The organism is Lapillicoccus sp., from assembly GCF_039935575.1.
Lineage (GTDB): Bacteria > Actinomycetota > Actinomycetes > Actinomycetales > Dermatophilaceae > Lapillicoccus.
The window spans coordinates 1-57671 of sequence record NZ_JBDTKA010000008.1 but is presented as its reverse complement, the minus strand read 5'-3'; the positions used below and the strand labels follow the sequence as shown (position 1 = coordinate 57671).

The 57671-nt window shown below is 70.3% G+C and carries 51 protein-coding genes and 1 pseudogene (1 of these 52 running past the window's edge); 17 read left to right on the top strand and 35 right to left on the bottom strand.

The genetic code is table 11. The features are described from left to right. Positions 1-1089, top strand: partial view of an isochorismate synthase gene (locus ABI385_RS01195; protein ID WP_348101901.1) — the 3' portion only. The gene continues 246 nt to the left of window position 1, outside the view; 1089 of the gene's 1335 nt are visible here — the last part of the coding sequence; its start codon lies off the left edge, out of view; it ends in the stop codon at positions 1087-1089. Positions 1090-1189: 100 nt separating this feature from the next. On the opposite strand, the gene ABI385_RS01190 is transcribed toward ABI385_RS01195, so the two are convergent. After that, positions 1190-2128 (bottom strand): LLM class F420-dependent oxidoreductase, encoded by a 939-nt coding sequence (locus ABI385_RS01190; RefSeq protein ID WP_348101900.1) that lies wholly within the window; start codon positions 2126-2128, stop codon positions 1190-1192. Further along, the gene (locus ABI385_RS01185; RefSeq protein WP_348101899.1) at positions 2125-3828 is read right to left on the bottom strand and encodes a glycoside hydrolase family 13 protein; all 1704 of its coding nucleotides are present in this window, start codon (positions 3826-3828) and stop codon (positions 2125-2127) included. The genes ABI385_RS01190 and ABI385_RS01185 overlap by 4 nt, the downstream gene beginning before the upstream one ends. A 77-nt stretch (positions 3829-3905) precedes the next feature. Here ABI385_RS01185 and menD point away from each other — a divergent pair, with 77 nt between their 5' ends. From menD to ABI385_RS01150, 7 genes are all read left to right on the top strand, one after another. Next, on the top strand, positions 3906-5591 hold the full coding sequence (gene menD, locus ABI385_RS01180; protein WP_348101898.1) for a 2-succinyl-5-enolpyruvyl-6-hydroxy-3-cyclohexene-1-carboxylic-acid synthase: 1686 nt from the start codon (positions 3906-3908) through the stop codon (positions 5589-5591). Then, positions 5588-7222 carry a lipid II flippase MurJ gene (gene murJ, locus ABI385_RS01175; protein WP_348101897.1) on the top strand — a complete coding sequence of 545 codons (1635 nt, stop codon included), beginning with the start codon at positions 5588-5590 and terminating at the stop codon, positions 7220-7222. The genes menD and murJ overlap by 4 nt, the downstream gene beginning before the upstream one ends. 34 nt (positions 7223-7256) lie before the next feature. Then, positions 7257-8009 carry an SDR family oxidoreductase gene (locus ABI385_RS01170; RefSeq protein WP_348101896.1) on the top strand — a complete coding sequence of 251 codons (753 nt, stop codon included), beginning with the start codon at positions 7257-7259 and terminating at the stop codon, positions 8007-8009. A gap of 145 nt (positions 8010-8154) precedes the next feature. Continuing rightward, entirely contained in the window at positions 8155-8931 is a 777-nt protein-coding gene (locus ABI385_RS01165; protein ID WP_348101895.1) for an SDR family oxidoreductase, read from the top strand. After that, positions 8928-9926 (top strand): NADPH:quinone oxidoreductase family protein, encoded by a 999-nt coding sequence (locus ABI385_RS01160; RefSeq protein ID WP_348101894.1) that lies wholly within the window; start codon positions 8928-8930, stop codon positions 9924-9926. Before ABI385_RS01165 ends, ABI385_RS01160 begins: the two co-directional genes overlap by 4 nt. After that, positions 9923-11035 carry a phosphotransferase family protein gene (locus ABI385_RS01155; protein WP_348101893.1) on the top strand — a complete coding sequence of 371 codons (1113 nt, stop codon included), beginning with the start codon at positions 9923-9925 and terminating at the stop codon, positions 11033-11035. The genes ABI385_RS01160 and ABI385_RS01155 overlap by 4 nt, the downstream gene beginning before the upstream one ends. Continuing rightward, complete coding sequence (locus tag ABI385_RS01150) at positions 11035-12267, top strand: acyl-CoA dehydrogenase family protein (protein WP_348101892.1); 1233 nt, start codon at positions 11035-11037, stop codon at positions 12265-12267. Before ABI385_RS01155 ends, ABI385_RS01150 begins: the two co-directional genes overlap by 1 nt. A gap of 83 nt (positions 12268-12350) precedes the next feature. Here the strand turns inward: ABI385_RS01150 and ABI385_RS01145 are convergent, their stop codons facing one another. The 5 genes from ABI385_RS01145 to ABI385_RS01125 form a co-directional block, all read right to left on the bottom strand. Further along, a complete protein-coding gene (locus ABI385_RS01145) occupies positions 12351-13622 on the bottom strand; it encodes a class I SAM-dependent methyltransferase (RefSeq protein ID WP_348101891.1) in 1272 nt (423 codons plus the stop codon). A 62-nt stretch (positions 13623-13684) separates the two neighbouring features. Further along, entirely contained in the window at positions 13685-15085 is a 1401-nt protein-coding gene (locus ABI385_RS01140; RefSeq protein ID WP_348101890.1) for an FAD-binding oxidoreductase, read from the bottom strand. A gap of 110 nt (positions 15086-15195) precedes the next feature. Then, positions 15196-15855 carry a 3-keto-5-aminohexanoate cleavage protein gene (locus tag ABI385_RS01135; protein ID WP_348101889.1) on the bottom strand — a complete coding sequence of 220 codons (660 nt, stop codon included), beginning with the start codon at positions 15853-15855 and terminating at the stop codon, positions 15196-15198. A 44-nt stretch (positions 15856-15899) separates the two neighbouring features. Further along, on the bottom strand, positions 15900-16877 hold the full coding sequence (locus tag ABI385_RS01130; protein WP_407068210.1) for an o-succinylbenzoate synthase: 978 nt from the start codon (positions 16875-16877) through the stop codon (positions 15900-15902). Positions 16878-16952: 75 nt separating this feature from the next. After that, positions 16953-17438, bottom strand: coding sequence for an NUDIX domain-containing protein (locus ABI385_RS01125; protein ID WP_348101887.1), 486 nt, complete (start codon positions 17436-17438; stop codon positions 16953-16955). Positions 17439-17456: 18 nt separating this feature from the next. Between ABI385_RS01125 and ABI385_RS01120 the strand changes: the two genes are divergently transcribed. Next, the gene (locus ABI385_RS01120; protein ID WP_407068208.1) at positions 17457-18380 is read left to right on the top strand and encodes a 1,4-dihydroxy-2-naphthoyl-CoA synthase; all 924 of its coding nucleotides are present in this window, start codon (positions 17457-17459) and stop codon (positions 18378-18380) included. Positions 18381-18417: 37 nt separating this feature from the next. Here the strand turns inward: ABI385_RS01120 and malQ are convergent, their stop codons facing one another. Then, complete coding sequence (malQ, locus tag ABI385_RS01115) at positions 18418-20649, bottom strand: 4-alpha-glucanotransferase (RefSeq protein ID WP_348101885.1); 2232 nt, start codon at positions 20647-20649, stop codon at positions 18418-18420. A gap of 82 nt (positions 20650-20731) precedes the next feature. On the opposite strand from malQ, the gene ABI385_RS01110 reads away from it, so the two are divergent. The 4 genes from ABI385_RS01110 to ABI385_RS01095 are packed head-to-tail and all read left to right on the top strand — an operon-like array spanning position 20732 to position 24610. Further along, positions 20732-22168, top strand: a complete 1437-nt coding sequence (locus ABI385_RS01110) for a class II fumarate hydratase (protein WP_348101907.1) — start codon at positions 20732-20734, stop codon at positions 22166-22168. A 15-nt stretch (positions 22169-22183) separates the two neighbouring features. Next, on the top strand, positions 22184-23380 hold the full coding sequence (gene menE, locus ABI385_RS01105; RefSeq protein ID WP_348101884.1) for an o-succinylbenzoate--CoA ligase: 1197 nt from the start codon (positions 22184-22186) through the stop codon (positions 23378-23380). A 39-nt stretch (positions 23381-23419) separates the two neighbouring features. Then, on the top strand, positions 23420-23674 hold the full coding sequence (locus ABI385_RS01100) for a PLD nuclease N-terminal domain-containing protein (protein WP_348101883.1): 255 nt from the start codon (positions 23420-23422) through the stop codon (positions 23672-23674). A 60-nt stretch (positions 23675-23734) separates the two neighbouring features. Then, positions 23735-24610, top strand: coding sequence for a 1,4-dihydroxy-2-naphthoate polyprenyltransferase (locus ABI385_RS01095; RefSeq protein ID WP_348101882.1), 876 nt, complete (start codon positions 23735-23737; stop codon positions 24608-24610). A 44-nt stretch (positions 24611-24654) separates the two neighbouring features. Here the strand turns inward: ABI385_RS01095 and ABI385_RS01090 are convergent, their stop codons facing one another. From ABI385_RS01090 to ABI385_RS01045, 11 genes and pseudogenes are all read right to left on the bottom strand, one after another. Beyond that, the gene (locus ABI385_RS01090) at positions 24655-25275 is read right to left on the bottom strand and encodes a hypothetical protein (RefSeq protein WP_348101881.1); all 621 of its coding nucleotides are present in this window, start codon (positions 25273-25275) and stop codon (positions 24655-24657) included. 273 nt (positions 25276-25548) lie between these two features. Further along, positions 25549-25677, bottom strand: a pseudogene (locus tag ABI385_RS18415) (type IV toxin-antitoxin system AbiEi family antitoxin domain-containing protein); the annotation flags it as partial. A gap of 212 nt (positions 25678-25889) precedes the next feature. Beyond that, complete coding sequence (locus tag ABI385_RS01085; RefSeq protein WP_348101880.1) at positions 25890-26210, bottom strand: DUF4229 domain-containing protein; 321 nt, start codon at positions 26208-26210, stop codon at positions 25890-25892. A 21-nt stretch (positions 26211-26231) separates the two neighbouring features. After that, positions 26232-27278, bottom strand: coding sequence for a c-type cytochrome biogenesis protein CcsB (gene ccsB / locus ABI385_RS01080; RefSeq protein WP_348101879.1), 1047 nt, complete (start codon positions 27276-27278; stop codon positions 26232-26234). 3 nt (positions 27279-27281) lie between these two features. Further along, positions 27282-28865, bottom strand: coding sequence for a cytochrome c biogenesis protein ResB (locus ABI385_RS01075; RefSeq protein WP_348101878.1), 1584 nt, complete (start codon positions 28863-28865; stop codon positions 27282-27284). A 10-nt stretch (positions 28866-28875) separates the two neighbouring features. Continuing rightward, positions 28876-29631: a cytochrome c biogenesis protein CcdA gene (locus ABI385_RS01070; RefSeq protein ID WP_348101877.1), complete on the bottom strand. Its 756-nt coding sequence runs from the start codon at positions 29629-29631 to the stop codon at positions 28876-28878. A gap of 6 nt (positions 29632-29637) precedes the next feature. After that, a complete protein-coding gene (locus ABI385_RS01065) occupies positions 29638-30243 on the bottom strand; it encodes a TlpA disulfide reductase family protein (protein ID WP_348101876.1) in 606 nt (201 codons plus the stop codon). An 8-nt stretch (positions 30244-30251) separates the two neighbouring features. Then, positions 30252-30896, bottom strand: coding sequence for a histidine phosphatase family protein (locus ABI385_RS01060; RefSeq protein WP_348101875.1), 645 nt, complete (start codon positions 30894-30896; stop codon positions 30252-30254). Next, on the bottom strand, positions 30893-32263 hold the full coding sequence (gene hemL, locus ABI385_RS01055) for a glutamate-1-semialdehyde 2,1-aminomutase (protein ID WP_348101874.1): 1371 nt from the start codon (positions 32261-32263) through the stop codon (positions 30893-30895). The genes ABI385_RS01060 and hemL overlap by 4 nt, the downstream gene beginning before the upstream one ends. A gap of 30 nt (positions 32264-32293) precedes the next feature. After that, the gene (locus ABI385_RS01050; RefSeq protein WP_348101873.1) at positions 32294-32845 is read right to left on the bottom strand and encodes a MarR family transcriptional regulator; all 552 of its coding nucleotides are present in this window, start codon (positions 32843-32845) and stop codon (positions 32294-32296) included. A 109-nt stretch (positions 32846-32954) separates the two neighbouring features. After that, a complete protein-coding gene (locus tag ABI385_RS01045; RefSeq protein ID WP_348101872.1) occupies positions 32955-33593 on the bottom strand; it encodes a class I SAM-dependent methyltransferase in 639 nt (212 codons plus the stop codon). 37 nt (positions 33594-33630) lie between these two features. Between ABI385_RS01045 and ABI385_RS01040 the strand changes: the two genes are divergently transcribed. After that, positions 33631-34179 (top strand): hypothetical protein, encoded by a 549-nt coding sequence (locus tag ABI385_RS01040; protein ID WP_348101871.1) that lies wholly within the window; start codon positions 33631-33633, stop codon positions 34177-34179. Here ABI385_RS01040 and hemB read toward each other — a convergent pair. The 6 genes from hemB to ABI385_RS01010 all read right to left on the bottom strand — a co-directional run bounded on the left by hemB (position 34160) and on the right by ABI385_RS01010 (position 40298). After that, positions 34160-35194: a porphobilinogen synthase gene (hemB, locus tag ABI385_RS01035; RefSeq protein WP_348101870.1), complete on the bottom strand. Its 1035-nt coding sequence runs from the start codon at positions 35192-35194 to the stop codon at positions 34160-34162. The two genes, ABI385_RS01040 and hemB, sit on opposite strands and share 20 nt — an antisense overlap. Further along, entirely contained in the window at positions 35194-36819 is a 1626-nt protein-coding gene (locus ABI385_RS01030) for a uroporphyrinogen-III synthase (RefSeq protein WP_348101869.1), read from the bottom strand. The genes hemB and ABI385_RS01030 overlap by 1 nt, the downstream gene beginning before the upstream one ends. Next, positions 36816-37844, bottom strand: coding sequence for a hydroxymethylbilane synthase (gene hemC, locus ABI385_RS01025; RefSeq protein ID WP_348101868.1), 1029 nt, complete (start codon positions 37842-37844; stop codon positions 36816-36818). Before hemC ends, ABI385_RS01030 begins: the two co-directional genes overlap by 4 nt. Beyond that, positions 37841-39172, bottom strand: a complete 1332-nt coding sequence (locus ABI385_RS01020; RefSeq protein WP_348101867.1) for a glutamyl-tRNA reductase — start codon at positions 39170-39172, stop codon at positions 37841-37843. Before ABI385_RS01020 ends, hemC begins: the two co-directional genes overlap by 4 nt. Beyond that, a complete protein-coding gene (locus tag ABI385_RS01015; RefSeq protein WP_348101866.1) occupies positions 39169-39852 on the bottom strand; it encodes a redox-sensing transcriptional repressor Rex in 684 nt (227 codons plus the stop codon). The genes ABI385_RS01020 and ABI385_RS01015 overlap by 4 nt, the downstream gene beginning before the upstream one ends. A gap of 182 nt (positions 39853-40034) precedes the next feature. Beyond that, positions 40035-40298 (bottom strand): glutaredoxin family protein, encoded by a 264-nt coding sequence (locus ABI385_RS01010; protein WP_348101865.1) that lies wholly within the window; start codon positions 40296-40298, stop codon positions 40035-40037. A 67-nt stretch (positions 40299-40365) separates the two neighbouring features. Between ABI385_RS01010 and ABI385_RS01005 the strand changes: the two genes are divergently transcribed. Both ABI385_RS01005 and ABI385_RS01000 read left to right on the top strand, forming a co-directional pair. Next, positions 40366-41178 carry a sigma-70 family RNA polymerase sigma factor gene (locus ABI385_RS01005; RefSeq protein ID WP_348101864.1) on the top strand — a complete coding sequence of 271 codons (813 nt, stop codon included), beginning with the start codon at positions 40366-40368 and terminating at the stop codon, positions 41176-41178. Positions 41179-41310: 132 nt separating this feature from the next. After that, positions 41311-42891, top strand: coding sequence for a DUF5667 domain-containing protein (locus tag ABI385_RS01000; RefSeq protein WP_348101863.1), 1581 nt, complete (start codon positions 41311-41313; stop codon positions 42889-42891). A 115-nt stretch (positions 42892-43006) separates the two neighbouring features. Here ABI385_RS01000 and ABI385_RS00995 read toward each other — a convergent pair whose 3' ends face one another. The 10 genes from ABI385_RS00995 to ABI385_RS00950 all read right to left on the bottom strand — a co-directional run bounded on the left by ABI385_RS00995 (position 43007) and on the right by ABI385_RS00950 (position 50942). Then, on the bottom strand, positions 43007-43828 hold the full coding sequence (locus ABI385_RS00995) for a lysophospholipid acyltransferase family protein (protein WP_348101862.1): 822 nt from the start codon (positions 43826-43828) through the stop codon (positions 43007-43009). A gap of 656 nt (positions 43829-44484) precedes the next feature. Then, complete coding sequence (locus tag ABI385_RS00990; protein WP_348101861.1) at positions 44485-45537, bottom strand: NAD-dependent epimerase/dehydratase family protein; 1053 nt, start codon at positions 45535-45537, stop codon at positions 44485-44487. A 162-nt stretch (positions 45538-45699) separates the two neighbouring features. After that, positions 45700-45798 carry a 30S ribosomal protein bS22 gene (locus ABI385_RS00985; protein ID WP_003792170.1) on the bottom strand — a complete coding sequence of 33 codons (99 nt, stop codon included), beginning with the start codon at positions 45796-45798 and terminating at the stop codon, positions 45700-45702. Between the two features lie 290 nt (positions 45799-46088). Then, complete coding sequence (locus tag ABI385_RS00980) at positions 46089-46289, bottom strand: helix-turn-helix domain-containing protein (RefSeq protein ID WP_348101860.1); 201 nt, start codon at positions 46287-46289, stop codon at positions 46089-46091. 149 nt (positions 46290-46438) lie between these two features. Continuing rightward, positions 46439-47635 carry an acetoin utilization protein AcuC gene (locus ABI385_RS00975; RefSeq protein WP_348101859.1) on the bottom strand — a complete coding sequence of 399 codons (1197 nt, stop codon included), beginning with the start codon at positions 47633-47635 and terminating at the stop codon, positions 46439-46441. A gap of 72 nt (positions 47636-47707) precedes the next feature. Further along, positions 47708-48247: a GNAT family N-acetyltransferase gene (locus ABI385_RS00970; protein WP_348101858.1), complete on the bottom strand. Its 540-nt coding sequence runs from the start codon at positions 48245-48247 to the stop codon at positions 47708-47710. Between the two features lie 4 nt (positions 48248-48251). Continuing rightward, positions 48252-48785, bottom strand: coding sequence for a GNAT family N-acetyltransferase (locus ABI385_RS00965; protein ID WP_348101857.1), 534 nt, complete (start codon positions 48783-48785; stop codon positions 48252-48254). An 18-nt stretch (positions 48786-48803) separates the two neighbouring features. Then, complete coding sequence (gene proC / locus ABI385_RS00960) at positions 48804-49613, bottom strand: pyrroline-5-carboxylate reductase (protein WP_348101856.1); 810 nt, start codon at positions 49611-49613, stop codon at positions 48804-48806. Between the two features lie 3 nt (positions 49614-49616). Next, the gene (locus ABI385_RS00955; protein ID WP_348101855.1) at positions 49617-50567 is read right to left on the bottom strand and encodes a proline dehydrogenase family protein; all 951 of its coding nucleotides are present in this window, start codon (positions 50565-50567) and stop codon (positions 49617-49619) included. Between the two features lie 48 nt (positions 50568-50615). After that, on the bottom strand, positions 50616-50942 hold the full coding sequence (locus tag ABI385_RS00950; RefSeq protein WP_348101854.1) for a DUF2853 family protein: 327 nt from the start codon (positions 50940-50942) through the stop codon (positions 50616-50618). 305 nt (positions 50943-51247) lie between these two features. Here ABI385_RS00950 and ABI385_RS00945 point away from each other — a divergent pair, with 305 nt between their 5' ends. Then, entirely contained in the window at positions 51248-57613 is a 6366-nt protein-coding gene (locus ABI385_RS00945) for a DUF5979 domain-containing protein (protein ID WP_348101853.1), read from the top strand. Positions 57614-57671: the final 58 nt, after the last annotated feature.

Sequence of the window (57671 nt, the reverse complement as noted above, 5' to 3'; positions counted from 1 at the left end):
GCCGCTGCCGAGCGATGGTGGCAGGAGACGTCCTCGCGGGCGGTGGTCCGCGACGAGGTCCAGCTGCCGGGTTCGGGGCCGATCGCCTTCGGGTCCTTCCCTTTCGCCGACGAGTCCGAGGACGCCGCCGTCCTGGTCGTTCCCGAGGTGGTCGTCGTCTCCCGCGAGGGCCACTCCTGGGTGACCACCACCGGGGTGGGCAGGCACCTGCCCGCGGTCCCCGACCTCACGCGCGGCACTCGCCAAAGACCGGTCCGGCCGACCGGCGTGACCTTTGCCGACGGCTCGCTCAGGCCGGCAGAGTGGGAACGCGCGGTGGCCCGCGCGGTCGAGCTGATCACCCGCGGCGGGCTCGACAAGGTCGTGCTGGCCCGCGACCTGGAGGCCCGCGCCGACGGCCCGATCGACCCGCGCTGGCTGCTGGCCCAGCTGGCCGAGCGGTACGACCGGACCTGGACGTTCGCCGTCGAGGGCCTGGTCGGGGCGACACCAGAGCTGCTCGTCCGCCGCGACCAGGGACTGATCACCTCGCGAGTCCTGGCCGGGACCATCACGCGGACCGGCAACGACGCCAAGGACCTCGCCCTCGCGGCCTCGCTCGCCCGGTCGAGCAAGGACCTCGAGGAGCACGAGTACGCCGTTCGCTCGGTCGCGGATGCGCTTGCCCCGCACTGCTCCTCGATGAACGTGCCCGAGTCGCCGTTCGTGCTGCACCTGAGCAACGTGATGCACCTCGCGACCGACGTCGCTGGGGTGAGCGCCGACGACGCGAGCTCGCTGGCCCTGGCAGCGTCGCTGCACCCCAGCGCCGCGGTCGGTGGCACTCCTACGGACGTCGCGGTGCCGCTCATCTCCGCTTTGGAGCAGATGGACCGGGGCCGGTATGCCGGTCCGGTTGGGTGGCTCGACGCCGCGGGTGACGGTGAGTGGGGGATCGCGCTGCGATGCGGGCGCTATGACGACACCGACCCGTCGACCATGCGGCTGTTCGCCGGCTGCGGAATCGTCGCGGGCAGTGACCCGGATGCCGAGGTGGCCGAGTCCGACGCCAAGCTCGTGCCGATGCGGGACGCGCTGACCTCCGACTGACCGCGCCCACCGACGGGTTCCTTCGGTTGCGTCCGACGTTTCGGTCGCCAGAGCGACCCCTTCGTCGGACGCAACGCGAGCGGGGTGGTTGGGAGCGCCGCTACGTGACGTGCGGCAGGACCTCGGCAGCAACCAGGTCGAGGTGGTCCAGGTCAGTCATGTCGAGCACCTGGAGGTAGACCCGTTGGGACCCGGCCGCGGCATAACGGCCGATCGCCTCGACGCACTCCTGAGGACTGCCGGCGATCCCGTTCTCACGAAGCTCATCGGCGTCCCGACCGATCGCCCGCGCCCGACGCGCCACCTCGGGCTCGCCTCGCCCGCAGCAGACCACCAGGGCGTTGGACCGGATGATGTCGTCGGGCGACCGGTCGATCGCGGCACACGCCTCGCGGACCCGGTCGAACTGGGCCTTGACCACGTCCTCCCTGGAGAAGCCGACGTTGAACTCGTCGGCGTACTTCGCCGCCAGCTGCGGGGTCCGCTTCGTGCCGTGACCTCCGATGATGATGGGCGGGCCGGGTCGTTGCGTGGGCTTGGGCAGTGCGGGTGAGTCCAGGACCTGGTAGTGGTCGCCGTTGTAGGAGTAGGTGTCGCCATCGATCGCCGACCACATCCCGGAGATGATCGCCAGCTGCTCCTCGAAACGGTCGAACCGCGTTCTCGTGTCGGGGAACTCGAGGCCGTATGCCTGGTGCTCGCGCTCGTACCAACCCGTTCCGATCCCGAGCTCGACACGGCCGCCGCTCATCTCGTCGACCTGCGCGACACTGATCGCGAGAACACCCGGGTGACGGAAGGTCGCCGATGTCACCAGAGTGCCGAGCCGGACGGTGCTCGTCTCCCGGGCGAGCCCTGCGAGAGTCACCCACGAGTCGGTGGGGCCGGGCAGCCCCGACACGTCGCCCATCTTGAGGTAGTGGTCGGACCGGAAGAAAGCCGAGAACCCGCACTCCTCGGTATGCCGCGCGATCGCGAGCTGGGTGGCATACGAGGCGCCCTGCTGGGGCTCGACGAAGATCCGCAGGTCGACGCTCATGCTCCCGACCTCCCAGCCAGCCCATCTCGCCGGACCCAGGCTGTCGTCGACGCAGGAAGCCGGCCGGCGTCGAGCGGCCCGCTGGAGACGACCACCTCCCCGGCGGGGAGGTCCACCGACGTCGAACCGAAGTTCGTCATGCTGACCCACCCTCCTGGCCGCTCGAAGGCCACCACGTCGGCAGCGGAGTCGACCCAGGTCAGGCCCTCGTCCACAAGCAGGTCGCGCCGCGCGGCGAGCGCCGCGCCGTAGAACGACAAGGTGGAGTCGGGGTCGGCGGCCTGCACGTCGACCGCATACCGGCCGAACCACTCGGGCTGGGGCAGGTGCGCCGGGCCGGCGCCGAACCCGAACGAGTCGCCGCGGCTGGTCCACGGGAGGGGGACGCGGCAGCCGTCCCGGCCCCTCTCGACACCGTCCGACCGCAGGAAGGTCGGGTCCTGCAGCACCTCGGCGGGCAGGTCCGACACCTCGGGGAGCCCGAGCTCCTCACCCTGGTAGAGGTAAGACGAGCCCGGGAGGGCGAGCCCGAGGAGGGTGGCCGCGCGGGCCCGGCGCAGTCCTGCGGCGACGTCGGGGGCCGGGTCGGTGCCGCTGGAACGCAGCCAGGCGTTGAGATCAGTGTCGTCGGGCAGGGCGTAGCGGCTCGCGTGGCGGACCATGTCGTGGTTGGAGAAGACCCAGGTCGTGGTGGCGCCGGCTTCACGCGCCAGGGCAAGGTTCTCGTCGATGACCTTGCGGAAGGCGCTCGCGTCCCACCCGGTCTGCAGGAGGTCGAAGTTGAACGCCTGGCCGAGGCCCTCCGGCGAAGCGAAACGGACCCGGCGGTGGGCGGGCACCCACGCCTCGGCGACCGCCATCCGAGGAGGGTCGTACTCGTCGAACACCGCTCGCCACGTCGGGTAGATGTCGTGGACCTCGTCACGACCCTCGAACGGATGCTGCCCATCGGGGAACCCGGCCGAGATCTGCTCCTGCGTCGGGAGCTCGCCGAGGGGGCCGGAGATCACCGACTCGTGCTTGACGAGCAGGTGGGCCACGTCGATGCGGAACCCGTCGACACCGCGGTCCGACCAGAAGCGCAACGTCTGCAGGAAGTCCGCGCGGACGTCGTCGCGGGCCCAGTTCAGGTCGGGCTGCTCGGGCGCGAAGAGGTGGAGGTACCAGTCGCCGTCACCAATCGGCTCCCAGGCCGGGCCGCCGAAGAACGAGCGCCAGTCGGTGGGCGCCTCCTCGCCGTCAGCACCACGTCCGCGGCGGATCACGTAGCGGGCCCGCGCGTCCGACCCGGGCGGGGCGCCGAGCGCCTCGCGGAACCAGGCGTGCCGGTTCGAGGTGTGGTTCGGGACGATGTCGACGATCAGCTTGATACCGGCGCTGTGCAACGCCGTGACCAGAGCGTCGAAGTCGTCGAGGCTGCCGAGCTCTGGGGCGACCGCGCGGTAGTCGTCCACGTCATAACCACCGTCGGCGAGCGCGGAGGGGTAGAACGGGCTGAGCCAGACCGCGTCCACACCGAGCCGCCGCAGGTGACCGACGTGTTCGACGATGCCCTGCAGGTCACCGATACCGTCGGCGTTCGAGTCAGCAAAGCTGCGGGGATAGATCTGGTAGACCACGGCCTGTCGCCACCACGTCCGGTCCGACGTGGAGCTCCCCGGCCCGGACGGACGGGTGAGCTGATCTGCGTCGGTGCCCATCGCGCCACGGTATCGACCCGCCCCGGCACCCGCGGAACCGGTGGCACCGGCGGGAGCTGACGGCATACTCGACCGGTGTGAGGTCCCCCCAGCGCGCCCGGCACCTGCTCGGGGCCCTGTCGCGCGGGGGGGTGAGGGACGTGGTGCTCGCGCCCGGCTCGCGGTCCGCGGGTCTCGCCCTGGCCCTGTATGCCGCCGACCGGGCCGGAGCGGTACGCCTGCACGTGCGGGTCGACGAGCGGTCTGCAGGCTTTCTCGCCCTCGGCCTGTCGGTCGGGTCGAGACGCCCGGCGGCCGTCGTCACCACGTCCGGGACAGCCGTCGGCAACCTCCTGCCGGCCGTCATGGAAGCCCACCACAGTGGCCGGCGGCTGGTCGTGGTCTCGGCCGACCGGCCGGCACGGCTGCGGGGTTCGGGCGCCAACCAGACCACGCTCCAGAAGGACATCTTCGGGGTGTTCGCCCCGTGCTTCGACCTTCCCGTCGACGTCTCGGAGGTCGACCTCGATGCCGCGGTTGCCGCCTCGTGCCGACAGAGCGGACCGACGCATCTCAACCTGCAGCTGGACGAGCCGCTGGTCGACGACGAGCGGACCGACGGGGGTGCCGACGACGGTGCCGACGAGACCTGGAGGGGGCCGGCCCCACCGGATCGACCCGAGGTCGACGAGGCGTGGTCGGGCCGTCGTGAGCCGGGATCCGAGGTTCTTGCCGTCGGTCCGCGCACGGTGGTGGTGGCGGGCGACGACAGCGGCCCGGCCGCCCGTCGACTGGCCGAGCGTGCGGGGTGGCCGCTGCTCGCCGAGCCCACCTCCGGGGCGCGGGTCGGCGACCACGCGATCCGGTGCTACCGGCTGTTGTCGCAGACCGCGCTCGGTGCTGACGTCGAACGCGTCGTGGTCCTGGGTCACCCCACGTTGTCGCGACCCGTCACGGCGCTGCTCTCCCGCCCTGACGTCGAAATCCTGGCTGCGCCCGGACCGGGAGGTGTGGTCACCGACCCCGGGCGGGTCGCTCGGCACCTGGGCGGGGTCCCGACGGTTGCCGGGCCCGACAGCTCTCCGGGCGGGCTCGAGTGGCTGGACCGCTGGCGCGCGGCCGACGCCGCGCTGGCCACGAAGCTCGACGAGCTCGTCGCCGGGTTGCCAGAGCTGGACCCGTTGCAGGTCGCCCGGGAGGTGGCCTCGGCCGTCACGGCGGGGGCGACGCTCGTCGTCGGCTCGTCCAACCCCGTACGCGACCTCGACCTGATGCAGTCGCCTTACCCGCCGCACGAGCATCGGTTCGTCGTCGGCAACCGGGGGCTGGCCGGCATCGACGGGACGGTGTCGACGGCGGTGGGGATCGCACTCGCCCGACCCGGCGCCTCGCGGTCGCTGGCCGTGATGGGCGACGTCACGTTCCTGCACGACGCAGGAGGCCTGGTCATCGGCCCGGACGAGCCACGACCGGACCTGACGATCGTCGTGGTCAACGACGATGGCGGCTCGATCTTCGCCACGCTCGAGCAGGGGGACGACTCCCACGCCGAGGCCTTCGAGCGCGTGTTCGCCACCCCTCACCATGTCGACCTCGAGGCGCTGTGCTCCGCGAGCCGCACGGCGCACCAGCGGGTCTCGACCATCGCCGAGCTGCGGGAGGCACTAGGTCAGCCGACCACCGGCATACGGGTCGTCGAGGCTCCGGTCGACCGGTCGACACGGCGGGCCACCGCCGACGCGATACGAGCCCTGGCCGTCGACGACGAGAGGGTGACCGCGTGAGCACCTCGGCGCCCAGTGTCGCGCGCTCCAGCGCCTTGATGGCCTCTGGCTCGGTCGTGTCCCGGTTGCTCGGGGTGCTGCGACAGTCGCTGCTGGTCCTCGCCATCGGACAGGGCGTGGTCGGGAACGCGTTCCAGACGGCGAACACCCTCCCCAACGTGATCTACATGATCCTCGCCGGTGGCGTTCTCAACTCCGTCCTCGTGCCACAGCTCGTCAAGGCAGCCACGAACCCCGACGGTGGCCGGGAGTACACGGACCGGATCATCACGTTGTCGGTCAGCGGGTTCGTCGTCGTGGCAGCGGTGTGCACGGCCGGGGCGGGACTGCTCGTTCGCCTCTACTCGCAGTCGCTGGCTCCCGACGCACTGTGGCTGGCGACGTTCTTCGCCGTCCTGACGATCCCACAGATCCTGTTCTATGGGACGTTCGCCCTGTTGGGTCAGGTCCTCAACGCACGAGGGCAGTTCGCGGCCTTCGGCTGGGCACCGGCGCTGGCGAACGTCGTGCAGATCGCGGGGCTGTTGGCCTTCATGCGGTTCTACGACGGGCACGTCGGACCCGATCGGTGGAGCTCGCCGATGGTGTGGCTGCTCGCAGGATCCGCCACGCTGGGGATCGCTGCCCAGGCGCTCTTTCTGATCGTTCCGCTGTGGCGCAGCGGGTTTCGGTGGACTCCTCGGTTCGGGTTCCGAGGGGTGGGGCTGCGGGCGACCTCGCAGATCGCCGGTTGGGCGTTCGCGGCGCTGATCGTGTCTCAGCTGGGATACCTGGTCGCCTCCAAGGTGATGTGGCACGCGTCGAACCAGCAACCCCAGGTCGGCCGGTTCGTCCCCGGCGTCGCGGTCTACTCCAACGCCCTGTTCGTCTTCATGGTCCCGCACGCGTTCGTCGCCGTCTCGATCATCACGGCGCTCTACCCACGGATGGCGCGCGCCGCGCAGGAGCAGGACCCGGTGGCGCAACGCGAAGAGTACGTCCGCGGCCTGACCCTGCCGACGGCGCTCACGATGCCCGCGTCGTTGGCCTTGCTGTTCTTCGCGATTCCCATCACCGGAGTGCTCTTCACCTCGGTCAACCCCGAGGAGCTTCCTGCGACGTCGCTGGTCCTGGTCGCGATGTCGCTCGGGGTGATCCCGTTCGGGATCGACGTGCTCAACCAACGGTTCTTCTACGCCCGGGACGAGGGTCGACTGGCGCTCGCCGAGCAGCTGGTGCTCACGGGCTCCGCCACGGTGGTGGTGCTTCTCACTCTTCAGTTCCCGCCGTGGTACACCGTCGCGATCATCGGCGGGGGCATCGTCGCCAGCAACATCCTCAGTGCGACCTTCGGTATGTGGTTCGTCGGTCGGCGAGTGGGCCCGCTGCCCGTTGCCCGGATCGTGCGGGGACAGGTACGCATGTTCATCGCCTCGGTCGTCGCTGGTGGGTTGGCGCTGCCGATCTTCGCCGTCGTGCGGCAGTTCCTGCCGCTTGGACGGTGGGGAGACCTCGGGGCGCTCGTCGTGGGCGGTGGGGTGTTCGGGGTGGTCTACCTTCTGATGGCTCTGACCCTGCGCAGCCCCGAGGTGCAGACGATGGTCAGCCGGATCCCGGTGCTGAGGCGAGTGCGGGTGCGGCGCACCCGATGACTCACACTCGAGGCCAGACGACACGAGGAGCAGGATGAGACGGTTCGACGGACAGGTAGCCCTGGTTACGGGCGCCAGCAGAGGCATCGGGCTCGCCATCGCTCGGCGGCTGGTCGACGAAGGCGCTCGAGTATGCCTGACAGCCCGCAAGCAGGACGCACTGGACGAGGCCCTCGGTTCACTCGGCGGACCCGAGCACGCGATGGCCGTCGCCGGCCGCGCCGACGATCTCGCGCACCAGCAGGACACGGTGCAGCGGGTGGTGGACAGGTTCGGCAGCCTGGATCTCCTGGTCAACAACACGGGCATCAACCCGGCATACGGGCCGTTGATGGGGCTCGACCTGGACCTGGCGCGCAAGATCGTCGAGGTGAACTGCATCGCCGCGCTGTCGTGGGTGCAGCAGGCGCACCGGGCCTGGCTCGGCGAGCGTGGTGGGGCAGTCGTCAACGTGGCCTCCATCGCGGGCCTCAAGCCGGCGCCCGGCATCGGGTTCTACGGTGCCAGCAAAGCGATGCTCGTCCATCTGACCGAAGAGCTGGCGGTCGAGCTGGGGCCGACTATCCGGGTCAACGCCGTTGCCCCGGCTGTCGTCAAGACCGCGTTCGCCACGGCGTTGTACGAAGGTCGGGAAGAGCAGGTCGCGCGGGCCTATCCCCTGCGCCGGCTGGGCGAACCCGATGACGTCGCCGGTGCCGTGGCCTACCTGCTGTCACCCGACGCGGCCTGGGTCACCGGTCACACGCTCGTCGTCGACGGTGGCCTGACGATGACGGGCGGCGTCTGAGGCCCGAGCTTGGTCGTGGTCGTTCGCGCCCGGAAATCCGTGCGCCATCGACCACACCCGGCATCACCACCATCGCGACCCGCCGCATACCCTGGGCCGACGGCCGGCGAGGACGCCGGGTGAGACGCACCGGAGGTACCCGACGATGTACGCCCCAGGCTCCACCGCCGTGGTCACCGGCGCTGCCGGCGGCATCGGTTTGGCGATCGCCGAGCGGCTCGCCACCGAGGGTTTCCGACTGGTCATGGCGGACCTCGACCCCGAGGTCGAGCGAGTGGCCGGCGGGTTGGCCGCCCTTGCCGTAGTCGGTGACTGCGCGACCGAGGCAGGCGTCGCGAACCTCGTCAGCCAGGCTCTCGACCACCTCGGCGAGATCGATGTCTTCGTCGGCAACGCTGGAACGGACGCAGGTCGCGGTCTCGATACGCCCGACGAGCAGTGGAGCACCGCCCTCGAGGTCAACCTGATGGCGCACGTGCGATCCGCCCGTCTCCTGGTACCTCGGTGGCTGGACCGGGGCGCCGGCCGCTATGTGCTGACCGCTTCGGCGGCCGGCGTGCTGACCATGCTCGGGAGCGCCCCCTACTCGGTGTCCAAGCACGGAGCCGTCGCCTTCGCCGAATGGCTCCGGGCTACCTACGGTCACAGGGGCATCGTCGTCCAGGCGATCTGCCCGCAGGGGGTGCGTACCCGGATGCTCGACCAGGCGGGTCCTCTCAAGGAGCTGCTCTCCCGTGACCGCGCCCTGGAGCCAGAAGAGGTCGCCGAGGTGTTCTGGCACGCGCTCGACCACGACCAGTTCCTCGTCCTGCCGCACCCTGAGGTCGCGGGCTACTACGCGCAACGAGCCGCGCATCCCGACGCCTGGATCGCGGGTATGCAGCGCATTCAGGCCAAGCTCGACGCCGGGGTGACGCGGTGAAGGCGTGGCAGGTCCACGAGCTGGGCGAGCCTCGCGACGTACTGCAGCTGGCCGAGATCCCTTCTTTCAGAGCAGGATCCGGCCAGGTACGCGTGCGGGTGCTCGCCGTGGCGGCCAACTTCCCGGACGTACTGATGTGTCGCGGCCTCTACCAGGTGCGTCCCCCGCTGCCGTTCACACCCGGTGTCGAGGTCTGCGGCGAGGTGCTGGTGGGCACAGCGGGCATCAGCCGCCTCTCCCCCCTGGGCGCCGGCACACGCGTCATTGGAACAGCGGCGCTGCCCCACGGAGGCTTCGCCGAGGAGGCCCTGCTCGACGCGGCGGTGACCTTCCCCGCTCCCACTGCGCTCGACGACGCCCAGGCGGCCGGGCTGTTGATCGCCTACCAGACCGCGTGGTTCGCCCTGCACCGCCGGGCCCGCATCCAGCCTGGCGAGACCCTGCTCGTCCACGCCGCAGCCGGAGGCGTGGGCAGCGCCGCAGTCCAGCTGGGCCGCCTGGCCGAAGCGACGGTGATCGCCGTGGTGGGTGGGCCGGACAAGGTCCAGGTCGCACGGGACCTCGGCGCTGACCTGGTCGTCGACCGGCGCAGCGAGGACGTGGTCGGCGCCGTCAAAGCCGCCACCGACGGGCGTGGGGCCGACGTCGTCATCGACCCGGTCGGCGGCGAGGCATACGAGCAGTCCACGCGCTGCATCGCGTTCGAAGGCCGGATCGTCGTCGTCGGGTTCGCGAGCGGGACGATCCCCCACCCCTCGCTCGGCCATGCCTTGGTCAAGAACTACTCGCTGCTCGGACTGCACTGGGGCCTGTATGCCCAGCGCGACCCGCAGTCACTGGTCGACTGCCACGCCGAGCTGACCCGGCTCGTCGACGCCGGTGAGATCACCCCACTCGTCGGCGAGCGGCTCGGCTTCGACCAGGTCCCGGCGGGCCTGCAACGCCTCGCCGACGGCAGGACCGTCGGCAGGGTCACCTGGGTGGCCGACGCATGACCTCGGACCCACCCGGCCTCGACCTGACGGCGCTTCGGGGGTGGCTCGACGCCGCCGCCCCCGGTCTGGTCGAAGGTCCCATCCATGCCGAGCTCATCACGGGGGGCAAGTCGAACCTCACCTATCGCGTGTCGGACGGGAGCAGCGCGGTCGTCGTCCGACGCCCGCCGCTTGGTCACGTCCTTGTGACCGCCCACGACATGGCCCGAGAGCACCGCGTGATGTCGGCCCTGCACGAGACCGCGGTGCCGGTCCCCCGCATGCTGGCACTCTGCGCCGACGCGTCTGTTGTCGGAGCGCCGTTCTATGTCATGGAGCTCGTCGACGGAGTGCCCTACCGCACGGCAGAGTCCTTGGAAACGTTGGGAGAGAAACGAACACGTCAGATCGCCGACGAGATGGTCGACACCCTTGCGGACCTGCACATGGTCGACCCAGCCGCTGTCGGCCTCGCGGACTTCGGGCGGCCGCAGGGCTTTCTCGCCAGGCAGGTACGCCGCTGGGGCCAGCAGCTGGATGCCTCAAGCACCCGGGACCTCGCGGGAGCGGACGAGCTGCGGCGGCTGTTGGAGCAAGGTGTCCCCACGAACGGGGACCGCCGGGACAGCGCGGTCGTCCACGGGGACTACCGCCTCGACAACCTGCTCGTCACCAGCGACGGGACGGGCGACCACATCGCCGCGGTGGTCGACTGGGAGATGGCCACGCTGGGGGACCCCCTCACCGACGTCGCGTTGTTGTTGACCTACCACCGCCTGGCCGACCTCGGGCTCGGCGCCGTCGTCTCGGACGCAGCCACCGCGCCCGGCTTCCCGAGCCGCGACGACGTGACGAGTCGGTATGTGGCCCGCACCGGCCGCAGCTTGGACCAGCTCGCGTTCCACGAGGCCCTGGCCTGCTTCAAGCTGGCCGTCATCCTCGAGGGCATCCACTACCGGGACGTGCACGCGCAGACCGTCGGTGGCGGCTTCGCCGGGATCGGCACCATGGTCGAACCGCTGATCGACATGGGCCTCGACGCAGTCCGCCGCCCGGTGACCGAACATCCGGTGACCGAACATCCGATGACCGAACCACCGATGACCGAACCACCGATGGAGGAGCACTGATGGACTTTGCCACCGACGCCCGCACCCAGGAGCTGACGGCCGGTCTCGAAGACCTGATGGCCTCACACATCCATCCGGCCGAGTCCGTCTTCGTCGACCAGCTCAGCCAGCTCGACCAGCAAGACGACCGGTGGGCGTGGAGCCGGGCACCGATCCTGGCCACCCTGCGGGACGAGGCCAGATCACGAGGGCTCTGGAACGCCTTCCTGCCCGGACCGCGGGGTGCCGGCCTGACGAACCTTCAGTACGCCTCGCTCGCAGAGGTCACCGGTCGCGCCATCCAGCTGGCGCCCGCCGTCCTCAACTGCGCAGCGCCGGACACCGGGAACATGGAGGTCCTTGACCAGTTCGGTACGCCGCAGCAACAGGAGCAGTGGCTGGAACCCTTGCTACGCGGCGAGATCCGGTCGGCGTTCGCGATGACCGAGCCCGACGTCGCCTCCTCCGATGCGACCAATATCGCCACCCGGATCGAGCGGGACGGCGACCACTACGTCATCACCGGCCGCAAGTGGTGGATCACCGGAGCCATGAACCCCGACTGCGCCGTCTTCATCCTCATGGGCAAGACCGACCCGGCAGCTGACCGGCACCGGCAGCAGAGCATGATCCTGGTCCCCCGGGACGCCGAAGGCCTCGAGGTCGTCCGCCCGATGACCGTCCTGGGATACGACGACCACGAGCACGGAGGCCACGCCGAGCTGGCGTTCCACGAGGTCCGGGTCCCCGCGGCCAACCTGGTCGGCGGTGCCGGAGACGGGTTCGCCATCGCCCAGGCCCGACTGGGGCCCGGCCGCATCCACCACTGCATGCGATCCATCGGCGTCGCGGAGCTTGCCGTCGAGCTGATGTGCCGTCGGGTGTCCGAGCGGCACGCGTTCGGGCGCCCCCTGTCCGAGCAGGGGGTCATCCGCGACTGGATCGCGGAGTCACGGGTACGCCTCGAGCAGCTGCGGCTGCTCGTCCTCAAGACCGCGTGGCTGATGGACACCGTCGGCAACAAGGGCGCCCACACCGAGATCCAGGCCATCAAGATCGCGACGCCGGCCACGGTCGAGTGGATTCTGGACAAGGCGATCCAGGCTCACGGCGCGGGCGGCCTGAGCGAGGACTTCCCGCTCGCCGCCGCGTGGGCCGGCATCCGAACCCTGCGGCTCGCCGACGGCCCCGACGAGGTGCACAAGAACGCGCTCGCCAAGGCCGAGCTCAGACGACAGGCGCACCACGCCTGAGGCCGACAGCGCTCGAGGCATACAGCGGTCGAGGCATACAGCGCCCCTGAGGCATACGGCGCCCTGAGACATGCAGACCCGAGTCAGCTGCCCCAGGTGGGTCGGAGAGCGAACCCGGAGTCGCCGAGCTCGGTCGACTTCGACGCCAGGACCTGGTGCAGCTGGATCCTGTTGCGCTCGAACCCGAGCCGCGACCCGGCCAGGTAGAGACCCCACACCCGGGCCACGCCCAGTCCGACCTCGTCGACCGCGTCGTTCCAGTTGCGCGACAGGTTGTGGCACCAGTCACGGGTCGTCATGGCGTAGTGCTCGCGCAGGTTCTCCTGGTGGCGGACCTCGAAACCCTCGTTCTCCATGACCCGCACGATGTCCCCGGAACCGGTGAGCCCACCGTCGGGGAAGACGTAGCGGTTGATGAACCCCCGAGACGGGAGGCCGGCGTGCTCGTTGTCGGGCCGGGTGATGCAATGGTTGAGCAACCGTCCGCCCTCGCGCAGCCGACCGCGCAGGAACGAGAAGTATGCGGGGTAGTTGCCGACGCCGATGTGCTCGGTGAGCCCGATCGAGGAGACTGCGTCGAAGTCGCTCTCCCGCACGTCGCGGTAGTCGGCGTGCCGGATGACACCGCGGTCGGCCAGCCCCTCACGCTCCATCCGCGTGGCACCCCAGTCGGCCTGCTCCTTCGACAGCGTCACACCGATCGCGGTGACGCCGTAGTGCATCACGGCGTGCCGCACCATCCCGCCCCAGCCGCACCCGACGTCGAGCAGCCGCATGCCGGGCTCCAGTCCGAGCTTGCGGCAGACGAGGTCGAACTTCTCGTCCTGGGCCTCCTCGAGCGACGCGTCGACGGTCGGGTAGACGGCGCAGGTGTAAGCCATCGACGGGCCGAGCAGCATCTCGTAGAACCGGTTGGAGACGTCGTAGTGGTGGTGGATCGCGGCGGCGTCGCGGCTGCGCGCATGCGTCAGTCCGTAGGCCAGCCGGCGTACCGGTCCCGGCGTCTCCTCGGGTGGCAGCTCCGGCACCCGCGGCCGGTTGGCTGCGACGAACCCCGCCAGACCGGGGAACTCGGCGCGCGTGGGCTTTTGCGGATGTACCTCGTCGTCGATGAACCGCAGCACGTCGTAGGGGTCACCCTCGTCCATCGGGTCGATGACGAGGTCTCCCATCAGGTAAGCGCGCACCAGTCCGAGCGAACCGGGAGCCGTCAGCAGGTAGTCCAGACCACGCTTGCTGCGCAGGGACATCGACATCGGGGCATCGGCGTTGCTGGTGGACGACCCGTCGTAGGCGTCGAAGCGCACCGGTGCGTCGGTGCCGAACACCTGCTCGAACGCCTCGGCCACCGTCATCCGGGCACCCGCGAGAACCGCTGTGGCACTCCCGGACCCTGCTGTTCTGTTCCTCGTCATCGTCATCGTCTGCGCACCGCCTTGTCGTAGAGAGTGGGTAGTCGTCCGCGGGGGTCGTAGCGCTTCTTCACGGGCCGGTAGTCGTCTCCACCGTAGAGCCGGTCAAAGCTCGGCTCGTCGTAGTAGGCGTCCGAGTAGAGGGACTTGTGCCCCCCGAACCGCCCCACCTGATCCTCGATGACCCGGTTGACGTCCCCGTCCTTTTTATCGTGCTCGATCGGCACTGTCGACCAGAACCCGACGTTGACGTAGAGCTCGCCAGGATCCATGGGGTAGAGCGGCCAGGGTTCCAGGGTCGTCGAGCGCAGCCGGATGGGGCACACCCAGACCGGCTCGATCGGCACCTCACGCAGGAACCAGTCGAGGAACTCGGCCGTGCGGCCGAGTGGGATCTCGACGTCCTGCACGACGCGTTCGCGAGCGGGACGGCCGCGGTGCGCGTCGATCCGGGACATGACCTGGTGCTGGTTCTCGAAGGCGACCAGCTTCCAGTAGACGTCGCTGCGGAGCTTGTTACGTGGCCACAGCCGTCGGACGAGGGGGTGCTGGGCTCCGAAGGCGCGTGAGCACCAGAACCAGTCGGTGTCCCACCGCCAGAGGTAGTCATGGACGGTCAGGACGTCCCGGTCGCGCTCGCGGATCGACCGGTAGAAGACCTGCTGACCGGTGTAGTCGCTGGGCTGCTCGGCCGCGTCGAGGGTGTCGGCCCAGGTGCCGAGGGTCAGGTATGCCTCGTGCCGGCTGAAGACGACCCCGTCGAGGAAGTCGACGGGCTCGCCCGCCCAGACGCGGTCCGCCGCGATCGCCGCGACGGCATCGGTCAGTGCCTCCACCCGGTCGAAGCGGACGTGCCGCAGGACCACGAAGGGGTGCACGGCTTCGAGCTCGATGATGAGGCTGACGGCATACCCGAGAGAGCCGTAGGAGTTCGGGAAGGTGCGGAAGAGCTCGGCGTGAGCGCCGTCGGGCGTCGCGACGACGACCTCCCCGTCGCCGGTGAGGATCTCCATCTCCAGCACGGACTCGTGCGGCAGACCCGAACGGAACGACGAGGACTCGATGCCGAGGCCCGTGACGGCGCCGCCGATGGTGATCGTGCGCAGCTGGGGGACGACCAGCGGCATCAGGCCGTGCGCGAGGGTGGCGTCGACCAGGTCCTCATAGGTCGTCATCCCCTGAACGTGCACGGTGCGCGCGTCGACGTCGATCGCGATGACGTGAGTGAGGTCGGAGACGTCGAGGCGGGTGGTGTCCGTCGACGTGCGTTGCCGGAAGAGGTTCGACGTGCGCTTGCCCAGACGGACGGGCGCATCGTCGGACAAGGCCCCCACCTGGTCGAGCAGGTGGAGGACCGCAGCCCGGTGCCGGGGCTCGCCGACATACCGAGGTGAGGGACGCGCCACGACCCATATGAAACCAGCAGCCGCGGACAGCGTGCGCGCCGGGGGTAGTTGGGCGGTGCAACTAGTCCGACCTCTGTCGGAGGCGGGCCGATCTCTGGAGCGTGGGGCGACTAGGCGAGTGCGAGCCGGACCAGCTCGGCGCTGGTCTCGACCCGGCGGCCGACCTGGTCGTACAGAGTGTCCTCCAGGCCGATCCGGGTGTCGTGCCCGAGGGTCTGGGCGAGCCGGAGAACCGGCCAGGCCCACTCCTGCTCACCGTGGACGAGGACCGCAGCGGGCTGGGGTCCGAGGGCGGCGAGGATCCGCTCGGCCGCCCAGGTGCCGTACCCGCCTGGGGTGCGTCTGGGGATGGCTTCGACCAGGACACGCTCGACCTGCCATGGCCAGCTCGTCGCCACGAACGAGCCCGCGGCTCGCGGCGTCCAGATCCCCGCCTCGACGCCTATGCCCTGTGTCCGCAGCGCCAGCGCCAGCTCCACGGCGCCCTCCTCGTGCCAGTTCACGCTCGCGAAGTCCGGCCCCCCGTCGGCGGGATGCGGCCACCGGCGGACCAGGGCCAGCCGTTCCACCGGGTCGGGCACGATGCCCGCGTGCGTACTGACGCCGACCCGGACACCGGGGATGGCCTCGCGGACGGCCTCCAGCGTAAGCGACACGAGAGCCCAGTCGAGGGTCTCCCGGCTGAGGTCACCCCTCGGATGGACGTGCACGGCGTCCGCGCCTGCCTCGACTGCAGCAGCCGCCGCAAGCGCGAGCTGACCGGGAGTCACCGGGACACGCTCGTGGCGCCCCCGGCTCCCGTTCAGGCAGACCTTCAGCACCTTTGCATGCTCCCCCCGCCGCCCGACAGCATCGCGTGGCACGCCTCGACGCGGGTGCGCCACCACTCGACGCGGTCGGCCGGCGCAGCGAGGGCCTCGATCTTGTCGGGGTCGACACGGGCCGGTCTGCAGACGATCTCGCCTGCGACGGGTACCAGTGGGGGGCGGGCCACGTCGTCGGCGAGCAGCTCGACGGTCCCGAGCCCGCACGCGAAGTCGAGGCTCGGCAACGCTGCCGCCAGCGCAACGCCCGCGGCGATCCCCACCGAGGTGTCGAGCGCCGAGGACACCACGGTCGGGAGCCCGCACTGCTGCGCGATGTCCAGCGCGCGACGGACGCCACCCAACGGTGCCACCTTGACCACGACGATGTCGGCGGCCCCCGCGCGTGCCACGCGCACGGGGTCCTCGGCTTTGCGGATGGACTCGTCCGCCGCGATGAGCACGTCGATCCCGTGGTGCGCCAGCTGCTTTCGGAGCGCAGCGAGGTCCTCGACGTTCAGGCACGGCTGCTCGGCATACTCCAGCCCGTATGCGGCCAGCCTCGCCAGCGCGTCGGCCGCCTGGTCGAGGTCCCACCCCCCGTTGGCGTCGACCCGGATGTGCGCGGCGGGCCCCATCACGTCGCGGACCGCCGCGACCCGGTCGAGGTCGTCGGCCAGAGACTGGCCGCGCTCGGCGACCTTGACCTTGACAGTCGTGCACCCGTCGTAGCGGCCAAGCACGCCGGCGACCTCGGACGCGTGGACGGCGGGGACCGTGGCGTTGACGGGGACGGACGCGCGAACCGGCTCCGGCCAGCCGTCCCATGCCGCCTCGACCGCCGCGGCGAGCCACCGAGCCGACTCCAGGGCGCCGTACTCGAGGAACGGCGAGAACTCACCCCACCCGGCTGGGCCCTCGAAGAGCGCCGCCTCACGGTGGTCGACACCGCGGAACCGGGTGCGCATCGGGATGCTCACCACCCGCATCCGGGCGAGGATCTCGGCCGACGTGGGCAGGCGACCCACGTCACCAGGGCTTGTCACCGGCTCATCATCGGCTCGTCATCGCGCGAAGACGGCCTCGGGCGCGTTGGCGACGGCGAGCTCGATTCGGCGCAGCTGGCTCTCGGCCATCTTGGGCAGCGCCTCCAGCCGGAACCATCCGGCGTCGCTCGACTCGTCGTCGCCGGGTCGCGGGTCGCCACTGACCCAGGAGCACCGGAAGCACAGGCTGAGGAACGTCGACCGGTCGCCGTTGACGAACTCGATCTCGGGCGTCGAGTGGGCCCAGACCAGCCGGTCGGCCCGGACGACCACGCAGGTCTCCTCGAGGACCTCGCGGACCGCGCCCACCGCGGGTTCCTCTCCCGGGTCGAGGATGCCGGTCACGACCGTCCACGACCCCGTGTCCGCGCGTCGGACCAGCAGCACCTCGTCCGCACCGCTAACGGGGTGCGGCCGGAGGACCACGGCCGCCACGCCAGGCAGCCACAACAGCGACTGGCCCACGTGCCGTCGCAGCTCGACGATGAAGTCCGGTGTCGGCATACCCGTATGTTTGCACCCGTGCCGGAAACGCCCGCCGTGAGCGAGATCTTCGACCCACAGGCCTGGGACGTCGTCGAGGGTTTCGCCTTCTCCGACATCACCTACCACCGGGCGCGCGACCTGGGCGCCGTCCGCATCGCCTTCGACCGGCCCGAGGTCCTCAACGCGTTCCGGCCACACACCGTCGACGAGCTCTACCAGGCCCTGGACCACGCGCGGATGACACCCGACGTCGGCGCCGTCCTGCTCACCGGCAACGGCCCGGCGGCCTCGGGCACGTGGGCGTTCTGCTCGGGCGGCGACCAACGGATCCGTGGCCGCTCGGGCTACCAGTACGCGTCGGGAGAGTCCGCGGAGACGGTCGACGAGGCACGGGTCAAGGCCGCCGGAGGCCGTCTGCACATCCTCGAGGTGCAGCGCCTGATCCGCACGATGCCCAAGGTGGTCGTGGCGGTCGTCCCGGGGTGGGCGGCCGGTGGTGGGCACTCGCTGCACGTCGTCTGCGACCTGACGATCGCCTCGCGCGAGCAGGCGCGGTTCAAGCAGACGGATGCCGACGTCGGCTCGTTCGACGGTGGTTACGGCTCGGCCTACCTCGCGCGGATGGTCGGACAGAAGGTGGCGCGCGAGATCTTCTTCCTCGGTCGCACCTACTCGGCCGACGACATGCACCGGATGGGAGCGGTCAACATCGTGGCGTCGCACGAATCGCTCGAGGTCGAGGCGCTGGAGGTCGCGCGCGAGATCATGGGCAAGTCCCCGCAGGCGCAGCGGATGCTCAAGTTCGCGTTCAACCTCGTGGACGACGGGCTGATGGGACAGCAGGTGTTCGCCGGGGAGGCGACCCGGCTGGCATACATGACCGACGAGGCGGTGGAGGGACGCGACCAGTTCCTCGAGAAGCGCGACCCCGACTGGTCGCCGTTCCCCTGGTACTTCTGACCTGCTGCTTTGCTGAACGGCCCTGCTCATCCCGGCGTCAGGGTGGCTGCAGTGCCTGAAAGATCCGGGTCGCCGTCGCCCCGTCGGCGCCGCATTCGGAGGTGATGTCCTCGAGGGTGACCAGGATCCCGCTCGGCCCGGTCAGCGGCACCCGCCAGTTGGGGTAGTCGTCGATCGTCCCGGGCTGGTTGACGGCCTGTCGGTCGCCGACGAGGTCCGCGAGCGCGACGGCGAGCATTCGGCTGTCACTCTGGGCGAGCCAGCGATGCAGAGCCACCACCTCGTCGACGGTGCGCTCCCCCTGGTATGCCACGGACACCTCACCGGAGCCGGTCGACGCGGCCGCGTCCTCGTCCTGGGCGGTCTCGACCGCCGCTGCCGCCCTGGGGTCGAGCAGTCCTCGGTCGACTAACGCGTCACGGACCCGGTTGATGGCTGTCAGCTCGGCGGCCTCCTCCTGCGCGTGGGTGCGGGTGAGCAGACCGAGTCGCTCGCGGATCGCCACGTGCTCCAACCCCAGGTACCCGGCGGTGGGCGGCAGGTCGTGCGTGGTCACCGACGACAGGCACAGCCGGCGGTAGCTCTCGGGCGGACGCGGTGTGTCACCATCCCACTCGAACCACAGGATCGAGGTCCCCAGTATCCCGCGTTCGAGCAGGTAGTCGCGTGCGGACGGCTCGACGACGCCGAGGTCCTCGCCGATGACGACGGCGCCGGCGCGCTGGGCCTCGAGCACGAGGATCCCGATCAGCGCCTCGTGGTCGTACCGCACGTAGGCGCCCTGGTCCGGTGTCAGCCCGTCGGGGACCCACCAGAGCCGGAACAGGCCGATGACGTGGTCGATCCGCAGCCCACCCGAGTCCCGCAGGGCAGCACGAACCATGTCCTGGAACGGCTGATACCCTTGCTCCGCAAGGCGATCCGGCCTCCACGGCGGCTGGTCCCAGTTCTGACCGAGCTGGTTGAACTGGTCGGGAGGTGCTCCTGCTGTCACTCCGCGCGCGAGCACGTCGGCCAGCCCCCAGGCGTCCGCCCCGTCCGGCGCGACACCGACGGCCAGGTCCTCGATGATGCCCAGCCGCATTCCGCTGCGGCGCAGTGCGGACTGGGTGAGCCGGACCTGTTCGGCGAGGAGCCACTGCATCCAGCAGTGCAGGTCGACCAGCGCGGCGTGCTCCTCCCGGAAGGTCGCCACCTCGGCGCTGGCCGGGTCGCGCAGCGGTCCGCCCCAGGCGGTCCACGGCAGCCCGTGGGTCTCGGCCAGGGCACACCAGGTCGCGTATGCGGTCAGCCCCTCTCCCTGCGTCTCGCGGAACCTGCGGTAGTCGCGCGCCCGGGCCCCTGTCAGGCCGACGGCGTGGAGCAGGCCGAGCGCCTGTCGTTTGAGCGCCCACGCGGCGTCGCGGTCCACCCCCTCGCTGTCGTTGAGGGCATGTCCCCGGGCGGCCAGACCCTGGACGTACTCGAAGGAGATGGGTTCGAGCCGGCTCATCTCGTGGACGTCTTCGACGCGCAGGTAGAGCGGGTTCATGAACCGTCGCGTCGTCGGGAGGTAGGGCGACGGCTCCATGGGCGCGACCGGCTCGGCCGCGTGCAGTGGGTTGACCAGGACGAAGTCGGCCCCGTGCGCGTCGGCAGCCCAGGCGCCCAGGTCCGCGAGGTCGCCGAGGTCGCCCGACCCCCACGACCGTCGTGACCGCACCTGGTAGAGCTGGGCCGCCAACCCCACGGCCCGACGATCGTCCAGCCCTGCCGGCAGGTCCAGCCGGTGTGGGGTGACGACGAGCGTGGCCGTCGTCGACGTCGGGTCGAGCGCCGCGGCGTCGAGGTGAGCGACCAGCCGGTGCCATCCGAGCGGCAGGTTCCACGGCAGCTCGAACGTCGCCTCACCGACCTCGACACCATCGACCTGCCGGCTGGGCACAAGGTGGTCGATTTGCGTGACCTCCCAGACGCGTCCGTCCTCGAGGTCGATCGTGAGAGTCACCCGGTCGCCATCGCGAACGTGGACCGGCACCCACGGCGACCATCCCTCGCGTGTGACGACCGTCGGCGGCAGCGTCCGCCGCCAGGCCCGTTCGTCGACGTTTAGCAGGGAAGACTCGACCTGGTCTGACGTCTGAGCAGCGATGCCGAGAGCGGCGAGGACCGCGACGATCGTCGTCGCGGCAATCGGGGCATGGCAACCCTGCCAGTCCCAGTAGTCGGTGGCGACCCCATGGGCCCGAGCGAGGGCGACGAGCGGGTCGGACGGCGACGTCGGCTCCATGCCGCCATCCTGCCGTGACCCGCGCGCCGGCGACCAGCAGGCCCGGGACGGGGACGCATACCGACGGGTGTGCGAGTCGCTGATGCCGCGGGGGCAGACTGAGGGGGTGAGCATCGACAACGACGTCCAGCAGTCGGCCTACCGAGTCGAACACGACACCATGGGCGAGGTGCGGGTGCCCCGAGAAGCCCTGTGGCGCGCGCAGACTCAGCGGGCCGTGGAGAACTTCCCCATCTCGGGCACCCCGATCGAACCCGCCCTGGTGCGCGCGCTCGGCCGGATCAAGGGTGCCGCCGCTCGCGTCAACAGCGACCTCGGTGTCGTCGACGCGGCCGTGGCGGAGGCGGTGGTGGCCGCCGCCGGGGAGGTGGCGTCCGGCCGCCATGACGACGCATTCCCGATCGACGTGTTCCAGACCGGCTCGGGCACCTCGAGCAACATGAACGCCAACGAGGTCATCGCGACCCTGGCCTCACGTGCCGCAGACGCGCAGGTCCACCCCAACGACCACGTCAACGCCTCCCAGAGCAGCAACGACGTCTTCCCCAGCGCCATCCACCTCGCGGTCACCGAGGCGCTCGTGCGTGACCTCGTCCCGGCTTTGAAACATCTGGCAGAGTCGTTGGGGCGCAAGGAGATCGAGTTCGCCGAGGTGGTCAAGGCCGGGCGCACCCATCTCATGGACGCGACGCCGGTCACCCTCGGCCAGGAGTTCGGCGGTTATGCCGCGCAGATCCGGTATGCGGTCGAGCGCGTCGACGGCGCGCTGCCCCGTGTCGCCGAGCTGCCGCTGGGCGGAACCGCCGTCGGGACAGGCATCAACACGCCGAAGGGGTTCGCGGACGCGGTGATCCGGCTGCTCGCGGACGAGACGGGTCTGCCGCTGACCGAGGCACGCAACCATTTCGAGGCGCAGGGGTCGCAGGACAGCCTCGTCGAGGCGTCGGGGGTGCTGCGGACCATCGCGGTCGGGCTGGTGAAGATCTGCAACGACCTGCGATGGATGGGTTCCGGCCCGCGGGCGGGTCTCGGCGAGATCGCCATCCCCGACCTCCAGCCGGGGTCGTCGATCATGCCGGGCAAGGTCAACCCCGTGGTGTGCGAGGCGACCGTGATGGTCTGCGCGCAGGTGATCGGCAACGACGTGACGGTCGGGTTCTCAGGGGCGTCGGGGGCGTTCGAGCTCAACGTCATGCTCCCCGTGATCGCGCGCAACGTGCTCGAGTCGATCCGCTTGCTGGCCAACGCCTCCCGGCTGCTCGCCGACCGATGCGTCGACGGCATCACGGCGCACGAGGAGCACGCTCGCACCCTCGCGGAGTCGTCCCCGAGCATCGTCACGCCGCTGAACCGCTACATCGGGTACGAGAACGCCGCGGCGGTCGCCAAGACCGCCCTCAAGGAGGGCAAGACGATCCGTGAGGTGGTCATCGCGAAGGGTTTCGTGGCGGACGGCTTGCTCACGCAGGAGCAGCTGGACGCAGCGCTCGACGTGATGTCGATGACGCGCCGACCCTGAACATAGGCTCTGCCCATGACCGGTCTGCGGCGCCTGGAGGTCCCTCGCGACCCCACGCCGCAGGATGTCCGGTCCCTGCTCGCTCGGCTGACTGATGCGCTCGGCGGGGAGGCACCCGTCCTCCCGGTCCCGGCCGGAGGTCCCAGCGGCACAACGGCTGTCGTCGACAAGCTCGCTGGGTCAGACATACCGGCCGGTGTGGCCGTCGTCGTCCCGACGTCCGGTTCGACCGGTACCCCCAAGCTCGCCCTCCTCACCGCGGACGCTCTCGTGGCCTCTGCCACCGCCACGCACGAGGTCCTCGGTGGACCCGGATCATGGCTGTTGGCCATGCCCGGCTACCACATCGCCGGCCTGCAGGTGCTCGTACGCTCGGTGGTCGGCGGGACGACGCCGTGTGTGCTCGACCTCGCGAACGGCTTCGATGTCGCCGCGTTCGTCGCCCTCACCGCCGAGATGGCCGCGAACGGCGGTCGACGTTATACCGCCGTCGTCCCCACCCAGCTGACCCGTCTCCTGGACGACCCCGCTGGGACGCGGGCTCTCGCGTCCTATGACCGCGTCCTGGTGGGCGGCGCGGCCACGACGGACCTGGACGTGTCGCGCGCGGCGCGAGCCGGTGTACGGACGGTGTTGACCTATGGGATGAGCGAGACCGCCGGCGGGTGCGTCTACGACGGGCTGCCGCTGCCGGTCAGCCACGTGCACATCGACAACGACCACCACGTCGTGCTCGGCGGCGCCACCGTGGCGCTCGGCTACCTCGGGCGGCCAGGCCCGACCCGGGACTGCTTCACCGTCGACTCCGACGGACAGCGCTGGTTCCGCACCGACGACCTCGGTTCGCTCGACGGCGACGGACACTTGCGGATCACCGGACGTGCGGACGACCTGATCAACACCGGCAGCCTCAAGGTGGCCCCGGGGCCTGTCGAGGACGCGATCGTCCGGTTCGTGCCCGGAGTGCTCGACGCGGTGGTCGTCGGCACCGACCACCCGACCTGGGGTCAGGCGGTGTCGGCTGCGGTCACCCTGCGCCGCGGCGCCCCGTCGCTGACGGTGCGGGACCTGCGCACTGCTCTACGCGGCATCCTGCCGGACCACTCCCTGCCGCACCGGCTGCTGGTCCTGGACGCGATCCCCCTGCGGGGACCCGGCAAGCCCGACCGCGGCGCGCTCGTCGCCGCCTTCGATGAGACACTAGGGACCTGACCCTCGACTGAGTGTCGGCTGCCCGGAAGGACAACTGCGGTGCTGCGTGTGGTGATCATCCTGGTGGGCATGGCGCTCACCATCTTCGCCGCGGTCGACTGCCTCCAAACCACCGAGTCACAGCTGCGCTACCTTCCCAAGATCGCCTGGCTGGTCGTCGTGATCGTCATTCCGTGGGTCGGGCCGATCGCGTGGTTGCTCGCCGGCCGCGAGCGCTCACTTCCACCGCGAGGTCGCCCGGCCACCGGTCCGCGTGGCCCCGAGGACGACCCGGACTTCCTGCGTAACCTCTAAGCCATCAGGGCGCGTCATCAGGGCGCGTCGTCAGCTGCAGATCGGGCATGAGGGACAAGCATGGCCACGTTCTCCCAGTGGGTTCAGGGTGGGCGCCCTCGCACCCTGCCCGTCGCCGTGTCTCCGGTCGCGGTCGGGACTGGTGCGGCATACGCGCTCGGCCAGACGATCTGGGGTTATGCGCTGCTCGCCCTGGTCGTGTCGCTCTGCCTCCAGGTGGGGGTCAACTACGCGAACGACTACTCCGACGGGATCCGCGGCACGGACACCGTCCGGGTCGGGCCGGTGCGGTTGGTAGGCCAGGATCTGGCCAACCCCTCGGACGTGCGGCTGGCGGCCCTGCTGGCCTTCTTCCTCGCAGGTCTGTGCGGGTTCGCGCTGGTGGCGCTCAGCCAGGCCTGGCTGATGCTGCCGGTCGGCGCGGCCTGCGTGCTCGCCGCGTGGTACTACACCGGCGGGCGGCACCCGTACGGGTACCTCGGGCTGGGTGAGGTCTTCGTCTTCGTGTTCTTCGGCCTGGTGGCCACGCTGGGAACGCTTTACACGCAGGCGTTGACGCTCTCTTGGGCCGGTGTTCTCGGGGCGGTCGGGGTGGGCGCCCTGGCGTCGGCCGTGCTGGTCGCCAACAACCTGCGCGACATCCCCTCCGACCGGGGCGCAGGGAAGATGACCCTTGCTGTGCGGCTTGGGGAGTCGCACACGAAGCTGCTCTACCTCGGGCTGGTCGCCCTGTCGGTGCTCGTCTGCGTCGGCGCCGCGCTTCTGGGCCACCCGTTCGCGCTCGTGGCCCTGCTGGCATACCCGCTGCTGTGGCCGGCGGTGCAGACGTTGCGCTCCGGGGCGGCGGGGGCAGACCTGGTGCCGGTGCTGGCCCGGACCGGGATCACCCAGCTGGCGTGGTCCCTGCTGCTGGCCGTCGGCATCGCCCTGCACTGACGGCCCTGCGCTGCCCACCGGACTCACGCCTTTCCCGACCGGACTCACATGCTTGAGGGTTTTATGGGGTCCAGGGTGGCCAGAACCGGCGAGAACGTGAGCCCGGTGGGGTCGGGGACCACGAAACGGCCCGAGAATCTCGCAGCCGAGCCCGCCGCTCTCCGATCGCGGATCTCGGTCCGGACCTCCTCCGGTCGACGTAACAGGTCAGCCAACCCGAAACGCACCCGTTCGAGGCCGAGGTTACCCATCGCGTCATAGCGGCTCTTCTCCAAGGCCCACGCCTCGTCAGGCCGGTCGGCGTACTTGCCGCGACCGTCGAGCTCCAGGACGGTCGCCTCACTGAGCCAACCGCCGTCGATTCTGCCCAGAAACCGCCCTCGTGAGTTCAGGACGACCAGCTGTGGCGTCGGTGTCTCGAGGCCCCACTCGTTGAACAGCACGAAGGCGTATGACTCCAGCCACGACTCACGGCGCCCGTCGACCAAGGGGAGAGTCTGGTAGGCCCGAGGTCGGCCGCGCCAGCGCCGCTGGGCGTCGAGCTCCGTGAGGATCTCGTCCGGCGAGACCAGACCCGCTCGCAATGCGGCATCGACGATCGGAACCGAGACTCGCGCTCCCCAGAGGCGAAGGCAGTCGGCCACGGTTCTTGCGACGCTCGTCACCTCGAGCCCATCGACACAGGTGGTCCGCGTAGGCCCTGAGTCGCAGTGATGGACGATCGTCCGGGGAGATCGCCTGCTCCTCGGCGTACCTGCAACCACAGTCAGGTGCACGAAACCAGCGGGTCCCAGCGGAAGCGGTAGCCCGAACACCGCAGCGGCACTGAGATGGCTGACTGCATGTCCAGGACCGCGTCGGCTCAAGCCGGCCCTGGCTTCGGCCACGTGGTCGGCCGCTCGACTCTCCGGGTCGTCGGGGCCGGATCTGGCATACAGTCCGGGTCTCAGGCGAGTCAGCTCGCCGCGTCGGACCAGACCCGCGAGACCCAGGTCGGTGATCCCCAGAGCAAGAGCATCGGCACGGCTGAAGACCTGGGACAGGTGGACGGCGGGAGCGGTGGACATCCTGAACATGGCCCGACCCTGCTCTCGGGACCGCCGAGCCGTGAGCTCTTCTGCCGCTCCTGTGGATCGTGGGACTCGCGCAGCGGGGGTGTGGACAACCTCACTCAACACACGAGTTACCGGGTAAACGCCACTCTCGAGACCACGAAACCAGGGAACACGTGAGTTCGGTCAGAGAAGGTGTGAGTTCGGTACGAGGTGGGGTGGACCGCTCAAGGGGTGTGGCGGTCGTCGGCGTCCCGCTGGGTGTCGGCGTCCTGCTGGGTGTCGGCGTCGAGCTCGGCATCCTCGGCCAGCTCGTCCTCGCTGACGATCGTCTGCCGGGCCTTTTGCCGGCGCTCCACCCTGGCCGCCACGCGCTCGGAGAACTCGTCACGTTGGCGTCGCAGCACGAAGAACGAGATCACCAGCGAGGTGCCGGCCGACAGGAGCAGCAGCAGCACCTGCTGGTCCGGGCTACGCAGACCGACGAGCCAGAAGAGCAGCAGGCAGGCCAGGAAGATCATCAGCCGGAAGACGGTGTACTTGAGCATCGCGCGGTCCCTGCTGCCGGCCTACTTCAGACCCGAGTAGCTGTGCAGCCCGGTGAAGAACAGGTTGACGACGGTGAAGTTGAGCAGGATGCACACATAGCCGGCGAGCGCGATCCACATCGCCTTGCGCGGCTCCCAGCCCGCCGTCGCCCGCGCGTGCATATACGCCGCGTAGACGACCCAGACGACGAACGTCCAGACCTCTTTCGGGTCCCACGTCCAGTAGGAGCTCCACGCCTTCTGCGCCCAGATCGCGCCCGCCACGAGGGTGAACGTCCACAGGATGAAGCCGACCATGTTGAGCCCGTATGCCGTCCGCTCCAAGGACGCGGCGGTCGGCAGGCTCTCCATGAAGCTGCGGCGTACCGGTCCGTCGGCGGTCGCCGTCGCCTCGCGGCGCAGCTTCACGAGGTAGACGATCCCGACGGAGAACCCGATCGTGAAAACCGCAACCGAGAGGAATGCGACGGTTACGTGGATCACGAGCCAGACGCTCTTGAGCGCCGGCATGAGCTCGGCCGCGTCGGTGTAGAAGGCGAACATCGCCAGACCGAGGGTCAGCAGCACCGGACCGATGACGAACAGCCCCAGCCATTCCCACTGTCGTCGCCGAGCCAGCGCGCAGTAGGCGAGCGCGAGCGCCGCGCACCCGGCCGTCGCGAACTCGAACATGTTGCCCCACGGCGGCCGCATCACAGCGAGCCCGCGCATCACGACCGAGGCGATGAGGATGAACGTGCCCAGCCAGGAGAGCGACAAGGCGATGCCGCCGAGCTTGCGGGCCCGGGGGGTCGCTGGTGGCTGCCCGCCGTCGGCATCGGCCCGTACGGCGGTGACAGCGTCTGCCAGCGCACCCGACGAGACGCGCGCAGCGGAGGCCGACCCGACGTTGACGAGCTCGCGAGAGCGCCGGCCGCGGTGCTTGCGCGCGCCCACGGCCTCGTGTGCTTCGACTACGGGTTCGAGGGCCGCGAGGTGGAACGCGAAGAGCAGCATCGCGACCGTGAAGACCGCCATCGCGGAGTAGAGCGCGAGGTTGGAGTACCCCACCAGCGTGGTCGACGGCATCCCTCAGTGTCCTTTGCTCAACGCGTCACGGATCTCGGTGACCAAGGCGCCCAGCCCCGGGTCGGACGACCTGGCGAGGCCACCGATAGCCACCACGGTACGCGAGGTCCCCGACTCGCTCGCATCGGTCGGCAGCCCCGCGGGAGGCAGGACGCGGACGAACACCCGCCGCCGGCGGACCAGCAGGGACGCCACCAGGCCGAGGATCGTCGCCAGCGCGGCGACCAGGGTGAGCTCCTTGCCCGGGTCGACCCGCGCGGACAGCCCGGCGAACCGGTCCACCGAGTCGAAGCTGATCGACCCTCGCCCCCCGGGCAGCTGGTAGGTCTGTCCCGGCGCGAGCCGGATCAGCAGCGGCGTCCCGTCGGCCTTGGTGACCTGGGTGAGCGTCGCGGTGTCGAGCGTGTAGACCGACTGCGGCCGGCCAACGGCATAGAGGTCTCCCTCCCAGACCGACAGCGCTAGCTCGGGGTTGCGCAGGTCGGGGAAGATCGAGACCGGGCCGTTGGCGTCCGTGGGTTCCGCTGTCGGCAGGAAGAACCCGCTGAACGCCAGCTGTTTTGGCCGGGCGGAGCCGACCTTGATCGCGCCGACGGAAGTGTAGGTGTTGTCCTGCGCGAGGAACGGCGTCGCCTCCTGGTAGACGACTGCGCCGGCGGCGTCGCGGACCGTCACGACCGGCGCATACCCGTTGCCGAGCAGGTAGACGTCAGTGCCGTCGAGGGTGATCGGATGGTTCGGGCTGATCTCCTCGTGCTGCGCCGGCGAGCCGGGGGCCTCGGTGGTCGTCACCTTGGCCGAGAAGCTGCGGGGAGCCCCGAACTGCGCCCCACCCGCCTGCTCCTCGAAGGTCGCCTCCATCGAGTCGAGCGTGACCGTGAACGGTGGCAGGTTCTCAGGGTTGGTCAACGGGCCTGGCAAGAAGGTGTCGTAGGACGACAGCGTCGAGGCGAAGCTGCCGCCGTCGGGCACGATCACGTCGCCGCGCCACCCGAACAGGTGCCCGATCGCGACCCCGACGATGACGACGCAGAGCCCGACGTGAAAGACCAGGTTGCCGGTCTCACGCAGGTAGCCGTTCTCCGCGCTCACTGTGTGCCTATCGTGCGACGCGACACGAAACCGCTTGCGCCGCAATACTTCTCGAGCGGCGTTCAGTGCGGCAGCCGGCTCACCGGCGAACTCGACCACCTCGTATGCGTCGAGCCGGTCGAGGTTGCGCGGTGCCCGCGGCGGGGTGGACCGCAGCGTGCGCCAGTGCAGGCGACTGCGCGGGACGATGCACCCGATGAGGGAGATCACCAGCAGCAGGTAGATCGCCGAGAACCAGACCGACGAGTAGACATCGAAGAAGCCCAGCCGGTCGAGCCACGGTCCGGTCGTCTGGTGGGTGACCAGGTAGTCGGCGACGCGCCCGGCGTCGATGGACCGCTGCGGGAAGATCGACCCGGGGACGGCCCCGACGGACAGCAGCAGCAGCAGGAACAGCGCCGTCCGCATCGAGGTCAGCGTTCGCCACCCCCACCGTGCCCAGCCGACTGGTCCGAGCCGCGGCTGGGTGATGGGCTCCCTGGTCTGGGTCGCCATCAGCCCCGCCTCACAGCACCGTCACGAAGCTGCCGACCAGCTGGGTCTGCAGCCATGCAACCAGGGTGGTCCAGAGGCCGGAGACCATGAGCACCCCGACGGCGAGCAGCAGCCCACCGCCGAAGAGGTGCACGCCCCGCTGGTGTCGGCGCAGCCACACGCTGGTCCGGCCGGCGACGGACCACCCCGCCGCGATCAGGACGAACGGCAGCCCCAGGCCGATGGAGTACGCGACGGCGAGGGTGACCCCTCGGCCCACCGAACCCGTGTCGGCTCCGAGCGGTGCGGTGAGCGCGAGGATCGCCGCGAGCGTCGGGCCGGTGCAAGGAGCCCAGCCGAGCGCAAAGACGGCGCCGAGCAGCGGCGCCCCGGCGAGCCCGGCAGCCGGTCGCCAGCGTGGGCCGGTGGTGCGTTGCAGCCCCGCCTGCGAACCGACCCCGAGGAAGACCAGCGCCATGAGGATCACGACGCCGCCGCCGACGCGGGTCAGGATGTCGAGGTGCTCGCGCAGGGAGTAGGTCAGCGTCGACGCGACGGCGAACAGCGCGATGAACACAGACGTGAACCCGGCCACGAACAGCAGTGACCCCAGCACGAGGCGGGACCGACGCCGGTGTTCCAGCGGGACGTCAGAGAGACCGGTGACGTACCCGAGGAAGCCCGGGACGAGCGGGAGCACGCACGGCGACGCGAACGAGACGGCGCCGGCAGCGAGGGCGACGGCCAGCGCCAACGGGAGGGCCGCGCTGACCACCGGACTGGACACGTCGGCTCAGGCCTGCTCGGCGACAACGTCGTCGATCAGGGCAGTCAGAGTCGTGACGGTCGTGGGGCCGAGGATCCTGGCGGCGACCCGGCCCTGCCGGTCGAGCACGAGCGTGGTGGGTGTCGCTGGCGCCCTGCCCTGCAGCGCGAGCATCGGTTGACCCTTGCCTACCGAGTCGCTGATCGAGGGGTAGGTCACGCCGTTGGCCTTGAGGAACGCCAGTGCGGTCGCCGGGCTGTCCCTGAGGTCGATGCCGACAAACGTCACCGGCTTGCCCGCTGACGTCATGGCAGCCGAGACCTGCTGCAGAGTCGGTGTCTCTTCGACGCACGGAGGACACCACGCACCCCACACGTTGACGACGACGACCTTGCCGGTGTGGTCGGCCGACGACCAGCTGCCCCCGTCCACCGTGGCTCCCGACAGCGAGATCGGTGTCGCTCGCTGTTCCAGGCTCAGCTGTTCGACGGTGCCGTCACCAGCCACGTATCCCTTGTTGTCACCAGCCTTTGCCTGCGCCGCAACGGAGTTGGCGTCGTTCGAGCAGGCGCCGATGAACAGCGCCACGGCACAGAGCGCTCCGGCCAGCAGCACGCCCGAGGCCCGAGGCATACGAACCGTCACGCGCCCGCCCTCTTGGCCGCCTTCGCGAGCAGAGCACCGGCAGGCTCGCTGTAGGCCACCGAGGTGAGCTCGCCGTCCAGGTAGGTCACCGACGTCAACGAGGCGAGTGAGCACTCGCGCCGCCGCGGGTCGTGCCACAGGCGGTTGCCCTCCAGCCTGTTGCGCACCGTCCACACCGGAAGCTGGTGGGAGACCAGCACGGCCTCGTGGCCTGCGGCCGCGACGAGGGCATCGCCGATGGCATCGAGCATCCGGGTGGCGATCACCTCGTAGGGCTCACCCCAGCTGGGCCGGAACGGGTTGACGAGATGCCGCCACATCGATGGCTGCGCCAACACCCCGTCACCGACCCCGAAGGTCTTGCCCTCGAAGATGTTGTCGGCCTCGATCAGCCGCTCGTCGCTGTGCACCGGCAGGTTATGCGCCCCCGCTATGGGCACGGCGGTCTGCTGCGCCCGTTCGAGGGGGGACGCGACGACATAGGTGACGTCGTAGCCCGCGAGATAGTCCGCGACCGCCTGCGCCATCTCCTGACCCAGGTCGGACAGGACATAACCGGGCAACCGTCCGTAGAGCACGCCGGCGGGGTTGAACACCTCGCCGTGCCGCATGAGGTGAAGCACGGTGCGTACAGGGGTCATGGGCTCATTGTCGCAAACACCCGGGCCGCAGCACGGGCCGAGTCGGGAAGTGCGTCGAGGACCGTCTCGACAGCCTCGTCGTCGTGCGAGGCGCTGACGAACCACGACTCGAACGCGCTCGGGGGCAGGTGGACACCACGGGCCAGCATCGCGTGGAAGAACGCCGCGAACGCGTCGGTGGACTGGTCGCGCGCCTCGTCGTATCTCGTCACCGGTGCCTCCCGGAAGAACACGCTGAACATCGAGCCGGCCCACTGGACCACGTGCGGGACGCCTTCTGCGGTCAGCGCGGCTGTGGCGGCTTCGGCGATCGTCCGGCTGACGACGTCGAGCCGCCGGTATGCCTCGTCGGTGCACCCGAGCAGCGTGGCGAGACCGGCGGCGGTCGCGACGGGGTTACCGGACAGGGTGCCCGCCTGGTAGACCGGACCGGTCGGGGAAAGCAGAGCCATCAGCTGGGCCCGGCCCCCGAACGCGGCCGTCGGGAAGCCGCCCCCCATCACCTTGCCGAAGGTGAACAGGTCCGGCGCGCCCGAGGCATACGGGCCCTCCAGGCCGTACCACCCAGACCGCGAGCACCGGAACCCCGTCATCACCTCGTCGCTGATGAGCAGGGCGCCGTGTGCGTGGGTCACCCGCAGCAGCGCCTCGGTGAACCCCGGGATCGGCGGGACAACGCCCATGTTGCCAGCGGCAGCCTCGGTGATGACGGCAGCAATCTCGTCACCACGTTCTGCAAACGCCGCCTCGAGCGCGTGAATGTCGTTGTAGGGCAACACGATCGTGTCCGCCGCGGCAGAGGCGGGTACGCCTGCGGAGTCCGGCATCCCGAACGTCGCCACCCCGGAACCGGCCGCCGCCAGCAGGGAGTCGACGTGGCCGTGGTAGCACCCGGCGAACTTCACGACCACCGAGCGCCCGGTCCACCCGCGGGCCAGCCGCAGCGCTGACATGGTGGCCTCCGTGCCGCTGTTGACCAGGCGAACCTGCTCGAGCGGCTCGACTCGCCGCACGATCTCCTCGGCGAGTGCGACCTCGTTCTCCGACGGGGTGCCGAAGCTGAAGCCCCGGGTCGCCGCATCCTGCACAGCGGCCAGGACGTCCGGGTGAGCGTGCCCGAGGATCATCGGACCCCAGGAGCAGATGAGGTCGACATAGCGCCGGCCGTCGGCGTCGGTCAGCCAGGGACCCTTGGCCTCGCGAACGAACCGGGCGGTGCCGCCGACGGCCCGGAACGCCCGGACCGGGGAGTTGACGCCACCGGGGATGACGGCTGCGGCCCGGTCGAACAGCGCGGCCGACGCCGGCGCCTCGAAGGGGTAGACGTCGCTAGCGCGGCGTGGGCTCGCGTCGGCGGGGGCACTCATACCGACATTGTCGCAAGCCGGCCTGTGGGCTCAGCCGTCGGCGTCGAGCGCGGCGTCGGCGCGGGCACAGTCGGCGGCAACTGCGTCCTGGTGACCACTGGCGTTGGCGTCCCGGACGAGCTCCATGGCCGCGCCGAGCGCGGCGAACTGGGCCGGGGGCATCACGTCGACCAGGAGTCGCCGCACGCCTTCCGCATGCACGGCAGCCACCTCGGCCAGCCGCGTATATCCCTCACACGTCAGGACGAGCTCGACGCCGCGCCGGTCGGCCAGGCAGGCCTGCCGCTCCACCCAGCCGCGCTTCTCCAGCCGAGACGCCGTGTGCGTGAGGCGACTGCGCGACTGCACGACGAGATCGGCGATCTCGGACATCCGCAGCCGGTGTCCCGGGGTCTCCGACAGCATGGAGAGGATCTCGTATTCGCTGAGCTGCAACCCCTGCCTCTGCAGATCGCGGTCCAGCGCCTCCTCGAGCAGGCGGCTCCCACGCAGATAGGCCCGCCAGGAGGTCTGTTCGGAGTCGGTAAGCCACCCGGCCGACACCTCGTCGTCCGGCGGTGCCTGCGTCGTCTGCGTGCTCATGGTCCCCCCACAGCTATTGACCCGATTCTAACGGGCAACGCCCCCTGACCAGCGCCTAGTTCCCGGCTCGGGCCGTCACCAGCAGGACCGGTTCGCGCTGACCTCAGCGCTACCCAGGCCGGCGCAGCTCGGCACGCCAACGGACGACATCGGCTTGGTCGTCACCGACGAGGCGCTCGATGCGGACCGTTTCGAGCCCGTCGTCGCCGAACGACTCGACGTCCTCGCGCAGCAGAGGCCACGGTGGGCCTTCGACCCGATCGCGTTCGGCGGCTGGGCCGTCGTGCCCGAAGGCGATGACGAGCAGCGTCCCACCCGGCGCGACCAGGGTGGGCACCGCGTGGATGGCGCGACTGCGCTCGGGTTCGGGCAACGCCTGCACGGTCATGCTCTCGACGACCAGGTCGAATGCCTGGTGCAGCTCCGGCGGCAGCGACAACAGGTCCGCGGTCCGGTAGTCGACGGAGGACTCGGGGAACCTCGTGCGGGTCCGGGCGACGGCCGCCGGCGACAGGTCGAACGCCGAGGTGGGGAGCCCGAGCGCGGCGAGGTACTCAGAGTCGCGTCCATAACCGGCACCGACCACCACGGTGCGTGGCCGGCGCCCACCGAGGCCGCCGTCCTCCACCCATTGCACGAGCAACGGGTTGGGAGTGCCGCGGTCCCATGGCACGACCACCTCCCCGCGGTCCGCCGCCACATAGAGCCGGTCGAACCATGACCTGGCGTCGGCCTCGTGCGCGTCCATCGCCACAGTCTCCCTCCTGGGATGATCGAATGGTCCGATGAGGCCAGCACGAGTCGGTGCGCTGATCGGTGCCGTGGGCGGTGTCCTCTTCGTGGCGATCAACGCGGGCGCCGTGCCGCAACCGTGGCCCGCCTACGTCCGTGGTGCTGGTGCGGTGTCCTTCCTGCTCGTCGTGTGGCTGGTGCTGCGGGTGCCGGACGACCCGAACGCCTACGCACCCGACTCGCGTCAGCTGCAGGCCTTCTGGATCACGGTCGCTCTCGAGGTGGTGGCCATCGTCGGGGGTGCCCAGCTGTTCATCCGGGTGTTCGACCGCCCGGATGCGACGCTGCCGTGGGTGGCGATCGTCCTCGGTGTGCACTGGCTGGTGTTCCACGTCGTCTTCACGCAGGACGTGTTCGTCTGGCTGGGCTGGCTGACCCTGGCCTGCGGGGTGGTCGGGATGGTTGTGGCGCTGACCCGGGCGGGCCCACCCGAGTCCGTGGCCATCGTGAGCGGCGTCCTCACCGGGGTGGTGATGCTCGGCTGCGTGGGCGTCGACGCCTCCCGCACCCGCAGGGCGCTGCTCAGGTGGAGGCAGACCTGACCTCGCCAAGCCCGCCGAGCCAGTCGGCCGCCTCGAGGGCGTAGTAGGTCAAGATCACCTGCGCCCCGGCCCGTCGGATCGAGGTCAGCGACTCGAGGGCACAGCGTTGCCGGTCGATCCAACCGCGCGCAGCCGCCGCTTCGATCATCGAGTACTCACCCGAGATCTGGTATGCCGCAACGGGTACCGTCGCCATCGCGGCAGCTGCGGCAATGACGTCGAGGTTGGTCAACGCCGGTTTGACCATCACCAGGTCGGCGCCCTCGTCGAGGTCGAGCTGGATCTCGCGCAGCGACTCGCGCCGGTTGGCCGGGTCCTGCTGATAGGCCGCCCGGTCGCCGACGAGCGAGGACTCGACCGCCTCGCGGAAGGGGCCGTAGAACCCGGAGGCGTACTTGGCGGCATACGCGAGCACGATCGTGTCGGTGAAGCCCGCCGCGTCGAGAGCCGCGCGGACGACGCGTACCTGGCCGTCCATCATGCCGCTCGGCCCGACGACGTGAGCGCCGGCGCGGGCCTGAGCGACCGCCATCGAGGCATACCGGTCGAGGGTGGCGTCGTTGTCGACCCTCCCGTCCTCAGTGAGCACCCCGCAGTGGCCGTGGTCGGTGAACTCGTCGAGGCAGAGGTCGGCCATCAGGACCAGGTCGTCACCGACCACGTCGCGGACCCGTCGGAGTGCAACGTTGAGGATCCCGTCGGGGTCGTCGGCCCCCGAACCGGCGGCGTCCCTGGCGAGGGGCACTCCGAAGACCATGAACCCGCCTACCCCAGCAGCCACACACCGTCGGGCCTGGTCGACGAGCGAGCCGAGGCTGTGCTGCACCACCCCAGGCATGCTGGCGATCGGGGTTGGCGAGCTCGCCCCCTCCTTGACGAAGACCGGGAGCACGAACTCGCGCGGGTGCAGCCGCGTCTCGGCCACCAGTGCCCGGACAGCCGGGTTCTGGCGCAGGCGCCGGGGCCGGACGACCGGGACGAGGGGGTCGCCCGGAGTCACTAGCCCCGGCGTCATCAGCGAGCTCGGCGCCGGGCGGCCGTCTTGGTCTCGCTCGGACGCAGCACTGGCTCGCCGGCCTCACGCGCCGCCGCGGCCAGCCCCAGACCGTGGGCCGCGAGCGCGTCGACGAGTGCGTCGGAGGAGGCGGTCGGCGCCAGGACGTCGACCCGCAGGCCAGCGTCCTCGGCTGCCTTGGCGGTCGCCGGACCGATCACGGCGACGACCGTGGACGGGTTCGGTTTGCCTGCGATGCCCACGAGGTTGCGGACCGTGGAGCTCGAGGTGAACACGACCGCGTCGTAGGCACCCGACTTGATCGCGTCGCGCACCTCGGGGGCCGGCGGGGCGGCACGGACCGTCCGGTATGCCGTCACGTCGTCCACCTCCCAGCCCATCTCGACCAGCCCGGCGACGAGCGTGTCGGTCGCGATGTCGGCGCGCGGCAGGAAGACCCGGTTGATGGGGTCGAGCAGGTCGTCGTACTCCGGCCACTCGGCCAGCAGCCCCGCGGCGGACTGCTCACCGGCCGGGACGAGGTCGGGGACCAGGCCCCAGTCGCGCAGCGCGCCCGCGGTCACGCCACCGACGGCGGCGATCTTCAGGCCGGAGAAGGCCCGCGAGTCGAGCCCGAACTCCTCGAACTTCTCGCGCACCGCACGCACCGCGTTGACCGAGGTGAAGCCGACCCACTCGTAACGCCCGGTGACCAGGCCCTTGATCGCTCGATCCATCTGCTGAGGAGCGCGGGGAGGCTCCACGGAGATGGTCGGCACGACGTCGGCGCGTGCGCCGTAGAAGGCGAGACGTTCCATCGTGGCCCCGGCCTGGTCCTTGGTGCGGGGCAGCAGGACGTTCCAGCCGAACAGTGGCCGGGTCTCGAACCAGGACAGCTCGGAGCGTAGTGCAACGCTGGATCCGACGACGGCCAGCGACGGGAAGTGCACCGCCGTGCTCCCGAGCAGGTCCTGGACCTGACCGAGCGTCGTGGTGTGGGTGACCTGGTTCGTGGTCGTGCCGCGTTCGGTCAGCATCACCGGCGTCTCGTCACCGCGGCCGGCAGCGCGCAATGCGGCGAGAGCAGTGGCCAGCGTGTCAGGGACGCCGAGGACGACGACTGTGACGTGGCCGGGGACAGCGGGCGCCCAGTCGTGCTTGCGGTCACCCGCGTCGACGACGTGGACGGCGGTCGACAGCTGCGTGGTCAGCGGCACACCGGCGTAGGTCGGCACGGCGGTCACCGCGCTCACACCCGGAACGACCTCGAAGGGGATCCCGGCCTTGTGCAGCGCCAGGGCCTCCTCCGCAAAACCGTTGAACAAAGAGGGGTCTCCGTCCATCAGGCGGACGACCAGACCGTCGCCACCCACGGACTTGGCAGTGCGGACCAGGATCTTGGCGCGGGACGCGCGAGTCAGCTCCTCGCCGTGCTCGCCGTGACCGGCGTCGACCACGGTGACGTCGGACCGAGCGAAACCGGCGACCATGTCGTGCCGGTTGACCTGGTCGATGACGACGGCGTCGGCGGCGGCGAGCCGGTCACGGGCTCGCAGGGTCACCAGACCAGGGTCCCCGGGTCCGGCTCCGACAAAAGCGACGCGGCCGGCTGGGTTGCCGGCGCGGTTGGTGGTGGTGGGGGTCACGAGACCTGCTCCGTATCAGAAGGGGTGCGGTGGGGTGCGGGGATGAGGGACGGATGTCGCTTCACGCCGTCGGGCGGGTGCGCGGGGGGTCGGCCAGGTGGATCGTCGACGTCGAGGTCGGCGGCGCCGTCCTCGAGCAGGAGGTCGGCCAGGCGTCGGCCTGCGTCCTGTGGGTGGTGCGCGGACGCAACGATCGAGCGACGAAGCAGGACCGACCCGTCGCGCGAACCGACGACAGCACGCAGCGAGAGCTCCAGGCCGTCCTCCCCCTCGACGATCTCCGCGAGTGCGCCGACGGGGGCCATGCACCCCGCTTCCAAGGCGGCGAGCAGAGCGCGTTCAGCGGTGACGCAGATCCTGCTGTCCGGGTCGTCGAGCTCAGCGAGCGCGGCAACGAGGTCGGAGCGGTCGACTCGGCACTCGATAGCGAGCGCTCCTTGGCCGGGCGCCGGCAGCATCTGCAGCGGGTCGAGCGTCTCGGTGACCTCGCCGAGGAGCCCCAGCCTGGCCAGTCCGGCCCGGGCGAGCACGACTGCGTCGAGCGACCCGGAGTGGACGAAACCGATCCGGGTGTCGACGTTGCCCCGGACCGGCATGACGTCCAGGCCGAGCCCTAGCCCGCGCAGCTGCGACTCCCGACGCGGGGAGCCGGTGCCGACGGTGGAGGCGTTGGGCAGCTCACCGAGGGTCAGTCCATCCCGGGCAACGAGCACGTCACGCGGGTCGTCGCGTGGCGGCACGGCAGCCACGACGAGACCCGGTTCCGAGGCGACCGGCAGGTCCTTGAGTGAGTGGACCGCCAGGTCCACGGTCCCGTCGAGGAGGCGACCGCGGATCGCGGCCGCGAACACGCCGGTGCCGCCGATCGTGGTCAGCTGGTGGGTCGAGGTGTCCCCCAGGGTCGAGATCGCCACCAGCTCGACCTCGTGTCCGCGTGCCCTCAGGGCGTGCGCGACGCGCTCGGACTGGGTGGTGGCCAGCGCGCTCCGCCGGGTGCCCAACCGCAAGGGCGTGGGTGTGGTCACGACTCACCTCCGAGGTTCCCGCGCAGTGGCGAGGGGGCAGGCGGGGTGGAGACTGTGGCGACCACGTGCGGGTCGAGGTCGAACAGCTCACGAAGCGCGGCCGCATACTCCTGGCCGTGGCCGTCGCTGCTGAGCTCCTTGACCCGCGCGGTGGGGGTGTGCAGGAGCTTCTCGACGACGCGGTGGATGGTCCGCGTGACCTCCGCCCGGGTGGCGGGGTCGAGGGCAGGCATCCGCTGGTCGAGCCGCTCCAGCTCGGCGTCGACCACTCCGGCGGCCCGCGAACGCAGCGCGGCGACCGTCGGTGCGACGGACGCCACAGCGCGACCCGTCAGGTATGCCGCCACCTCACCGGTGACGAGGTCGCGGACCTTCTGCGCCTGCGGAAGGCTGTCGACGTCGGCGAGTGCCGCCAGCTCCGCACCCAGCTCGGCCAGCCCGACCAGCTCGACTCCCGGCAAATCTGCGACGGCCCGGTCGACGTCGTGCGGCAGGGCCAGGTCGACGAGGACGAGTGGTCGTCCCTCGCGGCTGCGGGCGGCGGCCGTGATGTCCGCCACGCCGAGGACGTTGCCCACCGAGCCAGTCGAGCTGAGGACGACGTCGGCGCCGGCAAGCGCGTCCCCCAGCTCTGACATCGGGACGGCTGTGCCACCCGTGGCCTGCGCCAGCCGCTCGGCCTTGGCGAGCGTGCGGTTGGCGATGACCAGCCGCTGCGCACCGCGCCGGGCGGCCGTCGCCGCGACCAAGCCCGACATCCCACCGGCACCGACGACGAGGACCGACGAAGACGCGAGCGGCCCGAGCAGCGCCTCGGCGTGGTCGAGGCCGGACTCGACCAGAGACTTGCTGACGGTGTCGATCCCGGTCTCGCTGTGGGCCCGTTTGCCCACTCGAAGTGCTTGCTGCAGCAGGGAGTTGAGAGACGGGCCGGCGGTCGACGACTCTTGCGCCGTGCGCAGTGCCTCGCGCAGCTGGCCGAGTACCTGGACCTCGCCGATGGCCATCGAGTCCAGACCACAGGCGACGGTGAAGGCGTGGGCCACCGCCCGGTCCTCGTAGTGCACGTAGAGGTGTGACGTCAGCTCTGACAGACCCACGCCACTCAGGTCGGCCAGCACCTCACCGATCGTCGCGACCGCACCGTGGAAGGTGACCGCCTCCGCATACACCTCGAGGCGGTTGCAGGTGGACAGGACGACGGACTCCTCGACGGCGCCCGATGAGGCGACCCGCTGCGCGAGCACGTCGGCCGGGGCGGCGGCGAGCGCCTCGAGAAGGCCGATCGGTGCGGTGCGGTAGGACAGGCCGATGACGAGCAGGCTCACTGGGCGACCTCCAGCGAGGCCGGTCGCTCGTTCTGCATCTCGCGGAAGGCGAGCACGTGCAGTTCGGTGCTCAGGTCGACCCGGCGCACGTTGACCCCCGGGGGTGTGACGAGCACGACCGGGGCGAAGTTGAGGATCGAGCGCACCCCGGCCTGAGTCAGCGCGTCACACACCTGCTGGGCGGCCGACGCGGGTGTCGTGATCACGCCGATCGAGATCCGTCGCTCCGCGAGCACAGCGCCGAGGTCGGACATCGGGCTCACGAGCACGTCACCCACAGGAGTGCTGTTGGCCTGAGGGTCCTCGTCGAACAGCGCGGCGACCCGGAAGCCGCTTGCGGCGAACCCGGAGTATGCCGCCAGCGCTCGACCCAGGTTGCCGAGGCCGACGATGGCGACGGGCCAGTTCTGGGCCAGCCCGAGGGCCCGGGAGATCTCTACGGCGAGGTGGTCCACCTCGTACCCGACGCCACGCACGCCGTAGGAGCCGAGGTGGCTGAGGTCCTTGCGCAGCTGGGCCGACCGGACCCCGGCGGCGGTGGCCAGCTCCTCGGACGAGACGTTCGTGGTGCCGCGCTCGGCGAGGTCGGTGAGGGCGCGCAGGTACTCCGGCAGCCGGGTGACGGTCGCGTCGGGGATCTCTCGACGGAACGCAGGTACGGCGTTGGGGTGCGCGGTCACAGTGCACCGGCTCCTTTCACCTGTTACCGTCCCTGCGCCGACCATGGCCTGACCGCCAAGCGGCAGATGCTGTCTCGCGATGGTCATCTGGACGGGATGGAGCGCGTGGTTTGAATTCAGACTAAGCGTTTGTGAAGCACTGCACAAAGTCGAAGGACACGCGTCGGACCACCCCGCCGACGTCAGCGGGGTGCGCGACGCAGAGCCGCCCGCAGCCGATCCGGCGAGACCCGCCAGAAGTCGTGCGGAGCGCCGTCCACCAGGGTGACCGGGATCTCCTCCCAATACTGCTCACGCAGGGCGTCGTCGTCGTCGATGGACCACTCCTGCCACCCGACCCCGAGCTCCTCAGCCACCTCGGACACGACCTCCCTTGCCTCGTCGCACAGATGGCACCCAGGCCGTCCGATCAGGGTGATTCGCGGGTCGTCCGGTTGACCTTCCACCCTCCTAGTCTGACCGATTCTGCGAGTTGGTTCACGCAACCCCCCCGGCGGTGCCAGACTGTCGCCGATGTCAGTCACGCACCTGTCCGGTTGGCCTGGGCGCCGCCGCTCGGGAGGCCGCCAAGCCGCTTTCCAGCGCACCCTGAGGGACGCACAGCCGGCATACGGGCTAACCGGTGGCACTGTGCCGGGGCTGGCCGACCTGCGCATCCTCCTCGCGCAGGCCGTAGGAAGCGACCCGCTTGTCTCACGCACCGGCGGCAGCCACCCGGATCGCAGCCGGGGCGCCAGTCGTCCCGAACGCTCCCCGGACGTCGTCGACCCGCGCGTGGTCGCCCTGGTAGACCTGGCCCGCGGTGGCGACGTCGAGGCCTTCGGCCAGCTCTACGAGATGTACGTCGGCGTTGTCTACCGCTACGCCTTCGTCCGAACCGGTACGCGTCAGGCGGCCGAGGACATCACGTCGGAGACGTTCATGCGGGCCCTCGGGCGCATCGGCTCGTTCACCTGGCAGGGCCGGGACATCGGCGCATGGTTCATCACGATCGCCCGCAACCTGCTGACCGACCGGGCCAAGTCCGCGCGGTTCCGTCTCGAGGTGACCACCGCCGACCTGCTGGAGACCGCCGATCTCGGTCACCCGGCTTCCGCACCGGGACCCGAGGACCTGGCGCTGCTCCGCAGCCGTGACGAACGGCTGGTCGAGGCGATCCGTCGGTTGACCGATGACCAGGCAGAGTGCCTGGTGCTCAGGTTCCTGCACGGGATGTCGATCGCCGAGTGCGCGCAGATCCTCGGACGCAACGAGAACGCCGTCAAGCAGCTCCAGCTGCGCGCTGTCCGGTCGCTCAGGAAGGAGCTGGGCGATGCCCCCCTCTGACCTGGCGCTGTCACTCACGGTGCTTTCGGCGGCCTACGCCCCCGTAACTTGGGGTTGCTTCAGTCGTTGTGCAGTGGTGACCCCCGCACCGGTGAGCGTCGTCGCCAGTCGGTTGATGTTCCAAGGATGTTCATGGCCTTTCTGAACCGCGCGAGCGACCGGCTGCAGACCGCCCTCCAGGGCGGCCCAGCCGATGACTCGCTGTGCCCCGACATCGAGGTCCTGCGGGCCCTCGGCAAGGTGCGGCTCGGCCAGAACGCGTACGGGCCTGACCCGGCGTTCGTCGCATCGCTGGCCGAGCGGTTGCTCGCTCAGCAGCCCATGCCGCAGACCCGCCCGGTCTTTGTGACGGCGGGTCGACACCGCTACCCGGTGGGGCTCGCACCGAGCCGTGGACCCGTCGTCTCGATCGTCCAGAACACCGTCCCCCGAGTCGCCGCCTCGATGGGTGCCTCGGCGTTCGTGGTTGGGGCGGTGCTCGGAGTCTCCTCACGCGCCTCGATGCCCGGCCAGACGCTCTACCCCGTCAGCAACCTCATCGACGTCGCCGCGGTCAGCCTCGCCGGCTCGGACCAGTCGCGTGGTGAGACGTTGCTGAGCCAGGCGGAGCGTCACATCGGGCAGGCTCAGGAGCTCGCCTCGATGGCGCGCCGACCGGGCTCGAGCGCCACGGCGGACGACGTCCAAGCGGCGCTGCAGGGAGCGCTCGACACCGCGAGCACGGCCCGCCAGACACTTGAGCAGGACTTTGCGTTGCGCGGAGACTCCAGCTCGCTCGTCGCCCTGCGGGACTTCACCCTCCGGGTGACTCCCGCCCTCGCGGCCCTGGTCGGCAGCGTGCCCGAGACGGCACGGTCCCTCGCGGGCCAGCTCCAGAGCGCCGTCACCCAGATCGGCGCGGTAGCGTCCACGGGTCTCACAGCGTGCCCGGCATGCCTCCCGGTCGTCGCCTTGACCAACCCGCAGCTGACCTCGTCGAACATCCCACTGCCCTCGGACGGAAGCCTCTCGGGTGGAACCTCCGCGGGTGGAACCTCCCCGGGTGGAACCTCCCCGGGGGTCGGCGAGTCGAGTACCTCGGGTGCGCGTGACACCTCAGGAGGCACGGTCTCCGTTGGTCCGCCGGCGTCTGGCGGACCGGCCGCGGGCTCTCCCACGGGTTCCGCAGGCATACCTGCCAGCCCTCCCCCCGCCTCCTCGGGTTCCCCCGCCGCACCACCGGCTGAGTCCGCGCCTCCGGTAAGTCCTCCCGACCCCTCGGCCCCGCCGACAGACGGCACGACCACGGTGCCGACCGGGTCGGCGGGCCAGCCGTCCGGCGCGCTCGACGGCAGCACGGGATCCAGCGGCGCGACCATGACGCCGGCGCCGCCGGTCACCATCCCGACCCCTCCGGTCGTCTCACCTCCGGCCGCGGCCGTTCCCCCGGCCCGGGCCCAGACCTCGGCCCCGGCCCCGGCGGACGGGGGTGTCAGCAAGGGCTCGAGCAAGGACTCGAGCAAGGACTCGAGCAAGGACTCGAGCAAGGATGCTGACACGGTCATCCCGCAGAACCCCCCCGGCCAGGGCACGAAGGGGACCGGGACAGCAGGGTCACCAGACGCACCGGGGACGCCCGGAACACCAGCGACGCCCGCCACCGACACCGCCAGCGCGCCGACGCCGGCTGCGCCGGCCGCCGAACCGTCCGCAGCGGCCCCGACGGCTCCCTGACCCACCGCCGGATTTCGGATCCTCACCCGGCGCCCATTCAGCCCTCAGCTACACCCAGGGCTCGTCTCGCGCGTCCGGGAACGGGCCGTGACCGGCATACGGACAGGTGTGGGCCTCAGAAGAAGGCGGACCGGCGCTGCATGAGCAGCGAGTAGAGGGTCTGCTGGATCGTCTCGCGGGTGCGGTCGGTCAGGTCGAAGATGAGCATCGGGTCGTCGGCCGCGCCCGGACCCAGGTCGGCCGTCTCGACCGGCACGCCGAACTCGATGATCCACTTGCTGGGCAACGGGATCAGGCCAAGCGGACCCAGCAGCGGCCAGGTCGGTGTGATCGGCGCATAGGGCGCTCCGACGAGCCGGGCGAACGTCTTCATGTTGCCGAGCATCGGGTAGATCTCCTCGGCGCCGACGATCGAACAGGGGATGATCGGCACCCCGGTGCGGATTGCGGAGGCGACGAAACCGCCGCGGCCGAACCGTTGCAGCTTGTATCGCTCACTGAACGGCTTGCCGATCCCCTTGAACCCCTCCGGCCACACACCCACGAGCTCACCGCCGCGCAACAGCCGTTCAGCGTCGACGTTGGCCGCCAGGGTGGAGCCCGACTTGCGGGCCATCTGGGCCACGAACGGCGTCTGGAAGACGAAGTCCGCCCCCAGCATCCTCAGGTGCCGGTGGGCGGGATGCTCGTCGTAGACCGCCACCTGCGTCATCAACGAATCGAGCGCCAGGGTGCCCGAGTGGTTGGAGACGACGAGGCCCCCCCCTTCGGCGGGGAGATTCTCGATCCCCCGCACCTCCACCCGGAACCACCGACGGTAGAGCGGTCGCAGGAACGGGAGGTAGGCGTTGACCGTGAAGTCCTCGTCGAAGCCGAAGTCGTCGACCTCGAAATCCCCGGTCAGCCGTCGCCGCAGGAAGGCGAGGGTATCTGCCACCTGTCTCTCGACCTGGTCCGGCGCCACACCCGACGCGGCGACCACGGTGCGCAGCGCCGCCACCCCCGCCTTGACGAGATCCTCGATGCCGGGTGCCAGGACACGAGACGTTTCCTGGGCTACTGGGACCGGCTCGTCGGAGTATGCCTCGGACAGCTCAGGGACGGCATGGAGGGCCCGGGTGCCAGTGGCGGCGGACGGGGTTCGCGGTTGGGCCCGCCCCCCCGACCGCGCAACGGCTTTAGCCGACGGGGCGCTGGGCCGACCGGCGGGGCGAGGTCGGTGCTTGGGTGTCTTCGGTGTCGTCGGGGCCCTGGGTGTGGTCGACGACACAGGAGGCAACACTGGAGGGGACATTGGAGGCAACACCATGGGCCCCGGTGACGCCGAGGTCGTGGGCCGCGAAGGGAGCGGGACGGCGCTCAGCAGGGGAGTGCCGCGGCGTCGGGCTCGCTCACCGATGGCGCGCGCGGCTCCCGACGCGAGCACGGAGGTGCTTGAGCTGCTCGACGTGCTCGATGACGCCGCCTTCTTGGTGGCTGCCTTGTTGGTGGCCGCCTTCCTGATCTGTCTCTTTTTCGCCGGCGTCTTGTTGGGGGCCTGTGCTGGCTCGGCTGAAGTCGCCTTCGGCGTCCCGCTCCTGGTGCTCGGTGGCGTCACCAGGCACCCCGCCCGGCGAGGACCTGGGACAGTGCACCGGCGGCCATCCCGGCGGCGTCCTGGACCGCGTGGCCGAACGTCGTCGCCCCGGGCAGCAGAGCGGGGACGTGGCCGGCGAAGTCGAGGAACGCCTGCTTCGTCGTGAACTGCGGCTCGAACCCCAGCGACTGCCGCATCCGGGTCGTATCGAGGCCCCGCCCGAAGGCGAGGAACTGCATCTGGTCGTCCGAGAAGTCCGCGAGACCGGTGCGCTTCACCATGCCGCCGAGGATGCCGGCGGCCTGCAACGGCACCGGGAGGATCGGCCGGCCGACCATCGCGGCGGCCTGGGCGAGGGTGATGATCCCGTCACCCGCCACGTTGACGTTGCCGAACGCCCCGGGCGCCATGGTCGCGCGGACCAGCGCGGCCGTTGCGTCGTGCTCGTGGACGAACTGCATGCGCGCGTCAAAACCCAGCGGAGCGAGCACGACGGGCAGCGAGAAGTAGTCGGTCATCGAGGTGCGAATTCCGGGGCCGATGATGTTGGCCAACCTCAACGTCGTGATCCCCACATCCGGGCGGCGGCGAGCGAACCCGCGTACGTATCCCTCGACCTCGACCGAGTCCTTGCCGAAACCCGCGCGGGGCAACGACTTCGGGCCCATCTCCTCGGTGAACATCGCCGGGTCCCGGGGTGACGACCCATAGACGGCCGCGGATGACTTCACGACGAGCCGGGTCAGCGCGTCGGCCTTCTGGCAGGCAGCGAGCAGCTGCATCGTGCCGATGACGTTGATCTCCTTCTGGGAGGTCCGTCCACCGGCGGAGAGCGGCGTCGCGATGACGTTCATGTGCACGACAGTGTCGACGCCGGCCTGGCTGATGATCTTGCCGATCATCGGGTTGCGGATGTCCGCCCGCACGAACTCGGCCCGGCCGATCGGGTGGGGCGGCGGCACCACGTCGACGCCGATGATGCGCGTGAGGGAGTCGTCGGAACCGAGTGAGCGGGCGAAGGCGCCTCCGAGGTAGCGCGAGACGCCGGTGACGAGCACGACCGTTGCCACGAGACACCCCCTTCCGCAAGCCTGCCTTTTCGATCCTACCTAGCGAGGCCCTTCCGGCCCGCTGCGGGACAGGTCGCCAGGCGCAGGCCAGGTGGACCGCACGTCGGGACGACAAAGGCCCCCACCGAGTGCGGCGGAGGCCAGCGTCGTACGCCTGTCCGGCTACTTCTTGTTACGGCGCTGGTGGCGCGTCTTGCGCAGCAGTTTGCGGTGCTTCTTCTTCGCCATCCGCTTGCGGCGCTTCTTGATGACTGAACCCATAGAACATCCTCGCGTGGTGGGGCCTGCAGAACCGGTGGTGGAATGCGTGTCGTCGCGCTGGTGCAGACGCGATGGGGATCACCGCACGACACTGGCCCAACTGATCTGCACGATCGTACCGTCCTCGCGCGAGGGGCCCAAACCGCCGACGCATCCGGGCAACGAGCCCGAGCCGGTATGCGGCTCACCCGCTCGCGTCGGCGCTGGACGCGGCGAGGGGCGGACCGCCAAGCGGTCCACCCCTCGCAGGACGCGCAGTGTGCTCGATCACTCGGGCAGGCCCGAAGGCCTCACGCGGTGTCGACGAACGACGTGCGCAGGTAGGTGTGCACCTCGTCCTCGGGTACCCGGAAAGAGCGTCCGACGCGGACGGCCGGCAGATCTCCTGCGTGGACGAGGCGGTAGACGGTCATCTTCGACACGCGCATGATCGAGGCGACCTCGGCGACGGTGAGAAACCGCACCTCGGCGAGCTGACGCTCAGTGGACATGATGACCCTCGATCTGCACCCGCACCAGCGCCGGCTTCCCCTCCGGCGAAGGACTGAGCGGGTGCAAGAGGTCACTCTAGGGGCAGGTGTGACGCTTGGGGAAGCCTGCAGCAAACCCGAGTCTCCGTAAGCTCCCAGGGCCTGCCAGGTCAGTCGAACCAGACGTCGAGACCGTGCAGCGGGAACGCGGCCCGCCGCGTCGCCATGATCGCCTGGTCGACCGTGTCTTCGGGGTCGTAGCCGACGTCCCACGACCGCCACCAGAGCGGCCCGGCGTCACGTGCTCGGTCGCCCATCCGCCGCGGAGCGGGCCGCCCCGTCAGCTGCTGCACGTAGTCCCGCCACGACTCGGGGACCGCCACCTCGACCGGGATCGGCCGATGCGTCGCGATGGCAGTCAGGTGCGTCCAGGCACGCGGGACCACGTCGACGATCTCGTACCCGCCGCCGCCCAGGGCGACCCACCGACCGTCGCAGAGCTCGTGGCTGAGGTCGTGCAACGCCAACGCTGCGGACCGCCCCGCGTCGACGGTCAACGCCATGTGTGCCAGCGGATCCTGGATGTGCGTGTCGCAGCCGTGCTGGGTCACCAGGATCTGAGGCCGGAACGATCGCACCACGGGCAGGACGGCGGAGTGGAAGGCGCGCAGCCAGCCGGCGTCGCCGACTCCCGGGGGCAGCGCGACGTTGACGGCCGACCCCTGCGCGCGTGGGCCGCCCAGGTCCCCCGGCCACCCGGTACCCGGGAAGAGCGCCCGCCCCGACTCGTGGATGGACACCGTGAGCACGCGTTCGTCGTCCCAGAAGATCCGTTCCACGCCATCGCCGTGGTGGACGTCCACGTCGACGTAGGCGACCCGCTCGACACCCTGGTCGAGCAGCCACCTGATCCCCACGGCCACGTCGTTGTAGATGCAGAAGCCCGAGGCCGCATCCGGCATCGCGTGGTGTAGCCCTCCGCAGAAGTTGACGCCGTGCGCCGACTGCCCGGTGAGGACCGCTTCGCAGAGGTCTCTCGTCCCGGCCACGACCAACGCGCTCGCGTCGTGCATCCCAGAGAACGCCGGGTCGTCGCCGGTGCCGATGCCGTGGCCGAGATCCTCCGTGTCCGGGTCGTCGGAGGCCCGACGGACGGCCTCGATGTAGCCACGGTCGTGCACGGTCGCCAGCAGGTCGTCGCTCGGCATGCTCGGATGGACCATGTGGACGTCGGGGTGGTCGAACAGGCCGAACGCCGTGCAGAGCCGCGCCGTGAGGTCGAGCCGCAGCGGGGACATCGGATGGGTGGGCCCGAAGTCGTATCTCGTGAACCCGGGGTCCCAGACGACCTGCGCCTGCGTTGGCATGGCCGCGAGGCTATCCCCTCGGCGCCCTGCACCCGTGGACAGCCACCCTGCCCGTACCGTGCTGGCACCGTGCTAGAGCAGGAAGACGGGCCGTCCCCGGTCGTCGCCGACGGGCAGGAGCATCGCGATCTCCTCCTCGCCGTCGTCCGACTGCACGCGCATCGGACGCCGGGAGTCGGTGGGGCGGAACCCGATCCCGCTCGCGAAGGCGACAGCACGACCATTGTCGGTCCCGACCCAGTACGCCACGTGGCTGCGGCCGTCCTCGAGTGCCCGCTCCGCCGACGCCTCGACCAACCGGGTCGCCACGCCGGTGCCCCGGCTGGACGGAGCGACCCACAGCCCGAAGATCTCGCCGATCCTTCCTTCGTCGTCCCTGGCCTGGCCGAGGCTGACCACACCGAGCTGCTCGATCCCGTCGTCCTGCTCGCGTTCGGCGACGAGTCGGGTGGACCGGCGCATCCGCTCGCGCCAGAACGCCTCGTCGTAGTCCTGCTCTTCCTCCACGCTCGCCACGAACGCGTCGGGGGAATCGCTCAGCGCAGCCAGCCGGATGCTCCGGAACAGCTGCCAGTCCTCCTCGCCCAGCGGGCGCACCGTGACGTCGCTCATGGGGTCAGCCTTCCACGTCGGGGGCCCGGGCGACGAGAGGGCGGTCCATGACGAGCTCATGGAGATCGTCCTTGCGAGGGTGCGGGTTGCGGATCCCCGTGTCGACAAACCCCATCCGGGCATACAGCTCGATGGCTGGGCTGTTGCTGCTCGTCGCCTCGAGGCGGACCCGATCCTGCCCCCGTCGCTGCGCGTCGTCGATGACGGCCTGCACCAGCCGGACCGCCACACCACGACGGCGAGCGTCCGGGACGACGTACATGGCGATGAGAGTGGTGGTACCGGGTTGCTCGTCGGGGTCGTCCCAGAGGCCGACCGACCCGACCGATACGCCGTCGACCCGAGCCTGCAGGTGCCGCTGACCGGCGATCCGGATGCGCCAGCCCCACTCGTCGAGGTCGGCGACCTCGGCGTACGTGGTCCAGAACGCGTCCGGTGTCTCGCGCAGCATGTCGAGCCGGAGTCGGGAGTGGCTGCGCCAGTCGTCCGGGGTCACCGCGACCACTTCGAGCCGGCCCAAGGCATGCGAGTCAGGCATACGGGTCAGGCATCCGGGTCAGTCAAGCGGCGACGCGAGCTCGTGTGAGCGTGACGCTGCAGCCTCTATAGCGGTGATGAACGCGGCCCGCACCTTGTGGTCGTCGAGCTGGCGCAGGGCAGCGACGGTGGTCCCGCCCGGCGAGGACACCCGCTCACGCAGCACGGTGGGGTGCTCCCCGGTCTCCTTGAGCATCGTGGCGGCCCCGTAAAGCGTTTGGACCACCAGCTCTGTCGAGGTGGAGCGAGGCATGCCGAGGACCACTCCCGCCTCGATCATCGCCTCGACGACGTAGAAGATGTATGCCGGGCCGCTGCCGGAGATCGCGGTCACCGCGTCGAGGTGCTTCTCGTCCAGCCGCACGACCTTGCCGCAGGACCGCAGCAGCGCCTCGGCCTCGTCCAGGTGCTCGTCGGTGCAGTGCCTCCCGGGTGAGACCGCGGCCATGCCCTGGTCGACGAGCGCCGGCGTGTTGGGCATCACCCGCACGACCGAGGAGCCGTCGGGCAGCCGCGACTCGAGGAACGCGGTGGTGATCCCCGCCGCGAGCGACACCACGACGTTGCCGGGGACGACGTGCTCGCTGATCTCAGCAAGCAGGCCGGTCATGTCCTGCGGCTTGACCACGAGCACGAGCACGTCGGCGGCCGCTGCGGCCGCTGCGTTGTCGAGGACCCGGACGCCGTACTTGGCCTTCAGCTTCTCGGCGTGGTCGGCCCGGCGCTCGGTGATGACCAGCTCCTCCACGGTGCGCCCGGACCGGATCAGCCCCGACAGCAACGTCTCGCCCATGACGCCGGCGCCGAAGATCGCAGTGGTGGTGGGCACGGCTCAGCCCCTCGTCGCGACGCCGCGCAGGAAGAAGGCGAGGTTTGCGGGCTTCTCCGCCATCCTGCGCATGAGGTAGCCGTACCACTGCTCGCCGTAAGGGAGGTAGACGCGCATCTGGTCGCCCCGGTCGGAGATCCGCTGCTGCTCGTCGGGTCGGATGCCATAGAGCATCTGGTATTCGAAGGACTGCGGGTTGCGACCGTGCTTGGCCGCGAGCGCACCGGCGATCTCGATCAGGCGAGGGTCGTGGCTGGCGACCATGGGGTAGCCGTCGCCGGCCATCAACACCTTGAGGCAGCGCACGTAGGACTTGTCGACGTCGGCGCCGTTCTGGAACGCGACCGACTCGGGCTCCTTGTAGGCCCCCTTGCACAGTCGGACCCGGCTCCCCGCCTCCACGAGGTCTCGGCAGTCGGCCTCGGTGCGGTAGAGGTATGCCTGCACGACCGCCCCGACGCCCGGGAAGTCCTGGCGCAGCTCGACCAGAGACTCCAGCGTCGAGTCGGTGGTCGTGTGGTCCTCCATGTCGAGGGTGACCGTGGTGCCGGCGTTACCCGCAGCGCGGCAGATCTGCCGCGCGTGCTCGAGGGCGATCGCGTTGCCGTCCCCCGGCAGGGCCTGTCCGAGCGCGCTGAGCTTGAGGGAGACCTCCGTGACGCCACCGAGCGTGAGGTCGGCTGCGGCCAGGGCGTCGAGCAGCTCGATGTATGCGTCCCGCGTGTGCTCGGCCTGCGCCCGGTCGGTGGTGTCCTCGCCCAGGTAGTCGATGGTGACCATGCGTTCGGTCGCGTGCAGGTCACGGGTCGCCCGCACGGCGTCGGCGGTCAGCGTGCCGGGGACGAAGCGGCGGACGACGGCTCGGCTGATCGGTGCCTTCTTGATGACGTCCCGGACTGCGGTGGACGAGGCGAGCTGGAGCAGGCCGTTGCGCAACAGGTCACTGGCTTCCACCCGAGCAATGTATCTGGCGGCCTCAGGGTATGCGTCGGCGAAAGCGGGCTAGTGGAACTCGGCCAGTTTGTCGTACTTCTTCGCCAGCAGGTAGCACACAGTGACCCGAGACTTGGCCCGGTCGCCCGCCATCTGGTCCAGCACGGCACCGAGCGCGGCGTCCAGGTCGGCGTCGGAGTCGGTGAGCGCCAGCTTCTTCTTCATGAACCCGTCGCGGACCGTGGCCCGCTCGACCGGGTCGGACGCCGAGACCAGCGACGAGTCCCGGCCGCGGAGTGCGATACCTAGGTGCTTGACGATCCCACCAATCGCCGCCTCGTCGGGGTTCGGGTCGTACTTCTTGACATCCGGTAGATACGTCGCAGCTTCAGCCATGATCTGGTGTCCTTCGCACTCCGGGGAACTGGGCAATCAGAATGTCCCATAGTCAGCAGCGTTAACCAAGGACATCAGCCCGCGCTCACCGAAACCACCGGGACCTCGACCGTGGTCAGTTCGCTCTACTGCGCCCGGTGACCTCGTCACCCGGCGGAGGTCTGGCGGAGGTCTGGCGGAGGTAAGGTACGGTCTGCCGACGTGGACAGCGGGGGTCGACTGTCTCGGGTCTGTGCGGGAGCTATGAGTCCCGGCGACCGGCGACATACCTTTGGCGTCACTCAAGCGTGTGAGGAGCGGGCAACGTGTCAGGTCGGTCCCTGAGGTCTCACGGCGGTCTCGCGGCGGTTCTGACCGCCCTCCTGCTGATGACGACGCCCTCGATAGCGGCCGCCGCCAGTCTGCCCACCAACGGTGCCACCCCTGCTCCGACACCGACCTCCGCCGCACCGTCGGCGGCCACGACGTCGACGACCCCGACCCCGCGCACCGCGAGCACGCCGACCGATCCCCCCTCCTCCTCGGCCACCCCCGCAGCCCCGGCGGCGCGGACGGCCACGGCGGGCACGGCGGCCACGGCGGGAACGGCGGCGGTTCCACCGGTCCTCCCGCAGAAGGTCGGCGTCGACAAGACGGCCGCCGTCGCTGGTGGGGGGCCGCTCACGCCGGGCAAGACGATCACCTACACCCTCGACGCGCGCTGCTCCGGCCTGCAGTCGGGGTGCGTCAACGCGACCCTGACCGACGTGCTGCCGACAGGCCTCGACGTGACCAACCTGCCCCCGAGCATCCCCGGCCTTTACACCGTCGCCTACGTCGCTGCCACTCGGACCCTGACCGTCACCTTCGTGCAGAAACTGCGCACCCCGCCGAACACCAAGGGAATGGCCGACGGCACCGCCCAGACGATCGAGGTCGGTCTGCGGCTGCCCCCCAACACCGATCTCGCCGACGGCACGATCATCCCGAACACCGTGGACTTCACCGCCGACAACTCGGCGCCCGCCACCTCCGAGGTGACCACCCCGGTGAGCATCCCCGTCGTCGTCAAGCCGGTCACCAGCAAAATCTGGGCTCCGTCCAGCGCGGTCGCCGAAAGCGGCGCCGAGAGCACCATCGCCCTCGGCGTGAAGAACCAGTCCTCCACGTCCGCGAAGGTGACGAGCCTCACCGTCGAGGACTCCGCCAAGGCGACGTTCAACACCTTCGACTACACCGGCGCCACCCTGACCGCCTTCCCGGCGGGCGCGAACCGGGCGCAACTGCTGGTCTGCACCGCTCCCGCGGGCACGTGCACCGACGCCGACTACCAGCCGGGGCCGGTCGTCTCGGCCACCGGCGCGCTCCCACTGCCCGCCAGCATCGAGGCGCCATTCGTCACCGCAGTCCGGGTCCGCTTCACCGACAACGCCGGCGCGGTGCTGCCCGGGCCTGACAACGGCCCAGGCGGCACGGCCACGCTCGGGATGAAGCTGCGCTCCTCGGACCGCTCCACCGGCCAGCCCCTCGACCCGCCGAAGGCGCTGACCATCAGCAACTGCGCCACGACGACGGCGGTCAACCAGGGGACTCCGGCCTCCGCCACGAGCAACCCGGGGTGCGCGAACTTCACGGTCATCCCCAACGTCGTCTCGCTCGGCACCGGCAAGAGCTTCTTCCCCGACACCAACGGCAACTACAAGCAGGACAGCGGCGAGTATGCCGTTCTGGGCGAGAGCTCTCCTGTCTCGGCGCTGATGGCCGTGCAGAACAAGTCGGCTTTCCCGGTGGCCTCACTGACCATCACCGAACCGTCGGCGACGTCGCCGAACGAGTTCGCCAAGGTCGACGTCACCTCGATCCAGGTGCTGCTGCCTTCCGGCGCCACCCAGGCCGTCCTCACGGTCACCTGCCGCGACGGCTCCACCGTGGGCCCCCGCACGTTCACCTCCAACCAGAGCTCGCTTCCCACCGGCTGTCCGGACACGTCGCCACCGTCGAAGATCTCGGTGACCTACTCCGGCACCGACGCCCAGGGCAGCGGGACGATCGCCAAAAACGCCACCGCCACCCTCGGCTTCCACGGCAACCTCAACGCCAAGGTCGACAACAGCGACGTGCCCACCCAGAGCAACCCCGGCGCCGGGGTCGACAACTGCGCGGACATGGCGATCTCGCGCGACGCGCGCGGCAGCGGCACCGGCTCCGGCACCGCCTGCAAGACGCTGCCGGTGCAGCTGCCCAAGGTCAGCGGGCCGGGCGTCAAGACCAGCTCGCAGGGCTCCGTCCCGCCCGGCCAGCCGATCGTCTTCGGGCTCAACCTGACGAACAACGGCAACATCGACCTCGTCCGGCCCGGCATCGCCGACCCGCAAGTCGACGGCGCGGGCAACCCCGCGGCACCCAACCCCTTCGACAGCCTGCAGATCACCGGTGTCTCAGTGAGCACGAACTTCGGCGCTTCGCCCAAGGTCAGCGTGCAGCTCTTCGACCCGGGCGCCGGCTGGGTCGCCTATAGCACCGACGCCGCCCTGCTCGCTCGCGCCAAGGGCGTGCGCGCCGTCGTCGAGGGCAACCTGGCGCCGACCCAGAGCGTCAACCTGACGATCTCCACCCTGCGCCGCGACGGCGTGCCCGACGACCAGACCATCACCAACTGCGCGTACACGGTCGGCGCCGACGGCACCCGCTACCCCGGCATCGACCCCTGGTGCTCCCCGAGCCTGATGACCGGCCCGGCCAGCGCGAGCGCGTCGCTGAACAAGAACATCGTGCCTGGCTCGCTGCCGCGGCCCATCGCCGGGCTCCCCCAGCAGAACGCGCAAGTCAAGATCGCGACGGGCAACGACGGCAACCTCAGCCTCAAGCGCCTGGTCACCGCCGACACCGACACCGACTTCTTCGACGGCGTTGACTTCGTCAAGGTCGACGGGGTCAACTTCCCGCCCGGCGCCGACCGGGTGCAGCTCGACGTATGCACGTCCGCGGCCGCCTGCACCGCCGGCACCTTCGTCACCGGGGCGCCGACCAACAGTGCCACACCAGGACTGCCCGGCGGCGTCACCGCGAGCCAGGTGCGCGGGGTGCGCTTCACCTTCACCAGCAGCAGCGGGGCCAACGGCGGCTACAACCTGACGCCGGGGTCCAACCTGACCGGTGGCGGCGCCTGCGCCAACGCCACGGCGTGCTTCTCGGTGACCCCACGCGCGACGCTGGTCAGCGGCGGCCCGGTCCCCGCCACCCTCACCGACACCGTCACAGGCGGTCTCGAGTCGCGGCTCCAGAACCCTGGCACCTTGCAGCCGATCGCGCCGAACGACGCCACCCTCACCTTGACCCAGGGCAGCCCGCAGCTCTCGTTCGCCAAGGGCCCGGACTCCAACGTCGCGCCCGGCCAGCCCGCCCCGTTCAGCCTGACGGTGAAGAACACCGGCACGGCAAACATCCCCAACCTGCTCGTCAGTGACCCGATCCCCGCCGGCCTCGACTTCGACGACACCTGGAACGGCAGCACGGTGGACGGGCAGAGCGTGCCCTACAACATCGTCGTCACCGGCCTGCCGGCCGGCGTGAACCCGCCGGCCAAGGTCACGTTCACCCCGACAGTGTCCGGCACCCGGATCACCGAGGTGGCGTGGGACTTCGGCGACTGGCAGATGCCCCCGAACGCGCAGGTGGAGATCCAGTTCCAGACCAAGCTCGCGCCGGGCGCCGTCGCCGGCCGGGTGATCACCAACAAGGCCGGCGCGACCTCCCCGGCCCCGGGCCTGACCTGCCAGAACGGCCCCACCGATCCTGGCTTCCTCGGCGGCAAGTATTGCACCGACACGGCCAATGTCACCACCAACGCGGGTGCTGCCTTCAACGCCAAGAAGTGGGTCGCCGGCAACCCAGCGCTCGGGTGGTTCAACACCGTGACCGGCCTGCCGGTGCCCGTCGGCGACGAAAGCTGCCCGACCTACACCCCCACCGGCACGAGCTACACGGCTTACCCGTGCATCGCGCTGGTCAACCCGGGCGACCAGTTCGACTACGTCATCCAGGTCGTCAACGCCGGCACCGAGCCGGGCACCCAGATGCGGCTCGTCGACGCCTTCCCGGCACCCGGTGACACCGGCGTCGTGCTGACCGGCGAGAAGCGCGGCACCCAGTGGGCCAACCGGCCCACCCTGGTCACACCGCCCACTCTGATCCGGCCGCCGACCCCGGGTGGAGCCGCGCTCGTCGACACCTTCACCGACGGTGCGGTCTGCGGCGCAGACCTAGACCTCACCGGCGTCAAGACCTGCCCGCCCGGGTCGTGGTCGGCCGCCTTCGGCCCCAACAACACGGGCGTGAAGATGGATCTCGCGTTCCGCCCTGCGCTCGCGCCGGCCGGCGAGGTCGACCTCACCTTCTCGATGAAGACGCCCCTCGTCGTGCCGCAGGTCGCCAACCCGACAGTCGCGTGGAACTCGTTCGGCCACTCCGAGAAGACGTTGAAGGGCGACGGCTCCGCTCGGGTGCTGCCCCCGACCGAGCCGCTGAAGGTCGGCGTCGCGACCGCATACAACGGCCTGAGGCTAGGGAAGGCGATCGGTGCTAACCCGGCCAACCTGCCGTTGAACGACCTGGCCTTCCCGTTCCACGTCACGTGCGTCATCACCCCCATCGGCGGCCCACAGCAGACCGTCCTCGACAAGGACTACGAGGTCTCGGCGAGCACCCCGGTGACCGTTCCGGGCCTGCCCGCGGGAGCCCGCTGCGAGGTCTACGAGAAGGACGCGCTTGGTGGGGTCACCGACCACCCGCAGGGCTCACCCGTCGTCGTGAACATCACACCGGGGTACGGCGAGACGCCGACCGTGCAGACCGCGACGATCACCAACAGCTTCCCCGACGCGGTGCTGCTGATCGACAAGAAGGTGCAGGGCGCGGCGGCCTCCTTCGGGGTGGGCCCGTTCGAGGTCGAGGTCAGCTGCATCTTCCGCGGCCAGGTCGTCAAGGGCTTCCCCAAGCTCGTCACCTTCAACGGCGCTGGTGAGCAGCGGATCACCGGCGTGCCTGCTGGCGTGCGGTGCTCGGCGGTGGAGACGGCCACCGGGTCGGCGACCAGCGTGACGTACCTGCCCGCACCCAACCCGCCGGCCGAGGGCTCCGGCATCGTCACGACGGTCGACGGCACGCCGCAGACCATCGCCGTGACGAACACGTTCGACCTCGGCGGCCTCGTCGTCGCCAAGACGGTCAGCGGCGCCGGTACCCCGCAGTTCTCCGGCGGCCCGTTCACGTTCGTCGCCGCCTGCACCTTCAACGGTGGCAAGTTCGAGCGCAGCCTCACCGTCACCCGTGACCCGGCCTCCGGGGCATACACCTCCACCGTCGCGACCGGACCGATCGGCTCCGTCTGCGTCGTCACCGAGACGGACAGCGCCGGCGCGGACAGCACGCCCCCACCGGTCACCGTCACCATCGCCAAGGGACCAGCGCAGGGCGGCCGACAGGCCGACACAGTGATCGCCGCGTTCGGCAACGAGTTCTCGGCCGGAACGCTGCAGCTCGAGAAGACCCTGACCGGCCCGGCAGCCGGAGAGACGTGGGCCACCGACGCGTCCTTCACCGTGCAGGTGACCTGCCAGCGGGAGGTCGCCGGCGTCCGCGAGACCCTGTTCTCTGGCCCGGTCACGATCAAGGGCGGCCAGGTGCTGCCAGTCCTCAGCGCCGGCCAGCCGCTGAGGCTCCCGGTCGGGTCGCGGTGCTGGGGTGTCGAGAGCGACACTGGCGGCGCGACGTCGAGCACCGTCGCACCGAGCTCGTGGGAGACCGCGCCACCGGTGACGGTCCAGGTTCCCGCGACGGCTCCCCAGCAGCTCATGATCGCCGCAACGAACACCTTCGACTACGGCTCGCTCCAGATCGGCAAGGTCGTCGACGGGCCGGCAGCCGGTGTGGCACCCGTGATCGAGTTCCCGCTCCAGCTGTCCTGCGTCCTGCCGACCGGCAGCGGCGACACTCCGATCGTCACCGACCAGGCGTTCACCCTGCGCGCAGGGGCCAGCACAACCTTCGAGAAGCTGCCGGTCGGAGCTCGGTGCTGGGTCGTCGAGACCGGCGACGGGGGCGCCACCACCGTGACGATCGACCATGGGTCTGCGACCGACGCGGTCGTCGTCACCGGCCCCGGCAGCTCGCCCGCGGCCACGATCACCGCACGCAACACCTTCGCTGCAGCCACCGTCGAGGTGAGCAAGAAGGTCGTCGGCGACGGCAGTGCGGGGCCTTACACGTTCACGCTGTCCTGCCTGCTCACCGGCTCCGACGGCGCCATCCTCCAGGTGCCACTCGCCTCGACCGATGCGCGGTTCACCCTGTCATCCGGAGGCAAGCACACCGTCCTGGTGCCGGTGGGCTCGACCTGCACGGCAGCCGAGGTCGGTCCACCCTCCGGCGACACGGTGTCGGTCGTCGACTCCGACGCGGCCACGTCCGGAGGCGCTGCTGACGGGGTGGTCGGCAAGGTCAAGGGCACGGCGACGGTCGCCTTCACCAACACCTTCACCAACACCCCGCCCCCCGCACCGCAGCCAGGCGGCAACGCAGGTATGCCTGCGACCGGCGCGCAGCTTCTCCCCGCCGTTGTGGCTGGGGGGGCCGCACTGCTCTTCGGTCTCGCCTTACTGCTGTTCTCCCGCTATCGCCGCGAGACGGACTGATCAGCTCGATCGGTGGGTGGCTGCCGGTCCCGGGCTTCACCGCTGAAGCAACGATGCT

What these genes read in the sequence shown, in the direction of transcription:
- ABI385_RS01190 (WP_348101900.1), bottom strand. Translation starts at nt 2,128, where the DNA reads ATGAGCGTCGACCTGCGGATCTTCGTCGAGCCCCAGCAGGGCGCCTCG.
- ABI385_RS01185 (WP_348101899.1), bottom strand. Translation starts at nt 3,828, where the DNA reads ATGGGCACCGACGCAGATCAGCTCACCCGTCCGTCCGGGCCGGGGAGC.
- ABI385_RS01170 (WP_348101896.1), top strand. Translation starts at nt 7,257, where the DNA reads ATGAGACGGTTCGACGGACAGGTAGCCCTGGTTACGGGCGCCAGCAGA.
- ABI385_RS01165 (WP_348101895.1), top strand. Translation starts at nt 8,155, where the DNA reads ATGTACGCCCCAGGCTCCACCGCCGTGGTCACCGGCGCTGCCGGCGGC.
- ABI385_RS01155 (WP_348101893.1), top strand. Translation starts at nt 9,923, where the DNA reads ATGACCTCGGACCCACCCGGCCTCGACCTGACGGCGCTTCGGGGGTGG.
- ABI385_RS01150 (WP_348101892.1), top strand. Translation starts at nt 11,035, where the DNA reads ATGGACTTTGCCACCGACGCCCGCACCCAGGAGCTGACGGCCGGTCTC.
- ABI385_RS01145 (WP_348101891.1), bottom strand. Translation starts at nt 13,622, where the DNA reads ATGACGGTGGCCGAGGCGTTCGAGCAGGTGTTCGGCACCGACGCACCG.
- ABI385_RS01130 (WP_407068210.1), bottom strand. Translation starts at nt 16,877, where the DNA reads ATGCGGGTGGTGAGCATCCCGATGCGCACCCGGTTCCGCGGTGTCGAC.
- ABI385_RS01125 (WP_348101887.1), bottom strand. Translation starts at nt 17,438, where the DNA reads ATGCCGACACCGGACTTCATCGTCGAGCTGCGACGGCACGTGGGCCAG.
- malQ (WP_348101885.1), bottom strand. Translation starts at nt 20,649, where the DNA reads ATGGAGCCGACGTCGCCGTCCGACCCGCTCGTCGCCCTCGCTCGGGCC.
- ABI385_RS01110 (WP_348101907.1), top strand. Translation starts at nt 20,732, where the DNA reads ATGCCGCGGGGGCAGACTGAGGGGGTGAGCATCGACAACGACGTCCAG.
- menE (WP_348101884.1), top strand. Translation starts at nt 22,184, where the DNA reads ATGACCGGTCTGCGGCGCCTGGAGGTCCCTCGCGACCCCACGCCGCAG.
- ABI385_RS01095 (WP_348101882.1), top strand. Translation starts at nt 23,735, where the DNA reads ATGGCCACGTTCTCCCAGTGGGTTCAGGGTGGGCGCCCTCGCACCCTG.
- ABI385_RS01085 (WP_348101880.1), bottom strand. Translation starts at nt 26,210, where the DNA reads ATGCTCAAGTACACCGTCTTCCGGCTGATGATCTTCCTGGCCTGCCTG.
- ccsB (WP_348101879.1), bottom strand. Translation starts at nt 27,278, where the DNA reads ATGCCGTCGACCACGCTGGTGGGGTACTCCAACCTCGCGCTCTACTCC.
- ABI385_RS01075 (WP_348101878.1), bottom strand. Translation starts at nt 28,865, where the DNA reads ATGGCGACCCAGACCAGGGAGCCCATCACCCAGCCGCGGCTCGGACCA.
- ABI385_RS01065 (WP_348101876.1), bottom strand. Translation starts at nt 30,243, where the DNA reads ATGCCTCGGGCCTCGGGCGTGCTGCTGGCCGGAGCGCTCTGTGCCGTG.
- ABI385_RS01060 (WP_348101875.1), bottom strand. Translation starts at nt 30,896, where the DNA reads ATGACCCCTGTACGCACCGTGCTTCACCTCATGCGGCACGGCGAGGTG.
- hemL (WP_348101874.1), bottom strand. Translation starts at nt 32,263, where the DNA reads ATGAGTGCCCCCGCCGACGCGAGCCCACGCCGCGCTAGCGACGTCTAC.
- ABI385_RS01050 (WP_348101873.1), bottom strand. Translation starts at nt 32,845, where the DNA reads ATGAGCACGCAGACGACGCAGGCACCGCCGGACGACGAGGTGTCGGCC.
- ABI385_RS01045 (WP_348101872.1), bottom strand. Translation starts at nt 33,593, where the DNA reads ATGGACGCGCACGAGGCCGACGCCAGGTCATGGTTCGACCGGCTCTAT.
- ABI385_RS01040 (WP_348101871.1), top strand. Translation starts at nt 33,631, where the DNA reads ATGAGGCCAGCACGAGTCGGTGCGCTGATCGGTGCCGTGGGCGGTGTC.
- hemB (WP_348101870.1), bottom strand. Translation starts at nt 35,194, where the DNA reads ATGACGCCGGGGCTAGTGACTCCGGGCGACCCCCTCGTCCCGGTCGTC.
- ABI385_RS01005 (WP_348101864.1), top strand. Translation starts at nt 40,366, where the DNA reads ATGTCAGTCACGCACCTGTCCGGTTGGCCTGGGCGCCGCCGCTCGGGA.
- ABI385_RS01000 (WP_348101863.1), top strand. Translation starts at nt 41,311, where the DNA reads ATGGCCTTTCTGAACCGCGCGAGCGACCGGCTGCAGACCGCCCTCCAG.
- ABI385_RS00985 (WP_003792170.1), bottom strand. Translation starts at nt 45,798, where the DNA reads ATGGGTTCAGTCATCAAGAAGCGCCGCAAGCGGATGGCGAAGAAGAAG.
- ABI385_RS00980 (WP_348101860.1), bottom strand. Translation starts at nt 46,289, where the DNA reads ATGTCCACTGAGCGTCAGCTCGCCGAGGTGCGGTTTCTCACCGTCGCC.
- ABI385_RS00975 (WP_348101859.1), bottom strand. Translation starts at nt 47,635, where the DNA reads ATGCCAACGCAGGCGCAGGTCGTCTGGGACCCCGGGTTCACGAGATAC.
- ABI385_RS00970 (WP_348101858.1), bottom strand. Translation starts at nt 48,247, where the DNA reads ATGAGCGACGTCACGGTGCGCCCGCTGGGCGAGGAGGACTGGCAGCTG.
- ABI385_RS00965 (WP_348101857.1), bottom strand. Translation starts at nt 48,785, where the DNA reads ATGCCTGACTCGCATGCCTTGGGCCGGCTCGAAGTGGTCGCGGTGACC.
- ABI385_RS00950 (WP_348101854.1), bottom strand. Translation starts at nt 50,942, where the DNA reads ATGGCTGAAGCTGCGACGTATCTACCGGATGTCAAGAAGTACGACCCG.